We start from the raw sequence: 57,671 nt of genomic DNA, 5'->3' as shown, positions 1-57,671 counted from the left end.
TAACACAAATGAGAGGCAATTAGCAACTATAAATATTCCAGCTGTTCTTCCACATCCACCGGTATTTTAAATTCCATAACCATAGCATCGTAACAGCTTTCGCATAAATCAAAATGATGGATCTCCCCATCTTTCTCTGAAAAGAAGTCCCAGCCGTGGTTGATACTTATCACTCCTTCTCTGGCAACGCCTTCTGACACAATAATCTTTTTGCCGCAACAGTTACAAACAACTGTTTCAAGCTGACCGCCATTTTTGTACTTTCTCATCTTACTCTCACCTTTCCTTTTTACCGCCAATGCTTTTTGTTTTGAGCATAATGGTATGCCTGCAAGGCGTTCCTTTTTCTCACTTTCCAGATCCGCCCTGATTTTACACCGTTTAACCGGAAGATAGAAAAAAGGGCATCCTAACTGGATACCCCTACATTATAAACGGTGTTTTCCCTTATTTTTAGTGGTAAATGTTTCATATCCTGCTGCACCACATGATTACGGCATTTTCACTTGGATTGTGGTAGTAATTTTTTCGGATGCTTTCTTCGGAAAAACCATAGGATTTATAAAGGTTTCTGGCGATTTCATTGCTTTCACGGACTTCCAGAAACATGGTTTTTACAGACCTTTTTCTGGAATATTCCACCACCTGGTCCATAAGTTTCTTAGCCAGGCCCCTCCCCCGGAAACCGGGTAACAGGGCAATGCGGAGAAGTTCCCCTTCTCCGGCTATAACACGAAAAACACAGTATCCCACGACCCGTTCATCCACAGAGAGAACCAGCCAGGTATCCAGGCTGCTGTTTAACCCTTCTTTTATGGAATTGAAAGACCATGGATCTGTAAAACAGATTTCTTCTGCCTTTGATACAGAAAGGACATCTTCCGCCCTCATCTCACGAACCATGGGGCTCTCCTTTTGCGTCCTGTTCTTCCCGTTCCCGCTCCGCCTGGGGTTTTCTTAAATAATCAGGAGCATGTTCTGCTGCCTCTACGGTTTTTCCGTCTTCGTAATACAGACAGCCAAGAGCTGCAACTGCAGCTGCTCTCTGCCGGTTCAAATGGGCCGGAGCAAAGGAAAACGGTATTGTCATCAGCTCTTCAAGCTGCTTTTTGTATACAGGGACTCCGTCGCCCAGGAAAATCACCTTTTGTCCTGTCTCATTTAACTCTCTGATTAAATCTTTAATATCTATTGCACAGGATTCCTTTATGATGGAAAATCCATGGCTATTATCATAGATTCCGGTGTAGACCTGCTCTCTTCTGGCATCCATAATGGGACAGACAATGCTTGCACAGCCGTAAAGATTATAGGCCATGGCATCTACTGTGGGTACGGAAACCAGAGTCTTTTGAAGGGCAAGACCAAGACCTTTTCCGGTGGCAGAACCGATTCTCAAGCCGGTAAAAGAGCCTGGACCTGCGGAAACAGCAATGGCATCAAGGGTATTCAAATCAAAATCCACCATCGTAACGATCTCATCAAGCATGGGAAGAAGGGTCTGGGAATGGGTCTTCTTAAAATTAACTGTGTATTCCGCTGTCAGCACCTGATCCGTCACAACAGCTACAGAAGCTACCAGAGACGAACTTTCAATTCCAAGTATGTTCATTTATAATCCCTCCACCGTTATTTTTCTGTAATCAAACCCTTTTTCCAGATCTTTTTCTATCGTTACGGAGATAACCCGGTCGGGAAGTATCTCCCTGATCAGTTCCGACCATTCGACCAGACTGACTCCGTCGCCATAAAAGCAGTCCTCGTAACCGATTTCATCCATCTCGCTCACATCCCCGATCCGGTACACATCAAAATGGTAAAAAGGCAGGCGCCCGTCATCATACTGCTGGACAATGGTAAACGTAGGGCTGTTTACTGCTTCTTTGATTCCAAGACCAGATGCAAAGCCCTGAGTGAAAACGGTTTTTCCCACTCCAAGTTCCCCGTTTAAACAGTATACCGATGAAGGCACCGCTTCTTCACCCAGTTTTTTTCCCAGTTCAAAGGTATCTTCTGGTTTCCAGCTTTCTATTACCATAATCTATATCCTCTTTCGCCTCTCAGGAGGCATTTTTTTCATGATCAGTGCCTGCAGCACCGGTTTGTAATTCCCAACAGCAGAATCGGGCAAAAGACAGAGCATATTCTCTTTCATATAGAAAACCATCATGCTGCCGATCTGCTCCACCCGATTAACATTCTCCCAGGACAGCTCATTTCCCTTATCTCCCCGGTAAGCACCGATTCCTGCTTCTCCAAACGACAGAATCAAATCTTCTTTATCTTTAGATGCTTCCACCTGCCTGTACGCTTTCAGATAAAGATATCCCGGCTTCCATACCATATAAAGCAGATAGCAGCCAATCAGGAACAAGCGGTAAACGGGGGAGATGGAACTCCAGGTAGTCACAATTACATAAATACCTGCAAAAACATAAACAAGACTGAAAATCCCATACAATCCCCGATACGACTGATACAGGGAAAATTTCCATAAATCCTGTACTGTCATTAATACTTTAAACATAAGCGGATTTTCCTCTTCCACAGGTTCCTCCTTCTTGTACGGTATCACACCGTATATGATTTATAACTTCATGGTAAGTGCAATCCTCTTTTTCGGAACATCCACACTTATGACCTTCACTTCAACAATATCTCCCACACTCACTGCTTCCAAAGGGTGCTTGATGAATTTATCCGACATCTGGGAAATATGGACCAGACCGTCCTGATGGACACCGATATCCACAAATGCGCCGAAATCAATGACATTTCTCACCGTTCCCTTTAATACCATGCCAGGCTGTAAATCCTTCATCTCCATAACATCTGTGCGGAGTATGGGCTTTGGCATCTCATCACGGGGATCTCTTGCAGGTTTTTCCAGTTCTTTTACGATATCTTTAAGGGTGATCTCACCGATCTCCAGTTCGGAAGCCAGAGACTTATAATCCACGACTTTTTTACTCAAGCCGCTTATACCACCGTGTTTTAGCTGTTCAGGTTCATAGCCCAGTTTTTTCAGAAGCTTCTTTGCCGCATCGTAAGATTCCGGGTGGACACTGGTTCCGTCTAACGGGTTTTTCCCGCCCTGAATTCTCATAAAGCCAGCACACTGCTCATAGGCCTTTGGTCCCAGCTTTGGAACTTTAAGGAGCTGGCTTCTGCTTAAGAAGGCTCCGTTTTCTTCCCGGTATCCAACAATGTTTTTAGCAATTGGCTTTGAAATGCCGGATATGTATTCTAAAAGAGATGCGGAAGCGGTGTTTAAATCCACGCCTACCTTATTCACACAGTCTTCCACAACGCCCTGCAGGGCTTCGCTTAAATGTTTCTGGTTCATATCGTGCTGATACTGTCCAACGCCAATGGATTTGGGATCGATCTTTACCAGTTCGGCAAGGGGGTCTTGAAGTCTTCGGGCAATGGAGGCCGCACTCCGCTGTCCCACATCGAAATTCGGGAACTCTTCGGTAGCAAGTTTGCTGGCAGAATATACGGAGGCACCTGCTTCATTGACAATAATATACTGAACCTGCTCAGGAATTTCCTTTAAAAGCTCTACAATGATGGCTTCGGATTCCCTGGATGCAGTTCCATTTCCCACAGAAATCAGAGAAATATTATATTTTTTTATAAGCTTCTTTAAGACAGCTTTTGCTTCTTCCACTTTATTCTGGGGCGCTGTGGGATAGATAACAACCGTATCAAGAACCTTTCCGGTCTCGTCCACCACTGCCAGTTTGCAGCCGGTACGGAATGCCGGATCCCATCCCAGAACTACCCGTCCGACGATTGGCGGCTGCATTAAAAGCTGTTCCAGGTTTTTACCAAATACCCGGATGGCACCTTCTTCCGCCTTTTCCGTTAATTCGTTTCTCACTTCACGCTCTATGGCAGGAGCAATCAGACGGTCATAGCTGTCTTCTATCACTTCCTGGAGCACTTTGGTTGTATGGGGGTTGTCCTTTACAATGATCTGCTTTTCCAGATATCTTATGATCTGCTCCACCGGAGCTGCAATCCGGACTGTGAGCAGCTTTTCTTTCTCTCCCCGGTTAATGGCTAAAACTCTGTGTCCGGCCGTCTTTTTTAAGGTTTCTTCATAATTGTAATACATCTCATAAACAGATTCTGCCTGTTCATCTTTTGCAAAAGACTGCAGGCTTCCCTGACTGAATGTGGCATTGCGGATATAGGTCCGGTATTCCGCATTGTCAGAAATCCGTTCTGCCAGAATATCCCTGGCTCCGGCTATGGCTTCTTCTGCAGAAGAAACTCCTTTTTCTTCGGATATATACCGGGCCGCTTCTTCTAAAAGGGGGGTCTTAATTATCTGAAGAAGGATCAAATCAGCAAGAGGCTCCAATCCTTTTTCCTTTGCAATGGTGGCTCTTGTCCTTCTTTTTGGTTTGTAAGGACGGTACAGATCCTCGACTGCGACCAGAGTTTTCGCTTCCAGAATCTTCTGTTCCAGTTCTTTGGTCAGCTTCTCCTGCTCTTTTATGGAAGAGATGACCTGTTCTTTTCGTTCTTCCAGATTCCTAAGATAGCGAAGCCGCTCGTCCAGATTCCGGAGCACCTCATCGTTTAAGGAACCGGTAACTTCCTTCCGGTATCTGGCAATAAAGGGAATGGTATTTCCTTCATCAATCAGCTTTACGGCTGCTTCAACCTGGCTCCGTCCAATGGAAAGTTCTTCTTGTAATGCATTAATTATATCCATGCTGTTCCCCTTACTTCTTATAGTTCGTTCAATTTAATTATTATAATTCATCAGACTTTGGTTTGCAAGACCTGTCTGGACAGACTGCCCGTTTCGTGCTACAATCATAAAATGCGAGAGAATGCGCTCTTTGCTTTTTAAAATACGCAAACGAGGTATAATTCAAATGGAAGATTATAACAAAAGCAATAACGGAATGCTGCCTCAGCTTCCTCCGGCAGGTTCCTTTCTGGCCTATTGGTCCGTGTTCCTCGGCGGTCTTGGTCTGGTGACAGACTGCCTTCCCTTATTTACCATATGGAATCTTCCCGCAGGACTGTTTTTCGGTCTGGGCGGTATCGCATGTGCAGTACTTTCCAAACACGGAAAGCCATTGACACAGCAGGCTCAGCTTGGTCTTATTCTGTCTGTTATCTCTCTTGTCTGCGGCCTGCTCATGACAATTTTCATTATCTTTGTCTACGATACCATGGATACCAATACTCCGTTGGGACAGTATTTCAGAGATGCCATTGAAACGACCACTCAGGCACTTATGCCCACCCGCGGATCAGGAGATTAACATCTACTTCATAACAGGAAGCAGATCCACACCTTTGATCACCAGCATATAATTCTTAAATATCCAGTTGACTACTACAACAGCCGCCCCTGTCAGAATAAAAAAACGGACTCTTTTGTTGTGATCCATGGGACGCTTGAAACACCTGGATAGGAATCGCAGGATTATTTCCAGAATAATCACAAAAACAGTATAAAGGACCAGCGGATGATACTGAAAACTCATCCGCAGGTCCTCCCGCAACAAGGAGCGGACTGCCCGTGTTCCTCCGCACCCAGGACAGTATAGTCCGGTAAGGGTATTGAACATACAGGGAAGTCCTAATCCTAATAATTTCTTTAACCAATTCATTCAAATCACCTGTCTAGTCTGCCAGATCAAAGGCATCATGCACCGTTCTCATGGAACGTTCCACATCTGCTTCATCAATCAAAACTGTTATCCGTATCTCAGAAGTTGCAATCATCTTGATATTTACATTGGCGCTTGAAAGAGCTTCAAACATCTTGGCTGCCACGCCTGGATTGCTTGACATTCCGGCTCCGATGATGGAGATCTTGGCTACCCCTTCTTCGCTGGTCACATCCTGGGCCGTAAGGGTCTCTTTATTTTCTCTTAACAGATCCAGAGTTTCCTTTAAATCCGTTTTTGCCACCGTAAAGGAAATGTCTTTTCCCTCTTCCCTTCCGATGGACTGTATGATAATGTCAACATTAATGTCATGCTTTGCCAAAAGGTTAAAAATCTTAAAAGCAATTCCCGGCATATTTCTGACCCCGATAACGGATACACGGGCTACATTCTTATCTGCGGCAACACCGCTGACCAGCATTCTCTCCATTTTCGCTTCCTCCTTGACAACCGTACCTTCTTCCCTTGTCAGGCTCGACCGGACAACTAACTGTACTCCGTAACGCTTCGCCATTTCCACGGACCGGTTATGCAGAACCTTTGCCCCCAGGGAAGCAAATTCAAGCATCTCATCATAAGAAACCTCAGGAATTTTTCTGGCGTTTGGCACTACCCGCGGGTCGGCAGTGTATACTCCATCCACATCGGTATAGATCTCACATGCATCTGCATGAAGGGCAGCGGCAAGAGCAACTGCAGTCGTATCTGAGCCGCCCCGTCCAAGGGTCGTTATATCGTCAAATTTATTAATTCCCTGAAAACCGGTGATAACAACGATCTTTCTGGCATCCAGTTCATGCCGGATCCGTTCTGTATCAATCCGTTTTAATTTGGCTGTGCCGTAAGCAGAAGTGGTGTGCATGGCTACCTGTGAAGCATTCAATGAAACAGCAGGAACTCCAAGAGTATGAAAAGCCATGGACATCAGGGCGACGCTGACCTGCTCTCCGGTTGCCAGTAGCATATCCAGTTCTCTCTTTGGAGGGTTGGGATTCATCTCATAGGCTTTGGCAATAAGGCCGTCTGTGGTCTTTCCCATGGCAGATAGCACAACTACCACCTGATTGCCTTTTTCATACTCTTCGATACAGCGCCTTGCTACATTGAAAATTCTGTCTTTATCTGCGACGGAGCTGCCGCCAAATTTTTTTACTACTAACATAGCTGCCTCCTGGCGAAAATTAAAATTCTGCGCGGATGCGCTGTCTGATTCCTGACAGTTCTTTCGCTTTCCTGCTGTATTCTTTTTCTGTCATCACTTCTGTTAAGAATGCAAATTCATCCATGTGGTCCAGTTCAATGCCTTCTACCTTACCGAACACTTCTTCCACTTCTTTTAAACGCTTTGCTGCAATTCCTTTAATTCTTACAAAGTAGCGGAAGGACATGGTATCCATGGATGAGATGGAAAGGCTCTGATCATCCCAGCCAAGTTCCACATTCCGGTCTTCATTCACAAGGGCTTCAATGATATCTGCGATGACTGCACTGGCGGTAGGAAGCTTTCCGGCTCCGCTGCCATAGAACATGGAAGTTCCCAGCATATTTCCTTTTACTAAAATGCCGTTATAGACATCACTTACAGAATACAGGGGATGGTCTTTGCCGATCATGACCGGAGCAACAAATGCGTGAGCAACTCCCTTTTCCATACGGCTGGAACCTAAGAGCTTAATGGAGGTCCCAAGACTTTCGGCATAAGCAAAATCCACATCCGTTATTTTTGTTATCCCTTCTGTATAAATATGCTCGTAATTCACTTCGTGTCCCGTTGCCATGGCTGTCAGGATGGCAATTTTTCTGCAGGTGTCATGTCCTTCCACATCTGCTTCCGGATTACGTTCGGCGTATCCTAAATCCTGGGCCTCTCTTAAAGCTGCTTCAAAGGTTTCGCCTGCTTTGTCCATTTTTGTCAATATGTAGTTGGTCGTACCGTTTAAGATGCCGGTGATTTCCTCAATCTCCTCTCCTGCCAGACAGGTATAAAGAGGACGTATGACCGGAATCCCGCCGCCTACACTCGCTTCAAACAGGAAATTCACATTATGCTCTCTGGCAATTTGCAAAAGTTCGGTGCCGTATGCGGCAACCAGCGCTTTATTGGAGGTAGCCACATGCTTTCCGGCTTCTAGACTTGCTTTTACAAATGCATAAGCCGGTTTCAGTCCTCCCATCGTCTCTATCACCATGGTTACTTCCGGATCCTTTTCGATGATGGAAAAATCATGAACGATTTTGTCCTCCACCGACGTACCGGGAAATTCCCTTAAATCCAGAACATACTTTACAGAAACCGTATCACCTACCTTTTTTGCAATGGTTTCTTTATTTCTTTCCAATATTTCTACTACACCAGAACCGATGGTACCATAACCCATAACTGCAACATTCTTCATCTTTTTCTACTCCCTGGCTAATATTTTTACGTAATGGACCCCATTTTTTACTTCCAAATCCTCAACCATTCCGGAAACGTTCCCGGTGGTCTCAAGAACTTCCACACTCAATGTCAAAGTGGCCACGCCATTGACAGGAATACTCTGATGGATGGTAAGGATATTGGCACGGTATACCGCTACAATATGAAGAAGATCGGACAGCAAACCCGGTTCGTCATCCATCTGCATCACAAGCGTAATGGTTTTCCCTTTCGTATTATCATAAAACGGAAAGATATCATCCTTATACTTATAAAAGGAACTGCGGCTGATCCCGACTCTGTCAGTCGCCTCCTGGACGGTGATGACACGCTCCGATTCCAACAGTTTTTTTGCCTCAACAACCTTTAGCAATACTTCAGGTACAGCTTTCTGCTTTACCACAAAATATTTACTTTTTTCTTCCATAAAAAAATATCTTCCCTTCTGTGTCCGCAACAGAGAAACATCTGTGCTCATAGGGAAGATATTAACATATTTACGATTGGTATGCAACTATTTTTCTATTTATTTTTTTCAATTTCTTTCCTCTGAGGGAAAATTTTCTACTCAGACTGGTCCTCACTTGCCTTGGCTCCAGTGCTCAGCCAGCGCAGATAGGCATACATAAACGGATCCAGAGCGCCGTCTAAAACGCTGTTGACATTGCCGGTTTCCGCATTGGTTCTGTGGTCTTTCACCATCGTATAAGGCTGCAGAACATAGGAACGGATCTGGTTTCCCCAGCCGATTTCAGTCACATCGCCCCGGATGCCGGAAAGCTTTTCTGCATTCTCCTGTTGCTTCAACAGATAAAGCTTTGCTTTTAACATCTGCATGGCCTTGTCCTTGTTCTGGAACTGGGAACGTTCATTCTGGCACTGAACCACGATTCCGGTGGGAAGATGGGTAATGCGGATGGCAGAAGAGGTTTTGTTGATATGCTGTCCGCCGGCTCCGCTGGAACGGTAGGTATCAATTCTTAAATCCTCTTCGTTGACCTCCACATCAAGGTCTTCTTCAATATCCGGCATAACATCGCAGGAAACAAACGAAGTCTGCCGTTTGCCTGCCGCATTAAACGGAGAGATGCGCACCAGACGGTGAACCCCCTTTTCGGATTTTAAATAGCCGTAGGCATTGATTCCGTTTACCTGAATGGTAACAGATTTGATACCGGCCTCATCTCCGTCAAGGTAATCCAGCACTTCCGTCTGAAAGCCCTTTTTCTCTGCCCAACGGCAGAACATACGGTACAGCATGCTGCACCAGTCACAGGATTCGGTTCCACCTGCACCTGCATTTAACTTCAGAATCGCATTGTGACTGTCGTATTCTCCGGATAAAAGAGTGCTTATGCGCATCGCTTCCAGCTTTTCCTTAAACTCTGCCAGCATCTCTTCCACTTCCGGAATCAGAGAAGGATCATTCTCCTCGTTCCCCATCTCAATCATCACACCGATATCTTCGTATTGCTGCTCCAGATCTTTATATCCCTGGACCGTATCCTTTAAATTCTTGGCAAGCTGAACGATCTTCGTGGATTTCTCCGGATCTTCCCAGAAGCCCGGTTCCTCCATGGACTTATCCAGCTCATCGATTCTCTTTAACTTATTATCTAAGTCAAAGTGAATCCCTCACTTCCACTAATGGTTTTTGAAACGTTGATAATTCATATTTGTACTGATCTAACTCTACCACTGTGTCACCCACTTTCTGATTATATTATTTATAAATACAAAATTGGGGTCCGCCCTTATGCAGATGCGAACTCCAATTTTATAAAAATACTATACTAATTTACGTCCGCAGCACTGCTTGTACTTTTTACCGGAACCGCATGGACAGGGATCGTTGGGATAAACCTTTGCCTCGATCTTTTTGACAGGCGCTTTCGGCCCGCTTTCATCCTTATTGGTTCCCGTCACCTTGGCAGCAGCTTCTCTTTCTACCTTCTGCTCTACCCTGATGTGGAACAGGACTCTTACGGTTTCCTCACGGATTGCCGCAGTCATCTCATCAAACATCTGATATCCGCTCATCTTATATTCCACCAGCGGGTCTCTCTGGCCATAAGCCTGAAGACCGATGCCCTGGCGCAGCTGGTCCATATCATCGATATGGGACATCCATTTATTATCGATTACCTTTAACAGAATGACGCGCTCGATCTCACGGATCTGTTCTGCATCGGGGAACTCTGCTTCTTTGGATTCATAAAGCTTGATGGCCTCTTCCTTCAGCATGTGCTTCAGTTCGTTTTTCTTAATCTTTTTATCTTCCGGAAGTGTTACAGGATTTAAGGGAATCACGGGAAGAAGAAGGGTATTCAGTTCATTTAGATCCCATTCTTCCGGCGCCTGATCTTCGCTGACGCAAAGATCCACTGCATTCTCCACAATATCAGTTACCATCTTTAAGATGACATCACGCATATTGTCTCCGTCTAACACCTTTCTTCTCTCAGCATAAATAACTTCACGCTGGTCGTTCATGACCTCATCGTATTTTAAAAGGTTTTCACGGATTCCGTAGTTGTTCGTCTCTATCTTCATCTGTGCCTTTTCAATGGCGTTGGACAGCATCTTATGCTCGATCTCCTCACCTTCCGGCACACCTAATGCATTAAACATGCTCACCAGACGTTCAGAACCGAAGAGACGCATCAGGTCGTCTTCCAGAGAAATATAAAATCTGGATTCACCCGGATCGCCCTGACGGCCGGCACGGCCACGGAGCTGATTATCAATACGGCGGGATTCATGGCGTTCTGTACCGATGATCTTTAAGCCGCCTGCTGCCTTTGCTTCGTCATCAAGCTTAATATCCGTACCACGGCCTGCCATGTTGGTAGCAATGGTGACTGCTTTGTGAATACCTGCATCCGCAACGATTTCCGCTTCCAGTTCATGATATTTTGCATTCAGGACTTTATGAGGAATGCCCCGGCGTTTTAACATATTGCTGAGCATCTCGGAAGTCTCGATGGTAATCGTACCAACTAAAACCGGCTGTCCTTTTTCATAAGCCTTCTCAACTTCATTGCAGACCGCCTCAAACTTCTCTTTCTTCGTCTTATACACGGCGTCTTCCCTGTCGATACGGGCAATCGGACGGTTAGTCGGAATGGAAATGGCATCCATGCCGTAGGTATTACGGAATTCCTTCTCTTCTGTAAGAGCGGTACCGGTCATACCTGATTTCTTTTTATACTTATTAAAGAAGTTCTGGAATGTAATGGTTGCAAGGGTCTTGCTTTCTCTGCGGACATTTACATGTTCTTTTGCTTCGATTGCCTGGTGAAGACCGTCAGAGTAACGTCTTCCGGGCATGATACGTCCGGTAAATTCATCTACGATCAACACTTCATCGTCTTTTACCACATAATCCTTGTCTCTGAACATCAGGTTATGGGCGCGAAGAGCCAGAATAATATTATGCTGGATCTCCAGATTCTGAGGATCGGATAAGTTTTCAATGTGGAAAAACTGTTCTACTTTTGCCACACCCTGCTCGGTCAGGTTAACTACCTTGTCCTTTTCATCCACGATGAAATCGCCGGTCTCTATGATTTCCTCTCCCATGATGGCTGCCATCTTGGAAAATTCACCGGAGGTCTCTCCACGCTCCAGCTGACGGGCAAGTATATCACAAACTTCATATAACTTTGTGGATTTTCCGCTCTGTCCGGAAATAATAAGGGGTGTTCTGGCTTCATCGATCAGCACAGAGTCGACCTCATCAATAATACAGAAATCCAGATCTCTTAAAACCATCTGTTCTTTATAGATGGCCATATTATCTCTTAAATAATCAAAACCAAGTTCATTATTGGTTACATAGGTGATGTCGCAGTTATAGGCAGCCCGTCTTTCATCAGAATTCATGGAGTTCAAAACAACGCCTACGGTAAGACCCAAGAACTCATGGACCCGTCCCATCCATTCCGCATCACGCTTTGCCAGGTAATCATTGACCGTAACGATCTGAACACCTTTGCCTGCAAGTGCGTTCAAGTACGCCGGACAGGTAGAAACCAGGGTCTTACCTTCACCGGTCTTCATCTCTGCAATACGTCCCTGATGAAGAACGATTCCGCCGATCAGCTGCACACGGAAATGTTCCATATTAAGAACTCTTCGTCCGGCTTCTCTCATGGTGGCAAAAGCTTCCGGCAATATATCATCAAGAGTCTCGCCTGCAGCCAGTCTCTCTTTAAAAAGCTTTGTATTGTTCCTAAGTTCTTCATCCGTAAGGGCAACCATAGCCGGACGAAGAGCCTCTATCTTATCCACAATGGGATTGATCAATTTCAATTCTCTTTCACTATGAGTTCCAAATATTTTTTGAACGAGGTTCATGTTTCATTCTCCTACTCTTCTTAACTAGATACACGGTATAATCCTGTATATTGTAGCACTAACCGCACCTTAATTCAATGAATTCATAAAAAATTAACATTCTGGTAATAATAAGACCATATCCTGCCAGCTCCTCCCTTTTTTTCCACGGCAAACAGCGGCAAAACAGAAAATAATTATGGTCAACCTGACACATTGCACAAAAAACATGTTCGATTCTTTGATTTTCCACATTATCCACATCCAATTGTGTATTTTCCCCCCATTTTTATCCCCACCATTTCCTCCCATAAATATTGAAAAAAACAGTTATACACCAAGTTATCCACATTATCCACATTTTTTCTCCACATATTCCCAGAAATTCTTGGAAGCTGCCAATGCTTGAGATTTTTGTATACTTGTCATAAAATTTCCTTTTTCGACGGAAAATTCCATTTTTCCCTTGACTTTTTTTAAGTCCCATCTATAGTTTTTCAATAAATTGATAAAATATAAGTAAATACATTTCACAAAAAATTCACATTAATTATCTTAAAACTTTACAATGTCATTGAATTATTCTCATAAATATGTTATGCTATAACTATCTTAAGAAAAAGGAGCTGATGACTTATGCGTTTTACAATTACAGGAAAGAATATTGAGGTCACATCAGGGTTACGGGAAGCGGTGGAAGACAAGCTTGGAAAATTAGATCGTTTCTTTGCTCCTGCAACAGAAGCTACAGTAAGACTCAGCGTACAAAAGGAAATCCAGAAAATCGAAGTGACAATTCCAGTGAAAGGACATCTTATCCGGGCAGAGGAATCCAGCACAGACATGTATGTATCCATTGATCTTGTGGAGGAGATCCTGGAACGGCAGTTGAAAAAATACAAGAACAAGCTCATCGACAAGAAACAGAATACCCCTTCCTTCTCCAAAGCATTTATTGAGGAAGAGAATAACAATGATGATCATGTAGAGATCGTGAAATCAAAGAAATTCGCAGTTAAGCCAATGGATCCGGAGGAGGCATGTGTTCAGATGGAGCTTCTGGGACACAGCTTTTTCGTATTTTTAAATGCAGACACAGACGAAGTCAATGTGGTCTATAAAAGAAAAGGCGGTTCCTACGGACTCATTGAACCGGAATTTTAACATAAAAAAGCAGCCAGGACAAAAACCTGGCTGCTTTTTAATTTGCCTGAATTCTCGTTAAATACCGTTCGACACTGGTAATCGCATTGGCGCCGTCAGATACTGCCGTCGATATCTGTCTCAACTGCTTGGTACGGACATCACCTACTGCAAAAACTCCGGGAACATTGGTTTCACAGTCTTCTCCTGCTTTGATATAGCCGTGATCCATCTCTACCAGATTGTTAAATGCTTCACTTTGTGGGTTAATGCCTACCGCAATGAACACTCCGTCAACAGCCAGCTTTCTGGTTTCTCCTGTATTGGCGTTCTTTATAGTCAGGGATTCGACCTGATCTCCGCCTTCGATCTCCTCTACAACCGTATCCCAGATGATCTCGACGTTATCCTGATTAAACAGCTGCGTCTGTAAGGTTTTTGCTCCTCTTAACTGATTTCTTCTATGAATTAAGTAAACCTTTTTACACATTCTGGCTAAAAAGATGGCGTCTTCAATGGCTACATCACCGCCGCCTACAACTGCAGCCACCTTATTGCGGAAAAATGCGCCGTCACAGGTCGCGCAGTAGGAAACGCCCATACCCGTCAGTTCTTCTTCTCCGATTACGCTTAATTTCCGGTGCTGTGCCCCGGTTGCAATGATGACAGACTTTGTCACATATGTCTTTTCTTCTCCCACTACGGTAAACTGCCCGTCAGCAGCTTCGATCCGAAGAACCTCATCGTTGACGAATTCTGCTCCCAGCTTCTCGGCATGTTCCCTGAATTTTATGCCAAGATCATAACCGTTAATGCCTGGAAGTCCCGGATAGTTATCCACTTCATAGGTATTAAGGATCTGGCCGCCGCTTGCCATCTCTTTTTCGATTACAATCATCTTGAGCTCAGCTCTTTTTCCATAAACTGCAGCAGTAAGTCCTGCCGGCCCGGAGCCGATAATTACTACGTCATAAATTTCGTTCATATTTATCTACCTGCTTTCTTAATTCATTCTGATATTTATTTGTCTGTATTCATTATATCTTACTGGCCATGAAGTATGCAATGCCTGATCCATGAGAAAACGAAAATGTATAAAAAGACTTTTTTGCCTTTCTTGCAATGTATCTGCCGATTTGATAAAATAACGGTATCAAAAACTGACAGAAAGGGGAATATTTATGTCCAGGAAAACGGTACTTATCACCGGCGCTTCCCGGGGAATCGGAAAAGCCATTGCCGTGAAATTTGCAAAAAAGGGTTATAATGTGGTCATCAACTGCCTGCACAACGAAGAACGGCTGCTGCAGACCAAAAAGGAACTGGAGACTTATCAGATCTCCTGCCTTTCCTATATGGGCGACATGGGTGACATCACACAATGCCAGGAACTGTTTGAACAGATACGCAAGCAGTTCGGTACTCCTGATGTTGTGGTCAACAACGCCGGAATCTCCTACATCGGACTGCTGCAGGAGATGAGCACAGATGCCTGGGACCGTATCATACGCACCAACTTAACCTCTGTGTTCAACTGCTGCAAGCTGGCTATTCCCGGAATGGTGGAAAAGAAATCGGGAAAAATCATCAATATCTCTTCCGTATGGGGTGTGGTCGGAGCTTCCTGCGAAGTCGCTTATTCTACGACCAAGGGAGGAATCAATGCTTTTACCAAGGCTTTAGCCAAGGAACTTGCTCCCAGCAACATTCAGGTCAATGCCATTGCCTGCGGTGCCATTGATACTGAGATGAATCAATTCTTAGAAGAAGACGAACTGATCGCTCTCATCGATGAAATCCCCACCGGCAGACTGGGCAAAGCAGAAGAGGTGGCAGACCTTGTTTACCATCTGGGCTATAAAAACGCTTACCTGACCGGACAGATCATCGGCCTTGACGGGGGCTGGATATAAGCTGACAACCCCTTACTAAATCATATGTTGCAATTGAAATGCTGTACACTGGACCGGCAAGACATACTATTTGCAGTATTGGTTTTGTCAAATTAAATTATATCAAATTAATATCATTTTGTCAAGCGTTCCGTACCTCCTGTACGGAATGCCTTTTATTGTACCGGGAAGTCCGAAGAACTTTCCTATATAAAAAGCGTTCGGATAAGAACTTCTTTCCCGAACGCCTTGTTTTTTATAACTGATTTTTAAACTTCTGGTTTTTCAACTTCAACCACTGCTGACTTCTGCATAGGAATCCTGCAGTTTTTGTTATTGCCGAACTCAACGATAACCGTATCGTCTGTCATATCGATGATGACTCCGTAAAAACCGCTGGTAGTCAGAACACTGTCACCGATGGCAATGTTTGAAAGCATCTCCTGCTGTCTCTTCTTCTCTTTTTTCTGGGGTCTGATTGCAATAAAATACATAAAGCCAAAGATTACTGCGATGTAAAGAACCCAGAAACCCATGCCCATAGTACCGCCTGTTGCTAATAACATAACCATTTCCTCCTTATATAGACCCGCCGCCTTGCGCGGTATCCTGTCCTACTTTTCGGATTGAGCTTCCATCATGCCGGCAAGCTTCTTCTCCTTATATTCCCCATAACGCTGATGATCGATTGCGTCACGAATCTCTTCCATCATTGTATTATAAAAATACAGATTATGCAAGACACATAATCTCATACCAAGCATTTCTTTTGCCTTTAACAAATGCCTGATATAGGCCCTGCTGTAAGAACGGCAGGCCGGACACTGACAGCCTTCTTCAATGGGTCTGCGGTCCAGTTCATATTTGCTGTTAAACAGGTTTCTTTTCCCCTGATTGGTATACACATGTCCATGGCGTCCGTTTCGTGACGGATAAACACAGTCAAAGAAATCCACGCCCCGCTCTACAGACTCTAAAATATTGGCGGGAGTTCCCACTCCCATCAGATAAGTAGGCTTATTTTCCGGAAGATAAGGAATCGTCTCTTCCAAAATCCGGTACATCTCCGAATGGCTTTCTCCAACGGCAAGCCCTCCTAAGGCATAGCCATCCAAATCCATGGCAGAGATGGTCTTTGCATGGGCGATCCGGATGTCTTCATAGGTTCCACCCTGATTGATTCCAAATAACAGCTGTTCCTTATTAATGGTGTCCGGCAGGGAGTTAAGCCTGTTCATCTCCACGCGGCAGCGTTCCAGCCATCTGGTAGTACGGTCTACACTGTTTTGCATGTATTCCCTGGTCGCCGGATGAGGCGGACATTCGTCAAATGCCATTGCAATCGTGGAAGCCAGATTGGACTGAATCTGCATACTTTCCTCCGGACCCATAAATATCCTGCGTCCGTCGATATGGGACTGGAAGTATACGCCTTCTTCTTTGATCTTTCTCAGTCCGGTCAGGGAAAATACCTGAAATCCGCCGGAATCCGTAAGGATCGGCTTGTCCCAGTTCATAAATTCATGAAGGCCCCCAAACTGCCGGATCACCTTATCTCCGGTGCGGACATGAAGATGATAGGTGTTAGACAATTCCACCTGGGTCTTAATCTCCCGCAGATCATCGGTAGATACCGCTCCTTTGATGGCTGCTACGGTTCCCACATTCATGAACACCGGAGTCTGGATCGTTCCATGGACAGTGGTCACCTCTGCACGCTTGGCACGGCCGTCCTTTTTTATAATCTTATAATTCATAGATTGTCCCTTACTTTGGTTTCCTGTATTTTCAGTTACTTCGCAGAATTGGGCCGGATCATTCTTCAGCCAGAGCTGCCTTTATCATAATTGCACATTCGATCCGTTTCTTCTGCATCTCGCAGCCGATATCGTAAGCGTCGGTAATGTTGCCATGGAAGTTAAAGGAATTGGCTGCACAGCCGCCGCTGCAGTAAAATCTGGCAAAACAATCACGGCATTTATCTTTTGCGTATACGTTGCAGAGCTTGAATTCATCGCGGATTTCCGTATTGGTCAGACCGGTATCCACATTACCGAGAAGGAATTTCTCCTGACCCACAAACTGGTGGCACGGATAAAAATCGCCCCAGGGAGTTACTGCCAGATACTCGGTTCCAGACCCACAGCCGGCAAGACGTTTTGCAACGCAGGGCCCCTGCTGCAGATCAATGTTGAAATGAAAGAAGTTAAAGCCTTTTCCTTCCTTCTTTCTCTTAATGTACTCCACGGCAAGTTTATCGTACTCATCAAGGATCTGAGGAAGATCTTCTTCTTTGATGGCGTAATATTCTTCCGGCTGGGCAACCACAGGCTCGATGGACATACTTTCAAATCCAAGGTCTGCAAATTCGAGAACATCTTTTGCAAAGTCCATATTTCCTCTGGTAAAGGTACCTCTGATGTAATAGTCCTTGTCTCCGCGAATCCTGGCAAACTTCTGGAATTTGGGGACAATCAGATCATAGCTTCCTTTTCCGTTGCGGAAAGGACGCATCTTGTCATTGACTTCTTTTCTTCCGTCAAGACTCAATACCACATTGCTCATTTCCTTATTGCAGAATTCCATGATCTCGTCATTTAAAAGAACCCCGTTGGTGGTCATGGTAAAACGAAAGTTCTTATTATATTCTTTCTCTTTTGAGCGGCCGTATGCAACAAGCTGCTTGACAACTTCCCAATTCATCAGCGGTTCCCCGCCAAAGAAGTCCACTTCTAAGTTTCTGCGGTTGCCGGAATTGGCAATCAGGAAGTCTAATGCTTTTTTCCCCACTTCAAAAGACATGAGGGCGCGGCGGCCGTGATACTCTCCTTCCTCAGCAAAGCAATACTGGCATGCCAGATTACAGTCATGAGCAATATGTAAACAAAGGGCTTTGACAACCGTCTTTCTCTTTTTAAAATCGACTATATAATCGTGGTACACATCTTTTGTAAACAGTTCTCCCGCATCGATCAAATACTGGATCTCCTCCAGTGCTTCCATCACTTCCGCCTCTCCATAGGTTTCCCTCAGACGGCTTAAAATCTCTTTCTTTGCGTGTTCTGATATTTTTTCCGGTTTCTCCATCTCAGGCACCAGGTCCTGTGCGATGGAAACCGCATCATACATCACAGGATCAACAGAATGGACCGAACCGCTGTTGACATCCATAATAATATGGAAGCCATTATTCATATATTGATGAATCACTTGTATTCTCCTTAATGAAAAGGTTTACACCTTTATTGATTTTGGCAGACAAGCGAAGGAACCCCTACTGTCTAACGACCGTAGGGGGCATCTGCTTCTCTGCCTTATGGCTGCTCTATACAGTTTTAACTAACGGTTGCTGTTCTCACAGCTCTGATTTCCTACTGTACAGGATGTCTTGCAGGCTGACTGGCAGGAAGTCTGGCATTCTCCGCAGCCGCCTTTTTTCATGGATTCTTTTAATGTACTGGAACTTAATGTTTTTACGTGCTTCATAAACTTACACCTCCTGTATTTTACATAATTCCATGAGATTATACCACATGTTTTTTCGTAGTGCAAGATGAAATGGAGGGGTAAGACAGGCAGGGATTCCTTATTTTAAGCCAAACATCTTAGAATATCCGCCATACCGGCAGAATATACTGAACCATAAGACAAGATGTGAGGTGTAATCAAATGGAAAAATCAAAGCTTCAGGTCACATTAAGAAACCTGCTCATCACCTACATACTGACCGGAATCCTGCTTGTTGTCCTGGCCTTAGCGCTTTATAGATTCCAGTTAAAGGAAGGACAGATCCGTCTGGGTGTGAATGGGGTTTACATTATTACCTGTCTCATCGGTGGAATCCTGATGGGGAAAAGCATACGGCAGAGAAGATTTTTTTGGGGGCTATTGCTGGGACTATTGTATTTTGCAGTTTTGCTGGTGGTATCCTTTATGCTGAACAAAGGGCTTAACGGATCTATGAATCAGATCCTGACTACCATGGCGATCTGCGCGGCCAGCGGGACTGCAGGGGGGATGTTAAGCTGAAGATATGAAAAAATGAAATCCCGGGGAGGCCGCGGGATTTCATTTCCAGCCAGCTTGATGGTGGAACGCAGGGCTTTAAGGTAAATTTATTGCAGACGCCATTCTGATTTTTTATTTAATTTGTTTATGAAGTCGGCGTAGACCTTTCCAAGGGCCAGCAGTTCTTCGTGGGTTCCCCGTTCGGTGATTTGTCCGTTTTCTACCAGAAGTATCTGGTCGGCGTTTTTTATGGTGTGGAGGCGGTGGGCGATGACAAGGAGTGTCTTTCCTTTGACGAGCTCAGTGATCGCTTCCTGGATATAGCTTTCGTTGTCGCTGTCTACGCTGGCTGTGGCTTCGTCCAAAATGATGATGGGGGCGTCCTTTAGTATGGAGCGGGCGATGGAAATTCTTTGTTTTTCGCCGCCTGACAGAGTTGCTCCGGCTTCGCCTACGGGAGTGTCAAAGCCGTTTGGCAGCCTTGTGATAAAGTCATAGCACCGGGCTTTTCTGGCAGCTTCGTATACCTCTTCTCTGGTTGCGTCTTGTCTCCCCATTCGGATGTTATTGTATATGGTATCTTCAAAAAGATACACTCTTTGAAATACCATGCTGATCTGGCTCATCAGGGTTTCCATGGAAAGCTGGCGGATATCGGTTCCTTTGTAATAGATGGCCCCCTCTTTTACGTCCCAGAATCTGGCCAGAAGACTGGCAATGGTGGTTTTTCCGGAACCGCTGGGCCCTACGATGGCTGTCATGGTGTTTTTCCGGAGCTTGAAGCTGACCTTCTTTAAAACGTTTTTCCCTCCGTAGGAAAAGCTGACATCTTTAAATTCAACCTCGCCTTGTGCATTATTTGCAAGGGGCAGGTTGTTATTTTTTGTGTCAGGCAGCTGGGGTTCTGAAAGAATCTGGTCCATTCTGTCCAGACAGCTGTTCATAATGCTCAGACTTGCCGACTCCTGGAACAGGGCTTTTAAGGGGTTGAACATTTCAAAAACAAATAACAGGACTCCGATCAGATATGGGAGGGACAAGGAATGATTGGTGTAGAGCCAGACGGAGGTTCCAAAAACTCCTGCCATTCCTAATGCATAAATGGTGCTGAGCCCCATCATCCAGGGAGCAATCCGCTCTTCAAAGGTAATGTTTTTATCTCTGGATTTTCGGAAGCTCTGGCTTAGCTCTTTTGATTTTTCTCCCAGCAGGTTATAGCTTTTTATGACAGATATCCCTTCAATAAATGACAGAACGGATTCTGTCAGTTCTTCGCTTTGCTCCTGCCTGATGGCAGCTTCCTGTGAGGATACATGGTTCATTTTTACTGCGGCAGCATATGCGGCTGCGGTTATGAAAAGTACGATAAGGCCCAGAGGGATGCTTAAGTAGAACATAAACAGGATCAGGATTATGGCTGAAAATAAATAGGTCATGATATTTGCAAGTTTCATCATGATGTTTTCTTCTATGAAAAGCATATCTGTTGCAAGGACAGAGCTGATCTTTCCGATGTTTCCCTCTGTAAAGTATCCCATGGGCAGCTTTCTTAAATGCTCTCCAAGCTCCATTCTTTTATCGGCAAACAGAAGATATCCGGCTCCGCTTTGCAGCCTGTCACTGATGTGATGAAAGATCATCTGCAGGCTGACCGTAAGGATCATGGCAATGCCTGCATACATGCAGTCCATCCCTTTCACCGTCCCATCATAAAATTTACTTAATATGACAAATGCATAGACGATGGGCATCTTTGCAAGGATGGCTTCCAGTATGGAAAACAGAAAAGCGGTCTTTATCCTTGTTTTGTATTTTCCTGACAGGGTCAGGATTCTTGACAGCATCTCTTTGATCATTTATGCTTCCTCCCTTCCAAGTTTCCAGTCTGCGCTCTTTTGATTGGCGTTCCATAAGGTCTGGTATGTTTTGCTGTGATGTAACAGCTCCTGGTGGGTTCCCGCCGCGGCTACTCTTCCTTTTTCCATGACACATATCTGACTGGCATGAATCACCGATGAAAGACGGTGTGCAATCACCAGAAGGGTCTTATGTTCCACAAGCCTTGATATGACTGCTTCCATCTTTTCTTCATTTTCCGGATCGGAAAATGCGGTGGCTTCATCTAACACCACAATAGGGGCATCTTTTAAAATGGCTCTTGCCAGGGTGATTCTCTGCTTTTCTCCGCCGGACAGCTGATTACCGCAGTCCCCGGCCATGGTATGAAACCCTTCCGGCAAAGCATTTATGAAATCCAGGCATTGGGCCTGCCTTGCCGCTTCTTTTACTTCTTCATCGGTGGCATCGGGATTTCCTATGCGGATGTTCTCCATCAGACTGATATTAAATAAAAAGTTGTCCTGAGAGACATAGGAAATCAGATTATTCAGGGCTTCTAAGCTCATTTGGCAGATGTCCTGTCCTCCGATACGAATCGTCCCTTGATTGACGTCATAATAATGGATGAGCAGTTTCGCCAGAGTACTTTTGCCTGATCCTGACTCCCCTACAAGAGCCGTCATGGTATTTTCTTTCATCGTCAGATTCACATTGTGGATTACTTCTGTATCACCGTATCCAAAGGTGACATTTGTAAAGCTCACACTATAATCGGTCCCTTGAAAGCTTTCTTTTCCTGCCTTTAACTCTTCATGTTCCAAAAGATTCTCCAGAGCTACGATCTTATACTGGATCTGCGGGGCCAGAGACAGAAGCGACATGGTTCTCAATAGAGGGATTCCTATGCTGAGGGAAAGGCACAGGATCAGAATAAACGCTGCCAGGCTGGAGTACCCCTTAAGGACAAAATAAGAGCCAATGGGGAGCGTCAGTAAAAGGGTGCTTGGAATCAGTACTCCATACCCTGCCATAAAGGGCCAGCAGGCACGGAACCATCTCAGGGTGAAATCCCGGTAGTTCATTACTGCTGTTTTGTATTTTTCATAGGATTCCCCGCTTTTATTAAATACCTTTACTACCTCCATTCCGTTGATGTATTCAATAATGGTGTTATTCATGATCTGTGCGGAACGGTAATAGTCATCCATTCTCTTTTTTCCAATGGCGTACATAGCCATCATGGACAGGATTCCAAGGGGCAGAGAGCCCAGCGTCAGCAGAGCCAGCTTCCAGTCGGCAAGAAACATGACAAGGTAAATGACCAAAACGCCCATGACATTTGATATGCCTTCCGGCAGTCCGTGGGCGAGAAGCAGTTCCAGGCTGTCAATATCGTCGACAAACATCTTTTTCATGACGCCAACACCTTTTGCCTGTATCACACCAAGAGGCTGCTTTTCTAACTTTTCCTGCAAGGATATCCGCAGGTTCATCAAAGTTCCGTAGGCTGCTTCATGAGATAACGCCAGACCTTTTCCATACAATACTCCCTGCAGAGTCAGACTTAAAAGCACTCCAAGGGTCTGCAGCAGGAGACTGGTTCCATTTATCTGTTCTCCCCGGATTGCCGGCAGCAGGATCTGATAGGCAAACAGAAACGGAATTACTCCCATGAAAATGGCTGCAAGCAGAATAAAAACTGAGCATACGGTTTTCTTATTATTTTCTTTTCCATAATAAAAGAGCTTTCGCAGCATAATACTTTCTCCCTTCTTTGTTCCATAAAAATTGGATTGGTTAGTTTTATCTAACCAATCCAATTTTAAGGTACTTCCTGTTTCATTTCTACCTGATATGGACACAAATACTCACTTTAGACATCTTTTAATCACTGCTGCTTCTGTACTGGCTGGGAAGAACCCCGTAGATCTCTTTAAAGGTCCTTGTAAAATTACTGGGATTTTCATAGCCTAATATTCTTCCGATTTCCAATATGCTCTTATCTGAATGCTTCAGGTATTCTCCTGCCTGATTCATTCTGGTGATTCTCAAAAACTCATAGGGCGGATACTGAAACATCTGTTTAAAGCACTGTTTAAAAATGGTGGAGGATATTCCAAAGTTCCTGCAAAGCTCCAGCACCGTATAATGCTTTGACAGATCCATTACAATCAAATCCTTGATTCTTCTTGTCTTTTCCATCTGTTCACTGGAAAAGACCCGCTGCTCATTCTCAATCCGAATGTCTTCCTGTATGATCTTATGGAAAAATTCCAGCAGCTTCAATTTAAGAAGCCCCAGTTCATGATTGTATAGATGCTTATAAAACTCTTCTGCTACCCCCAGGATTCCTTCTCCGCAGGCAAATACCTTCGACTGCTCTGACCGGGGCAGTATGCCGAGGAAACCGTTCATATCAAAATCAAATTCCCGGGACCACCATTCCATTAAGGTCTGGTCAAAATATTCGGGAAATAAGAGAATGCTAAATCCCTGCAGACCGTCTGTTGTCATTCTTGAATCCAGACTTTTCTTGCAGCTGTTTAAAATGACCACGTTTCCCGGAGATGCATAGCAGATCTCATTTTTTTTAAGCTGCGCCTGATAGACTCCGCTGCAATTGTAAGAAATCTGATAGACCCTTCCCTTCAGCTTCCACTCTCCGGACCAGACATACCGTTCCTTAAAATCACTGAGTATAATATCTATTCCAGGATATAAATGATATAAAATCATCCGGCTGCTGGAATTTTCCTTATTCATAGTATATATGATCTGATGGGAACTTTCATAAATGATCCGCAATCCTAAATCCTTGTCTATAACATTCATCTGGCTGCTCCTTTTTGTGGTGACGAATACAAGTTAGCCTTTGCTAACCTTATACTATCACGGCAATAAAAGTATGTCAATTTGGAAAAGGAATGCAAAAAAAGCAGCTGTCCGGGAAAACAGCCGCTTCTCATATCAACGTTCACGAAATGTTCTTATAAGTTCTACAATCAACAGGATCACAGCTCCCAGGAAGATGAATATATCACCCAGATTGAATACAACCTTTTTGAGCTTTCCAAATTGGAGGCTGAAATAGTCAACCACATAATGACGGAAAAGTCTGTCGTATAAATTGCTTATGGCACCTCCAAGTGCTATGGATAATGCAAGCTTTTCTGCCAGTCTTCCTTTTCTCTGGAGAAGCCCTGCCAGCATTCCACCGATAAAGGAAGACACGGTCAGCGGAATGATCTGGACCAGTTCCGGATGGTCTTTCAGATAACCGAACGAAAAACCCGGGTTATGATTCTTGTATAACAGGACCTTGCCGTTGGTTCCCTTCATTTCTTTGGGGAAATCACTGGCTTCCTGTTCTTCGATGGAACTTTTTATAAAAAGGTCCACGGCTGCCAAACATACGATGAGACCGATAAATATCATGGCGTACACTCCTTCCGAACTTATTATCTCCATCTTACTGTACTTTTTATGCTTCGTCCAGTAATTCCTTATCTAGGCTTAAGCATTCAACCCTCTCATCTGGATAAGAGGGCCTCCCTTTTTTTCCAGATAAGCCCGGGTAATGACAACGGAGCCAATATTTGGATCTTTGGGAATCTCATACATGATATCCAGCATGAAATTTTCGATTATGGCGCGTAATGCTCTGGCACCGGTCTTCTTCTGAAGCGCTTCCTCTGCGATCCACTCTAAGGCATCGTCTTCAAATACAAGCTCTACCTCATCAAGCTCCAGAAGTTTTTTATACTGCTTTAAAATAGCATTCTTCGGTTCTTTCAGCACACGGATCAGTAAATCCCTGTTCAGGGATTCCAAGGTGACCGTTATGGGAAGACGGCCTAGAAACTCCGGAATCATGCCAAATTTCCTTAAATCTTCATTGGTCACACGGGACAGAATATTCGCATCCTTCTCATACCGATCTTTTAATTCTGCGGAAAAACCAATGGAGGATTTTTCTTTCAAACGTTCTTTGATAATGTCTTCCAGGTCCGGGAACGCTCCGCCGCAGATAAAGAGTATATTCTCTGTCCGCACAGAGGTCATTGGAGTAAGTGCATTTTTCTGATTGGAGCCTACGGGAACCTCCACGGTGCTTCCTTCCAGCAGCTTTAACAGCTCCTGCTGCACAGATTCTCCGCTGACATCCCTGCTGCTTGTACTTTTTTTCTTTGCAATCTTATCGATTTCATCAATAAAAATAATCCCCCGTTCTGCCTTGTCCACATCATTGTCCGCCGCTGATAACAGCTTGGATACAACGCTTTCTATATCATCACCGATATATCCGGCTTCTGTCAATGAGGTGGCATCAGCGATAGCCAGGGGAACATCAAGAAGCTTTGCCAGAGTTTTTACCAGATAAGTCTTTCCGCTTCCTGTAGGGCCAATCATCAGAATGTTGGATTTTTCAATCTGTACATTCCCCTCTTCATCCTTCTGGTTCCCGTTCACCAGATAAACTCTCTTATAATGATTATAAACCGCTACAGATATGACCTTCTTGGCCTGTTCCTGTCCGATGACATACTCATCAAGCTTCTGGCGGATGATATGAGGCGCAGGGATATCCTTTAAATTCATCTCCGGCTTTGGTTCCTTTTCCGGCCTCTTTTTGATTTTCTGCTTTTTGGGGATATCAAGGTCCTGGTTGTTTAACTTTCCAAGATCACTGAAATTAAAATTCATATATGGCATATTGGGAATCTTGCTTATATCAAATCCGCCCTGAGTAACTGAATCAAAAGCCTTCTGCATACAATCATGACACAGATTCATGGAGCCTGGCATGGAAACCATGGGGCCTGTTACGCGTTCCGGCCTCCGGCATACATAGCAGACTTTTTCGTATTCATCCTCTTCCTTCTTCTTATCTTCTCCATCAGAGCCCTGGACTGTACTATCTTCCATCTTCTCCTCCAGTAAATCTTTATCGTCCAATCTATATTCTCCTTCTGTCTGTAGTTATATACTTCATACAAGAATATTATAAAGCATTTAAAACGCTCCTACAAGTGCCGGCAGGGAATTTAGACTTTTTTAATGAATGAAAGACTTCCCATGCCAAACACCTTTGACACAGGAAGTCTTCTTTTTATTAATTTTGAGGCTGAGGCTCTGCAGGCCGGTTGCCAAGTGTAATATTTACATTTCTTTCTACATACTGGCCATTTTCCAGAGACTGAACCGTAAGAGCCACTGTGGTTCCGCCTTTATAATATTTCAGCATATTTGTCAGATCGTCATAGGTCTTAATACTCTGTCCGTCAAACTTTGTGATAATATCCTTTTCTCTTAAGTCAGACTTGCTGGCTGCGCCGCCTTCCACGATCTTATAGATGAATACGCCCTGCGGCATACCGAGCTGCTGGCTGGTGGCGGCATCAATGTTCTTGCACTGGATTCCAAGATATCCCTGTTCTCCATCGGCTACCTGAGTCCTTGTGGTTCTGGTCATCAGGGTATCAATAATGGCCTGTGCCTTTGAAATAGGAATTGCATAGCCCATTCCTTCCACATCAGTAGAAGAGTATTTTGCAGAATTAATACCAATTACCTCTCCCTGCATATTTAAGAGGGCACCGCCGCTGTTGCCGGGGTTGATTGCCGCATCGGTCTGGAGAAGGTCCTGATTGGTCCCGTCCTCTGTCTGAACCGAACGGTCAAGGGCACTGATATATCCGACAGTCACCGACTGGCCGTAGCCAAGAGCATTACCGATTGCAACAACTCCCTGGCCAACCTTTAGGGTATCCGAATTCCCAAGAGAAGCAATTGCAATCTTTGAAAGGGTATCAGAAGCAATGTCTTTTAAAGGAACTGCTATCACTGCAAGATCGGTGTCTGCATCGGTTCCTTTGATGGCTGCATCAACAGCAACCTGGTCAATAAAAGTGACCTTTAATGCCTCTGCTCCTTCAACCACGTGATTGTTGGTTACAATCAAAAGTTCACTGTCATTCTTTCCTACGATAATACCGGAGCCGCTTCCCTCTCCCTCTCTCTGCATGGGGCCGAACCAGGTCTGGCTTTCATAGACTACCTTGCTGGTAATTGCGACCACCGAAGGCATGGCTTTGTCTACAATACCGGACACATCATTGACACCGCTGATGGCTGAGGTGTTGGAGGCAGGGGCTGGGGCCGTAGTAGAAACGGTTTCTGCTTTGTTGATCTCAACGGAATTTTTATTTCCATAGGCACCTGCGGCATAGTTGATACCGACCATAGTACTTCCGGCTATGACGCCAAATACAAGGGCTCCGCTGACAAGAGCTGCTGCTTTCTTTACAAAGCCTCCTTTCTTGCGCGGAGGCACTTCTTCATAAGCGGACGGCCCTGCTGACTTGCGGAATTGATATTCCTGATAATGGGGAATGTTCTGTTGCGCCGGCTTAGGGTCCGGATCCCTCATTACAAAATTTGTATTAACCGGATTCTCTTTATGCTCTTCAGGATTTAAGCTGCCTGTATCTTTGTTATCGTCAAACATAATATCTATCTCCTTTCCTGTATACTCATTATTTTTTTGATAATCACAGTCTATCAATGAATTGTGACCAATTTGTGATAAAAATATATTGAATATGTGAAAAGGAGCAGACTGGTACTGTTTTAACTTGCAGGCGGAGCAGGTACTATGGGTGCCTCTGTGTTCCCTCCGGCAGTTCCATTCCCCGGCTGTGGGGAAGTTATTTCACCAGGACCGGCGGAATTGCCTGTTGTTGTCTCTGCTGCCCTTGTCTCATGAGGAGCCGTGGTCTCGTGGGCAGTGGTTGTCTCATGGGCAGCCGTTGTCTCGTGGGCAGTGGTTGTCTCGTTTTTACCAGGTCCATGAGAACCGGAGGTTGTTTCTGTGTTCCCTCCGGAATGAGCCGGCCGGGTCTCTCCCGGTCTGGTTTCATAGGGCGAGGATTCGGTCGGTCTGGTTTCCTTTGTTTCGCCATTGCTGACTCCCGGACCGTTCTTAATTGGCTTCCCGTTGGCATCGGTCTCCGGTTCAGAGCTTTCCTGAGTGGAGGATTCTTCCGCTTCAGAGGTTTTTACATCTCTGGTTTCTTTCGTTTCCTCCGTTTTCTTCTTTGTGCTGCCTTTCGTTGTACTTGATTTATCGTCTGCATCGATACCTTCTTTGTACATACCGGAATCTGCAGCTATTTTGGCACTTATCTTTTTCACCATATCGGAAGGTTGATAATTTTCCTTACCAAAAAGGAAATTATGAAGTTCTGAAACATTAGTAACAAGAGTCTGCGGAATTACACAGTCTCCCTTCTTTCCCATCTTTAATGTTCCAAGTGTAAATGGAAAGCCTTTCGTTTCTCCAATATGATACTTGGTGATATCCATAAGAAGTTCTGTGAAATCACTAAATGTCAGGTTGGTTCCCACCTGTTCCACTTCCATTAACAGAATGCGGTTGAGAAGACCTAAATCTGATTTTTTTGCCTTTTCAAACGACTCCTTGATTATAAGACGCTGACGTTCCGTTCTCTGAAAATCCGTATCCATCTTTCGCAGCCTTGCATAAGCCACTGCCTGAACACCGTCAAGATGATTATACCCTGCTGACTTTAAATGGACAGAAGGTACTCCCGTTTTTTTCACTGTCTCGGTAATAAAGCCGTTAATATAACGAAATTCTGCCTTTGTAATATTTACATCCACGCCACCCAGCATATTGATGCCATCGGCAACAGATTTCCAGTTAAAGGTTACATATTCAGAAATATCCAAATCCAAATTTTTATTCAAAGCCGCCAGTGCCTGGGAAGGTCCGCCGACTGCATAGGCGGAATTGATTTTGTTATAAGTATTCCCATCATTGGTATTAAGATATGTATCACGGAATATGGATACAAGCCGGATCTCTCCGTTGTCCCTGTTAATGTTACATATCATAATAACATCGGCATTGGTTCCTTTATTTACATTCCCGTCGCGGCTATCCACGCCGAAAACGGCAATGGTCCGGTATCCGGTCATATGCTTTTTCTGCTCGGCAGACATCTCTTCATTCCGGACCTGCTTTTCATCAAAGTTATCCGGGCGCTGGATGGCTCCCATAATTCTTGCAACATATGCATAGGAAAAAATAAGTGCCAGAGTAAATAATTCGGCAATTGCCAGAAGAATGACCCGTTTGATTTTTCTTTTTCTGCCGTTATGGGAAGCACCGCGGCTGGACGCCGATGGTTTCTCCCTGGCCGGAATTCTTGACTGCTGTCTGGTGCCGCCGTCTCCGATCACAATCTGCCTTCCCGCTGCTGACCGGCTTCTGTTTTGTTGATTTCCAGATGCCTTGCCAGGGCGGGGTATCCCCTGACCTGCAGCACGGTTCCCTGTGGAGGATTCTGCCCTGTGGGGTGGTGTTTTTGCACCGCCGGTTTTTTCCTCTTCAAATTCTTCATAGTCATCATCCAGGTAGTAATCTCCATCGGACGGATCTGGTTTTGAATTATCCCCGTGTCTTCCCCTTTTTCTTTTCTCACGGTCTAATTCATCATCAAATTCATTTTTCATTTATTTATCCTCATCCTAATCGTCTCGTATCCAATATCAGTACGCGTTTTTATTAACAAACCCTTTGAATATTGTCAAAAACAGAATTTTAAAATCATATCCCAGGGTCCAGTTTTCAATATAATACAAATCGTGTTCGATCCGTTTTGTAATGGAAGTGTCTCCCCTTAAACCATTGACCTGTGCCCAGCCTGTAATTCCCGGGCGCACCTGATGTTTGATCATATAGCGGGGAATCTCTTCTTTGAATTTTTCAACAAACAGAGGCCGTTCCGGCCTTGGGCCGACCAGACTCATATCGCCCCGAAGGACATTGAAAAACTGCGGCATCTCATCAATGCTTGTCTTTCGGATAAACCGTCCCACCGGCGTTACCCTGGAGTCATGAGGGGTCGTCCATTTATTCTTTTCTTCTGATGGCGGCTGGACCACCATGGAACGGAACTTATACATTTGAAAGGGCCTGTTGTGAAGGCCTACACGGTCCTGCTTGTAAATAAGCGGACCCGGAGCTGTCAGCTTTATGAGCACTACGGTCAGCAACATAACAGGAGAAAACAGAATCAGTGCTACCGTTGCTCCTACGATGTCCACTGCCCTTTTTACCATTGCATTTACAGGGTCAGTGAGGGGCACCCGGCGGATATTGACCACCGGAAGTCCCTGCAAGTCCTCGATATAAGGTCTTGTAGGAATCATGTTATTATAATCCGGAATAAATTTGGTATGAACTCCTGATTTTTCACAGGAGGCCACGATTTTCTCTAAATTGGCATACTCGTCGATACTCAGGGTGATGGCAATCTCATCTAAGGAGTTTAAAGCCAGAATCTCGTCCAGATCCCGGATTTTTCCGATGACATTCACCCCCTTGTATCCGCTTCCCCACTCTTTTTTATTATCCAGAATGCCTTTGATCTGATACCCCCATTCGGGATTTAAAAGCACCCGGTCAATAAAGCCTTCTGCCGCACGGCTGTAGCCGATCAAAAGAATGTGCTTCTGGTTATAACCCTTCGAGCGCATGGACCGCAGTATGCTGCGGATCAAATTCCGTTCCGCCGTTTCCATGATAACGTTGACGGCAAAGAAATAAAATACCATCCGGGTGGAAAACTCACGGAAATAAGGGTTCTTCTTGACTAAAAATAAAAACAGGGTAAAGAGCAGTACTCCCAGTAAATTGGCTTTTAAAATATTGGCGAACTCATACCGCCTTGCCTGAACCCTTTTCGGCGCATACAGATGGAAGAAGCCGTAAAGCAGCAGGTAGGCCGGCAATAGTACAAGAAGCGCCGCAAAATAGTACTGTGGCGGCAGAACCCCCTTATTGGGGCTGAACAACTGGTTGCCGAGCAAAAGAAACAGCCAGGCAATGACATAGGAAAGAATAATGACCAATCCGTCCAGCACTACATGAAACCCGTTAAATTTTTTCTGATTATCCTTTATCATAGCAGCAAAACCTTCCATTCGTGCATTGCACCGTATTTCTCCATGATAATTCCCGTTTATTATACATGATATGTTGTTATAGTTCTATAAAATATTTCTTAATATGACCTGTCAATTTTTAGTTTTCTTCGTAAAAATTCCCAAACATAGAGGAAGGTTCCAAGAATCAATTCGATTTCAATTGTTACATAATTGAAAAACCGGGACATTTGAAACCGGACCTTTTTTGTGCTCCGGACCGTCCGCAGACCTTCCTTTAAACCAGCCAAATAATCAGATTCAAATCCGATTTTCCGGAAAAACAGATATTTCACAAATATTCCTAACATAAGCGGCGGCAGATTCAAAAGAAGCTGCAGAACAGGCATATTTTTATAATTTAAGTAAATATTATTTCTGGCGGCAAGTTTGACCTTAAAGGAATTGTACTTGGAACCGCTGGTTCCGCTTCCCACATGGTAAACCACCGCAGAGGGACAGTATACATTCTCATAGCCGTGGATCTTTGCACGGTAGCCGACGTCTATATCTTCCAGATAGGCAAAATGGGCTTCATCAAATCCGCCGATCTCATCAAATACCGCTCTGCGGTAGATGGCGGCCCCGGCACAGGCTGCAAATACACTTCTTGGCTTTTTATAGCCCCGGCTGCTCTGGCCTACGCCTCTTTGATATGCCCAGCCAAGCACGCTGTACATATCTCCGGCATCGTCCATCAGTTCCTTATGATGGAGCTGAATCATCTTGCTGCTTGCGGAAAATATCTTCGGAGACCGGTCCATCATGCGGACCAGTTCCTTTACATAATCCGGCTGCGGCTCGGTATCATTATTCAATAAGATGACGTAAGGAGTCTTTGCCTGGCGGATTCCTATATTCACGGCACCGGAAAAACCGGTATTTTCTTCCAGAAAAATCGTTGGAATCCTATGTTCCTTCAGCCATTCCACGCTGCCGTCTTTAGAACCGTTATCAACCACAAGAAGCTCAAAGTTTTTCTCACTTTGAGATTCGAGGGCTTTCATACAGGGTTCCATGAATTTTAATCCATTATAATTCGGAATAATGATGGTCACTTTTTTCTGCATCTCATACCTCAAGTTTATAGGGTTCTCCGATTTTTTCTTTCCGGAGGTCACGAAGGGCAAAGTTGGATTTACGCAGGGTCAGATTTGGATTGTAATAGGGGTCTCCGTCTCTTAAGATATCCGGCCATTTATCAGAGAATTTTTTGATCTCCCGGTTAAAGCGGGCTATCTTTTCCGGTGTATCCTCCAGTCCCCTTGATTTGGATTCATAATGATAGAACAAGGCATAAGGCGCATAGACCACCAATTTATTCAGGGAACGGATCTTCATGCAATAATCAATGTCATTAAAAGCGACGGCTAAATCTTCAGAAAAGCCGCCCACCTTGTCAAATAAGGAACGCTTGCTCATCATACAGGCAGCGGTTACGGCGCTGTAATTCCTGGCACACATGGCCTGGTTAAAGTAGCTGCTTTCCGATTTATGAAGCCCAATAAAGGTATGTCCTGCAATGCCGCCAAAGCCAACGACCACTCCGGCATGCTGAATGGTGTCATCCGAATAGAGAAGCCTTACCCCCACAACTCCCACGTCCTCCCGCTGGCAGAAGCCTAACATCTCGGTAATGCTATCCGGATTAATGATCTCCGTATCATTATTTAAAAACAGAAGATATTCGCCTTTTGCATAGGTGACGCCAAAGTTATTGATGGCAGAATAGTTAAATTCCTTCTCCCATTTCACCACATGGACAAAATCAAATTCTTTCTGGATCTTTTCATAATATTCAAAGGTTTCCGGTTCCGTACTGTTATTTTCCACAACAATGAACTCCAGATTCTTATAGGTTGATTTATCAATCACCGAGCGCATGCAGAGATCCAGATCGGCAGAATGGTCCTTGTTCGGGATAATGACAGATACCAGAGGATCTCCTGTGATTTCAAAGACCGAATGATAAATGCCGTAATCAATGCCTTTTTCAACAGACAAAGCCTTTACTCCGATCCGGTCATAATGGGCTTTTACCGCTCTCGCCCCTGCCTCAAAGGCATATAATTTGCTTTCCGGATTGCTGGCTGTAGAGTTCTGGTGGCAGCGCCAGTGATACAGTGCCTTTGGCACATGGTAAATCCTTCTGGCCTTTTCCGTACAGCGAAGAATAAAATCATAATCCTGTGCTCCGTCAAATTCTTCCCTGAATCCGCCCACTTCCAAAAGCAGTTCGTGGTTCACCACGAATAAATGACAGATGTAGTTGACGCTGGTTAAAAGATCAGGGTTAAAATCAGGTTTGAAATGAGGCTCAAATAATTCTCCCCCGTCTATATCAAGCTTGTCTTCATCGGTGTAGACAACGTCGATCTCAGGGTCGGAATTAATGGCTTTTACACATTCATATAAGGCATTGGGGGCCAGGGTATCGTCATGGTCCGCCAAAACGATAAAATCTCCGGTTGCCATCTCAATAGCCGCATTGGTATTCCCGGAAATCCCTTTATTCTCTCCAAGGATCAGATAGCGGATTCTTTCATCTTTTAATGCGTACCGCTTCAATACCCGTTCCACACTTTCTCCTTTCGGGCTTCCGTCTGCGATACACACCTCCCAGTTTGTGTAGGTCTGGCCCAGCAGAGAATCCAGCATGGCTGCAAGAAAACGCTCCGGCGTCTTATAGGCAGGGATGACAACAGACATTTTAGGATTGTAATCAAATACTTCTTTTTTCTGTGCTTCCAGTTCTTCCTCCGAAGGTTTTGTCAGCTCATACCATTCCGGATAGTCATAATCGCTGTCGATTCCCTGAAGCTTATGTCTGGATTTGAGCAAAAAGGCTTTGAGTCCGTTTTCCTTTAAGAAATCTGCTGCGGAATGAAACGTCTGCATATTCATCATGCTTTTCAGCTTTACCGTCTTTTTATGGGCAGAGCTGTTCTGTTTTTCGATGATCCGGGCATTTAATTTCACCCGGGCAGACTTTCCGTCACAGTGGATTACCAGAATCCGGTCTTCGTTATTCTCTCTGATATACGGAATCCTTATGTCAAATCCCAGGTCCTTTTTTGAAGTCTTCTTGAAATAGATCTGACTTACGTCGTCTCTGCGTACCGGAACATATTTGAAATCCACCATTTGCTCCTGACCGTCCAGGACTTCAAACCTTGCTTCCGATTCCAGTGTATTTCCGATGACCCAGCCATTTAACACGATGGAATTTTCACGGATTCTTGCTACATCTATCTTATATTTCATCTCTGTTCCCATCCTCCATAGAGGCTGCTGTTAGAAGCATATCCTCCTCCGGTTCATTTTCCTGCCCGGATGTAAAATTAATTCTTTCTTCTTCAATCACCAAAGGCCGTTTCATGATACGTGCATTGATGGAAAGAATGTATTCTCCCACCATACCGATAAAAAAGATCTGCACAGAACCAAGAAAGCACATGCCGATCAAAAGAGGGGCCATGCCTGCCGGGAAACGGTCCCAATACATCAGCTTCATAATCAGGTAAATCAGTGCCACCAGCATACTGGCAAAAGAACAGATGCTTCCGAATATGGTGGCAATACGAAGTCCTACCTTTGTATAGGAAGTGATACTTAACATGGCGGCATCATACAGGCGGTAAAAATTATTGCTGGTTTTTCCGGCACGCCGTTTGGGCTGTTCGTAGGGTATCTCCTTCCTCCGGAAGCCCAGCTCTGCCACAATCCCCCGCAAGAACGGCGTGGGATCATCAAGCTCTTTTAAAACCTTGATAAACCTGGCATCATAGAGTCCAAAGCCGGTAAAATGCTCGATCTGTTCCACATCAGAAAGCTTTTTGATGCATTTGTAATAACAGCTCCGAAGCCAGTACATAATCCTGTTTTCCTTGCTTGACTTCTTGATACCGATTACGATCTTATATCCATTCTCCCATTCCTTCACATACTTTGGAATCATCTCCACCGGGTCCTGGAAATCCGCTGCCATTAAAATGGTGGCGTCTCCCGTGGACTGGAGCATGGCATAATAGGGGGAGTTGAACTGACCGAAATTTTTTGCATTAAAAATTCCTTTTACCCCCTGATCCAAAGAACAAAGCTTCCTTATAATCTCTCTGGTCCTGTCCCTGGAATCATTGTCAATAAAGATGATCTCATAGCAATACTCCGGCAGTTCTTTCTTAAATACACCGGATATGGCCTGGTGCAGGGCCTCTACATTTTCTTCCTCATTGTAACAGGGAACTACGACGCTTATTGTTTTCATACGTTCACTTCCAATCTATCTGTACCATAACTTTAATCAAATCCCTGGGCTTTTCCTTCATCATCTGCAGGGCTGTCTCCACTGCATCAAGTCCAAAAAGGCGATGGGTCACCAGCTTCTGCGGATTGATCCTTCCGTACCGGACCATCTGAAGCAGTCTCCCGATTCTTACCCTGCCGCCTTTTGCCAGCTCCGTATGAATGGTTTTTCCAGCCATTCCCCGTCCGCCGGAAAATTTAGGGAAGGAAAGGCTTCCGGTTCCGCCGTAATAGTTTACATTGGAAACAGTTCCGATGCCATACCGGACCATGTCAACCGCCTGGGTAAAAACTTCATCTCCGCCGCCGCAGATAATCACACTGTCTGCCCCAAGGCCCTCCGTCCGCGCCATCACCTGCTCTACCACATCCCCGTCTTTATAGCTTAATACTTCTGTGGCACCAAATTCTTTTGCAAGCTCCACACAAACCGGACGGCTGCCTACCGCAAGGATTCTGGCCGCGCCAAGATGGCGGGCACCTTCCACTGCCATAAGGCCGATGGGACCGATTCCCAATACCACCACCGTGTCACCGATCTTAATATCCGCAAATTCTGCGCCAGTAAAGCCGGTAGTCACCACATCCACACACATGAGCGCCTGTTCCAGTGTGACTCCTTCCGGAATCTTTGCCAATGTGGTGTCCGCATCCGGAATCAAAAATTTTTCGGCAAACACCCCTGGCATGGAGCGCCCCAGCTGATGACCGGAAAAAGGTGCGGAGGCATGCTTATAATTGCCTTCCTGGATTCCCATGGCTCTCCAGTCCGGAGTGATGGCAGGAACTGCAACCACATCCCCCGGTTTAAAATCCTGAACAAGCTCTCCGATTTCCAGGATTTCAGCAACGCATTCATGGCCCAGGATCAGATTAGGGGCCTTTCTTGAGCCGCCGCCGTATACGGTATGGACATCAGAGGAACAAGGGGTTACAGCAACTGGCCGGAGAATGGCTCCGTATGGAGTGAGCACCGGTTCCGGCGCATCATGCCAGCCCACTTTTCCCGGTTCGATTAAAACAAAAGCTTTCATAGTTTTTTCTTATATCCTTTCCAGATGATTGGATTTCAATGCCAGAATCTCGATATTCTGTCCAAATTTTTCCTTTATGGTACCTGCGATCTCTTCCGTGTAGCCGGGAGCCACAATTAATATGGCATCCACAGGATGACTGTGGTAATGGCCCGGAGGCACAATAAGAAGATGGGAGGCAGGTGCATATTTTCCCTGTTTGAAGGGAGCGGAATCTATCATATACTGAGCAAACGCTCCGATTTCAGTGGTGGAGGCAAGGGTAAAGCCCTGATGGCTTGCCCCCCATACAGCAAGGGTCTTTCCCTGGTCCTTTAATTCCCGGATCAGCCCGCTCATCTCCCGTGCAATGGTGTCCTGGCTTTGTATCAGGCCGGATACATGGATTTTTTCTGTTCTTCTTTCATGGCTTTGCTGCCCGGCCGTCCCTTTTCTTTTTCTTACAATTACGGACAGGGTATCCCGGTTGACCATCTCCTCTTCCAGAACTTCAAAGCCGGCTGTTTCCACCGCATAACGCAGAGTCTCAAAGGTGTAATAAGCCAGATGATCCCGGATGAGTTCGTAATAGCCGTCATACTGAAGAATGTACTCCAGACTCGGGACCGTAATCAGGCCGACACCATCTTCCGTCAGATTCTCTGCAATGCAGCGAAGCATGGAAACAGGCTGTGGCTGATGCTCCAGAAAATTAAAGGACAAAAAGCCGTCATAGGGTCCGCCTGCACTTCCATCTGCCGGGGCAAGGACCTGTCCTTCCTCCGCAAACTGCTTCCAGACCTTAAGGCCCTTTTCCTTTGCCAAATCCACCAGGCTGTCCCGGTTCTCAATCCCGTAAGCATTCACAGGAAATTCTGACAGCACAGAAAGAAATTCCCCCTGTCCGCAGCCAACCTCAATCAGTTTCTTTCCTTCTAAGTGATACGTATCTATAAAATGCCGGTACTGGCGCCTTCTTAACTCCACCATGGTGGTGCTGAATCCCCCGGACCGGATGACGTCTTTATAATATGCCACCGGCTCACAGTCAAACTGTACTAGGCCGCATGCTTCACACTGGTGAAGACGGAGAGTGATCCCTTTCTCTTCTGCCAGGTCCTCTTTCTCCGGAATATCCTGTGCGGAAGCCGGCATGTGATCCAGAATCATTAAAGGCTTCTCTCCCAAAGGTCTGCCGCATACAATACAAATCCTATCTCTCATACCACAAAAATCCTTTCCTGTCAATGTTTTTCTGCCTCGTAAGTTCTCAAAATCCCCTCAGCAAAGGGTATCTCCGGCTCAAAACCGGTTGCTGCCTTCAGTTTCTTTATATCAGGAATGAGATTGGCCGGTCCTTCCGCATTGGGCTTTCGTCTTCCGAAGCTGTAGCTTCCGTGAAATCCCAAAATCTCATACATCATCCGGATATAGTCCCTCAGAGGCCTGTTTTCCTCTTCCGGTCCTGCTACATTATAAATTCCGGAAACCGATTCCTTTTCCTGTTCCATCAAAAGTATCAGCGCCCGGATGCAATCATCGAGATATAAAAAGTTCCACATTTGTGTGCACTCTCCCAGAGAGATGTATTCTCCCCTGGAAAATGCCCGGACACAGCTTTCCACCAGGGACCAGGGATGGTCCCCAGGCCCGTAGACACTGAAAATTCTTGCATGGATATACTCCATGCTGCAGATTCCTTCCTGCCTCCATTTCCTTGTCTGTTCCATTGCCTGTTCCAAAAAGGCAAGCTTTGCCAGCCCATATTCGGAAACAGGACTGCATGGTGTCTCCTCTGTCATGACTTCCTTATGGATTCCGTACTCCGCCTGGGAGCCGCTGAAAAGAAAGCGCCTGCATTTTAAGCGTCTGGCGCCCTCCAGAGCCTTTAAGGAATCCTCTGTATTCTTCTGCTGTACCTCCCGGTTCAAACGGTTCTCACTGCCCGAACCATCCCAGCCAAAATGGTAAAATGCCTGACATGGTTCTTTTATTACTTCATCAAGCCTGTGGAGTTCTTCCAGGTTCCGCTCGATCCGTATCAGTCCCTGCCGCCCCGTATCAAGACAATTAAGGTTCTTTGATCCGGGACGGACAACTGCATATACTTGATTGCCGTCTTTTAATAACCGGTCAACCAGTGCTCTTCCAAGGAAACTGGAAGCCCCTGTTACAACTACGTTCAATGTCCTTCCTCCCAAACTTTACTGACGGTATATTACCCTTTCACTCTTGGTATGATCATGTTGTGCTCCATCTCCTCCTCTGGAAGAAACGGAGATAAATCCTCCAAAGGCGGAGATACCATGGTTCCGTCCGGAAGACGCTTTGCCGATGACTTTGGTTCAAAGTTCTGGTCCCTGCTTACAAATACCTCACAGATCACAGGGCCCTTTGTGGCAAATGCCGCTTCAATGCCCTGCTTCATCTCTCCGTTATGACGGATGGAAACATAGGGATATCCATAAGCCGCAGAAAGCTTTTCCATACTGGGAAAGCTCAAATCCCTGCTGTCCTCTCCCACGCCCACCAACGGTTCTCCGAAATAGTTCTTCTGGGTCTGACGGATGGAATGATACCCTCCGTTGTTGATCAAAAATATCTTAATCGGCATCTGATGATGGATAATGGTCTGCAATTCCTGTAAATTCATCTGAATGCTTCCGTCACCAGTCACAAGGATGATATCCTTGGAAGAATCTGCCATACAGACTCCGATGGCTGCCGGAAGATCATAGCCCATGGAGGCTACCGCTGAATTGGTAATAAAGCGCTGTCCTTCCTTCACAAGATAGGCATGCCCTCCTACTACACAGGCAGAACCGTTCCCAACCACCGTGATCTGCCCTTTTTCTCCTCTGCTGCTGAGTTCATTGATAAATGCATAAATATTGGTATTCTCATCGTCTCCCTGCCGGTAATGCCTGGGAAGAACGACCGGGTACTTCTCTTTCCACATGCGGCAAGTCTCATTCCAGCTCATGGAATCAATTCCTTTTCCGCCTTTAAAAAGGGGTGCTTTTGCAGTTGCATGATATTCTGAATCCAAAACTGCTTCCAAGGCCGTAAGAAGATCCTTTACATCTGCATGGACCCGCATATCTGCATGGACCGACGGCTTTTTCAGCTCCTCGGGATCAATATCATTCACGATCACATAGGCACCTCTGGCCCATGTTTTATAGTTATAACCCACCTGCCGGATGCTTAAGCGGCTTCCCAGGGACAGGACCAGATCACTGTTTTGAACGGCAAAGTTGCCGGCACGGTCGCCCATGCCTCCCCCTCTTCCGGTGTAGAGAGGATGCGTTTCGTAAATACAGTCCTGGCTGTTCCAGCCGGTAACCACCGGAATCCCAAGTTTTTCTGATACGCGAAGAAATACTTCATGGGCCTGTCCGATCCGGATTCCGTTGCCGGCATTGAGGACCGGACGGGAAGATGCTTTTATCTTCTCAAGAATCTTTCTGGCTGTATCTGCTGACACAGGCTTTGGCAATGCCTGACGTTTTTCCCCGTAACAAGCCTGGTCTTCTTTTATCTTTGCCTCACTGGCAGCGGCCCAGCCGTCACCTCCCTTTTCATAATCCTCGGGAGAAAAACCGATCAAATCTTCTGTCTCAATGTAAGCGCCCTGAACATTGAGGGGAATATCCAGCCAGGTGGGACCGGGGCGTCCGGAGAGGGCCAGATATATGGCTTTTTCCAGACAGTAACGGACCCTCATGGGATCAATGACCATCTCGCTGTATTTGGTCATACAGCCAACCGCTTTTACTATATCAAATTCCTGATCCCCCATGGCACGTATGTCCACACCGGACCATCTGGCTGTGGTGTCATAGCGGACTTGTCCGGACAGAATCAACATGGGAATGGAATCCAGCCAGCCGCCAAGCACTCCGGTGATGGCATTGGTCCCGCCAGGGCCCGTGGTCACGCAGACCGCAGCAAGCTTTCCCTGAATTCTGGCATAGGCTTCTGCTGCTATGGCACATGCCTGCTCGTGGTGATTATACAGACAGTTCAATCCTTTTTCATGGCCAAGTGCATCATTTAAATGCATGGCGCCTCCGCCTGTGACCGTAAATACCTGGCTGATTCCGGCTTCCAAAAGCTTTCCGGAAATATAGTTGGATACTTTCATTCTCATGTTTCATCGCTCCTTTTTAAGGAATGTTTTTTCTGTTTGTGATTATACCACACCAGTCTTTATTTTCCTATTAAAGTTTTCTTACTTTCTGCCGGCATTGTACCTGTGGGAAACCCCTTGGAAATCTCATCTTTTTTCTTATTATGTTATCTCCTTCCATATCTGCCATGAAACCACACTATCTTTGAACCTTTCTGATGGGTTATAATCGCAGAGTAATGCAACTATGGATTTTCGGCCACGATAAAACTTATTGCAAAAAAGGAGAGAACATATTTATGAAAAAGCACTTAAAATTGATGGCTGTATTATCCGCTGCCGGTGTAATAGCAGCCGCAGCTCCAGAGCTGGGTTTCTTAAGCACGGCTTCAACTGCCTATGCAAAGGCAATTGGCTGGGTAGAAGAAAACGGTTCCTGGAAATTCTATGAAGAGGGTGATTACTATGCAACCGATTCATGGAAAAAATATGGTGATGACTGGTATTATTTAGACGAAGACGGCGAAATCGCAACAAGTCAGGAAATTGAAGAGTACTACGTTGATGAAAGCGGAAAAAGAGTCACAAATCAGTGGATTTCTGTAAACAATGATAACTACTGGGACTCCCCTGACGCTCCGGAAGTTTTCTGGCATTATTATGGAAAAGACGGCAAGGCTGTTGAATCCAAATGGCAGAAAATCGATGATAAGTGGTATTATTTTGACGAGCAGGGTCAGATGCTGACCGGTAAGGTTGAAATCGACGGTAACACCTATTATCTTGGAGACGAAAACGACGGTGCCCAGAAAACCGGCTGGTTTGAGCTTGACAGTGTAAACGAAGATTCGGAGAACCCTCTCTCCTGGTACTACTTTGATAAGGACGGCGTTATGGTAAAAGATCAGGTTGATAAAAAAATCAACGGTGCTTACTATACGTTCGTAGACGGAGAAATGCAGACTGGTTGGTATAAACTTCCGGTAAAAGCAACCTCATCAGAAGCGGCCGAAAATACAAGCGACAATGCAGATTCCGCAGCAGGATACCAGTACTATGATCCTGATAACGGCACAAGAGTGGAGGGCTGGAGAGAAATCGAAGGCATTTCCGGTGTCAGCAAAGAAGATGAACTTCACTGGTTCTTCTTTAAAGACGGTGCTCCATACTATGCGAAAAAGGGAATTGAATTATTTACTGTAAATTCTCAGAAATATGGATTTAATACAAAAGGTGAAATGCAGACTGGTCTTAAAGTCGTTACTCTGGAAGACGGAAGTGTTGCAAACTTCCACTTCGCAAGCAACGGTACCATGGATACAGGAAAGCAAACAATCTATAACGAAGACTTAGATGAAAACGAGATCTGGTATTTCCATACTTCCGGAACCAAAAAGGGACAGGGCTATACCGGTATTCTGGACAAAACAGTTTATGAATACGGTTTAAGAAAAGAAGCATCTTCTGATTTAAGACTGGCTTCTGTATCTCTTAACGGAGTAAATTATCTGGTCAATACAAGCGGTGTTGTTCAGACCGCATCTTCTACTTCCAAATCTGTTGTAAAGCCAGAACTGGGAGCAGGATACAAGGATTATAAAGATAATAACGACAAAGTATTTGTTGTTGATGTAAATGGTATTATTCAGTAAGATAACAATTAATTAAAAATTACAAAAGATTCATCCGTTCAAATTAAAGAAGTCCGCACGCTCTTACGCGCAGCGGGCTTTTTTTGTATGTTCTTTATTATATTTTTTTATAAAACTTACAATTTTGCGTAACATTTTTCTCTAATTTACGTTATATATTATAGAAGTAGGCCATTTTTATACTAAATCAAGAAAAAAAGGAGGAGACTAATGAGAGAATTGTCCGTGTACTACTGTTCAAAATGTGGTTACTATGGATACTATCAGCTTCAGCGCAATGCAGTATGCCCCAAATGCAAGGTTGAGATGACCGCCCTGTCTGTCAGCTACCAGGATTTCATGGACTTATCCTGTGAAGCAAGGGACGAGTTACTTTCCCGGCATATTATTGAATCTTCTTCTCCTTATGTCCAGCGCCTTCTGGCGCCGCACAAGGTTAATAATAACCGGGAGATTATCGCCCGTATGGGTGAGCGCATTACCGAATTAGAAATAGAAAACGAAAAGCTGAATCAGACCATTGAATGGATGCACCAGACAATATGGGAACTCGTTCGCAAAAATAAGGGACTGGCTCCTGATGACACAACGAATTTCAATGAAGGGACTGACCCCTGACGGGGATATTTCGGGGAGTGCCCCCGCACTCCCCGGCTATCCCTGCTCAGGCAATCCTGTCAACGCTTATGTAACGGCCGAGCAATCTGTTCAGCGTTTGATTCAACCTCTCAATCACTCTATGGAGCTTCATGTTTTCTTCCATTAACCTCTCATTCTCCATCTCTATAACCCGCAGTTTCTCGGCGTCTGTCATATAGAAAACCCTCCTTTTTTTCTGCTTTTCTAGTAACCACTATAAGCTGTTTCCAACTGTTTGAAAAGTAAAATTAATCGCAAAATTCGACATTTTTTTGTATAAATTAGTTAAAATGTTCAAATTTTTTATAAAAAGAGAATTAAAACACTACATCTATTGAGCACGCAAAAAACTGGTACAAGATGTGCCATTTCCATTGTTATATTATTGTCGATGAAATTTGTATAAAAAATCTTTTTTTTCGAACTATATTTCACTATTTTACCTTTATTTTAAATTGAGAAGATTTTCAACCTAATTGATACATATCACAGAATGAGTAAAACGCATGATAAAGGTATGGCAGTTGGATTTGCCATACCTTTTATGTTTACCGGACCCAGGCTCCGTCCGAGCCTACTTTGTATCCATCTGGTGTCACAGTATTTTTAAGCATGGAGCCCATGTTTTTACCTTCCGTTTTGTCAAAGTAATACCAAACGTTATCAATTTTCTGCCAACCAGTCAACATGCGGCCCTTCGTTCCGTCACTGACTGGATTGAGATAAAATTGCTGATTCCCGTATTGCAGCCAACCAGTCAGCATATAACCGTTTTCATCAAAGAAATACCACTCATCTCCATTTTTTTCCTTAACCAAAGCCCAACGGTTTTTCGGAAAAGTCCCGTCTGTACCTTTCAGTCTCCAACCAGCCTTATCCTGTATCCACGTTCCATAATAATACGCAGGTTCCGGCACCGGACGGCCCGAATGATAATTATCTTCATCATCAGAAGTATCGCCAGGTAACGCAGGAGTGCCAACATCTTTATCTTCAATTACATTAACAGTAAATGAATCGGTAAATTTCTTTTCTTCTCCCCGTTTATCCGTACCATAATAAATAACCTTGACCTTCCGGGTTCCTGAGATTGAAAAATCGTATTCCGTATCATATTCTTCTTCTGACAGAATATGTTTTCTCACTGCATTGGAGGGACTGGCCTTTCTGTACTCCGTAACCTCCATTCCGGATCGATCCAAGTCTTCTCCAACTTTATATTTTATCTTTCGTGGTTTCCTGGTAACACTGATTTTTTTCGTATAATATTCCTCTTCAATCAGTTTTTCCTGTACGGTCACTATAAAGGAATCGGTAAATGTTTTTTCAGTGCCGTCCTCATCCCATTCGCTGTAAGATACGGTAACCTTCTTTTTCCCAGGCTCTGAAAAATCATATTCCACTTCATAGTCGTCATCCTCCAGAACGACTTCCCTTACTGCATTGCTGGGACTGGCCTTTTCATACCTCCTTACCTCCATACCCGTTTTATCCAACTCCTGACCAACCTCATATTGTTCTTTAATAGGCTTCTGAGTGACCTTAATATTGGTTGTATGATAAATATCCTCTTCCGGAAGAGCAGCTTCTGATCTTTCATTGACTGCGATCCAGCTTATGACAGGATCACTGTCTCCGGTTTTCCTTACCCGGAATTCAATTATCTGATCCATTGGTATGACGATATCCGTTTTAGGTTTTAATATGGCTTCTTCGGGTTTTGATATGGTTATCTTTCCAAGGGAAACGGTCATCATCTCACCAGTTTCATTCTCATAAACCACATATGCCTCCATGGGACGCTTTACGGACCACCACTCATAAAAACCACCCGTAAACTGATATGTTCCTGCCTCCAAAGGAAGTTTATACACGATTTCTTTTCCTTCTTTTGCCCACCAGCCGGTCTTACTGCGGCTGTCACTTCCTTCCCCCATGGGACCTCCCAGGCTCTCCCGGTCTGCATATCCCCAGGACTGTCCGTCTGACATTTTGTCAGGAAGTTCATTTAATAGACCTCCAACGGCCTCATTTACAGCGTTATAAAAGGATGATTTTTCATTCTCAGTAACTCCCGAGTCAATAAAATAGCACAATTTTTCAGGTATGACTTCTACAGGTATGATTACCGGAAGATTTATTCCGGCTACTTCACCTCTGATGTTTACGGATGTCCAGGGTACACTGAAATCACTTTCTTTCCTTTTTTTCCAGTCAACCTCCAGCTCTTCTCCATTCACCATAACCGTCTCCGGAAGCTTTGGAAGCTTTCCCTGCTCCGTAATCAAAACAGCCGGAAGCTCTGCATCAGCTTCTCTGGCTACTGCAAGCCAACTGATTAAATGAATTTTTGTACCGGCATTCCTGATCCTGACTTCTACCAGGCCATCGACAGGAATTTCCGCTGTCTGGCTGAAAGAAATATTGTTATCTGAAACGCTAACGGTCACAGTTCCCAATTCCACTGTTTTCTTTTCGCCATCGGCTGTTTCATAGCGCAGTTCAACCTTTCCGGAGTGAGTCTCATCCCAATAGGCCTGTGCGCCCACCATAAACCTGTACTTTCCTGCTTTCATGGGAAGCTTGTATATAATGTCTGTATCTTTGTTATGATCTACGTAAAGTCCTGTATCATAGATTCCCGTATTGTAGGAGATACTGCCGCTGCCCTTTACCGCAACATCTTTATCATCCACATATCCCCAGGAACCTTCTGTATACCTTTGATCTGCTCTTTTGTTCTCTAATTCAACAGAATCTGCAATAAGATCATAGAACAACGAATGACCAGCCTCACCTTCACTGTCCTCCACGTCTGCAACCCCGCTGTCTATAAACCAGGTCAATCCATAGGGTATCACTACAACACTGGTACTGAGTTTAAATCCCGTTTCTTCAATTTCGCCACTTACTTCAACCGTATCCCACAAGGTTCCAAAATCTTTATCCTCAATCTCCCAAGATACATTCCTTAAGCTCTCTTCACCAGCTGCATTGATTACGGTTACCATATCCGGCAATTCTGGGATACCATTTTGAACCACCATCTTTGTTCCTAATTCTTCTTTAATACTTACAATCGTATCTGACGGAACTACCCTTATAAATGCATTTCGAAGTGCAATCCTGGCCATATCCACGTCTTTTTGGCTGGCATCTTCTGCCAGTACCTTCTCTGCGCCGGAAAGTGCAGCCTTTACCTGATTGATTAAAGCTTCCGGATATTTCACAGAATCAAATTCATGTTCCTTCACATACTTGATCATATCTTCCAATTCTTTTGTATGTAACTCATTATATCCTGTGTCATCTTCTGCCAGTAAATTAATCCCATCTACCTGATAGGTCCCCTCAGTAACCTCTATTTTAACTTTATGCTGTCCGGCTGGTAAATTCTGTTTCCAAAACGTAGTTTCCCTGTCTCCTCCGTTAAGAGTAACTGCATCTTCCTCCTGGCCGTCAACCGTCACCTTAATCTTCGCCGAACCTGACTTTCCGAAAATATCAAATCCCGTTCCGTCAGGAACTATAAATTCCATACCGGAGCCCGGAAGCATCACCGTATAACTGCGGTTATAAAAAGCAAAGCCCTGACCAATATTATGGGTCACCTCTCCTGTCCACCGGATAAGCGGTGATGTATCGTCGGGTTTTTCAGATGCATAAGCGGCTTTTCCTTCTATAGGAGTTACAGTAAGGTTGTCAAATGAGGTATTCCAGAAGCCACTCATGAGAGAAACACGCCCAGTCATTACCGGACTGGACTCATCTGTAAAGCTTCCGGCTTCTTCTCCATCGATATAAAAGGTAATTGTATTCTCATCTGCCTTAAGCTCCAGCCTGTGCCATTGATCAGGAATGAACTTTTCCAGTTTTCCGGACTTTTGAACTTTATTAAAGCGCAAAAGTTCCCAGCTTCCATTGTCATATATCTTTGCCCTATAAGCAGCACCGGAGGAATGCACTACTTCTCTGACTCCCAGAACAGCAAAATTATCCCCATAACCTTTTCCTTTGGTATCCAGCTTCACATCAATTCCTGCTGTGTAATTGGCCCATCGGTGATCCCCAAGTACGGTCCACGGAACAGCGGTTGTCTGACTGCTCTCGTCACTTCCGCTCCCCCAAGGATTCCAATTGTAAGGGCGGTTTTCTCCATTGATCATCTGTTTCAGAACATACCCGGTATCCTCTGATCTGCAGACCTCAAATGCCCCTTCCAGATCTGTCGTAAAGTAAGGAGTCCCTCCCCTTTCTTCGATGAAGGAATCTTCATAATCAAAATTATCTCTATAAGGCAGTCCAAGTACCTTTCGTTCCACACCGGAATCATTCTGCCCGGCAGTATAGCTCGTTCCCCGGCCGGTCAGACTGGTCAGAGTTACTATGGAATAGGGCTTAACCACCAGTTCAATTGCAGTGGTGCCATCTCCGTTATCATGGGGCTGACTCTCCTCTGCAATCTTCTGAAACCAGTTTGCATCATATGCTTCTCCATCATCCGGACCTCTGGTCTCCCATATATTATAAGAATTTTTTACTGTTTTCAGGTTCTTAAGCGTCAGATGATACTTCCGTTCCACTGAGGTATTATTGGCAAATATCACAGAATAATCATCTGTTACGGGATCCTTGAGCGCAAGGCGGGTGTCCGTCGAGCTGTCTGCCACAATATCACCGTCTCCTGTCTTTCCATCGGAGTAACATGCATCGGGAAGATAATTCCAGTCATTGTCTGCAAATTTCATAAAATGCTCTGCCATCTGAATTCCACCGTCGGCTTCATAATAACCGGACCATGGATCAAAGGCTCCAATCAGCTGTTTGGGGCTATATGCACTTCCTTCATAAAATGCACCAATGGCAGGCTGGAATAACAGTTCTGTCATATGACTTGTGTATCCATCTGCATTCTTATACGCATAGGCGGAAATCAATCGTTCTGCCATAGCTGCAATCCCTGCGGAACCTCCGATTCCTCCACGAAGCGGGTCCACATTGGCACGATAATTGGCATTGATCATGGGAGCCGTGGATTCCCCATACCAGACTTCTTTTCCATACTCCTGATTCAGGATATCAAGATTCCTGCTTCCCAGCCAGATCTGATAATGATCAGAAATCACATCCACCAGATCCCTGAATTCCTGATCTTTCATCATATAGTCTACCGTAGTCCCCATACCACGATACAAATCTGCTGCCACAATCTTAATCTCCCCATAATCAAAGGCACCGACTCCATTCTCTCCGTCTTCCTTAAACCTTTGTGCACAGTATTTGATCCACGCAAAGTTGTCTGGATAATCCTTCCTCCGTTCATTCTGTCCGGGACTTACTTCCGTAATCTTGTATCCATACGTTTCATAAACCGCATCGATGGTTTTGCGGTACCACTGATATCTCGCCTCAAATTTAGGATTGTCATACTCTTCATAACCAATTCCTTCCTGCGTCCATTTTGGTTCTCCCCACCGGAGAATTTCTACGGAAATATCAGGATTTATGGACTTGGCATCTGCCGCAAACATAAAGCCAGCCCCTCTTCTTACATTCGGTGTCTCATCAGGGGAACGCATGGTTGCCGGTTCGGTTCCTGATGAGGAATTTACATCAGCCCCCAACTCAATTTTTACGTGATTTAAACCGGCTCCCTTTTCTCTGTCAAATAAAAGCTCCATCATCTTCCAGTACTGTTCCTCATGAAGAGCTTTATAGTCCATAAGAAGCCTTGAGGTATTATTACAGGTAACGGAACCAAATCCACCAAATGTGTTAAATTTATCAATCTTATCCCCATCTATTGTAACTGGAATATATTCGGCATCAGGAAGTTCCTCTTTGGCTTTTATAACGGTAAAGCCTGACAATACCGCCGCTTCACTGGTTCCTTCTTTTCTCTGGAAATCAAGCATCACCTCCTGCCCATTGTCAATGGTAAAGCTGCCCACCGCAGTATCCGTACTTAACCTGGCTCCCAGACGGGCTGTGTCCAATACCTTTGTTACTGCTTTTCCGCTGCTGTCATTATAGGTAATCTTCATATCCACTGTTCTGCTGTAATTTCCCCACCATTCAGCAAATTCAGCAGCTACTATGTAGGTTCCGCTTTCCAGAGGAAGTTTATAAGAGATTGCCTCCCCTCCTTCGGTATAGTACCCGGTATAGCCTTTCGTATCCTTAAGTTCCGGCACGGCACCCTTTTTCCTGGTATTCCCTGTACCTCCCCAGCTCCCCTGAATGTATGCCTGGTCAGGAACGGTGTTCTTAAGAAGAGAGGTGTTCCCCTCTACCTTATAACGCTTAAAATCTGCCGAATTCTCCGGCTCATAAACATTGGCATCCACAAGATACACAACATTTGCCGGAACCGCCAGTACCGTAGCAGTTACCTTCTGCCCATTTTCTGTAATTGTCCCTGTAACCTTTACATTACTGCCTGCATTGTAAAAGGACCCACCCTCTTCTGCTTCCCAGGTAATATTCTTAGGTGTCTGAATTGATGCTCCTGCTTCAACACAATTCACTACAGACGGTAAGTCTTCAAGCGAAGATGCTTTAGCAGGAATCTCCCCTTCCTGTATTACATACTGGGCAGCCAGACCGGTTACCGGTCCTGCACCAGGCAGCCCTGTCAGAAGCATCGCTGCACTCAACATAAAACAAACTGTTTTTTGAACCAAATTTCTGGTTTTCACTTTTTGTCCCTCCCCGAACACTCATCTTACGTATTAGTTTCACTCCTGCCCCCATCTGCAGCCACGGCTTTCAATCCCCGACGAATTAACTCTTTCATCATCTCATTACGGGTAACTTTATTAAAATAAGTTTTCCTTACCACTCTCAGCTCAGCCTCCATATCAGCCGTCAGAGAGATTGTAAACCGTTTCAAGCCTGAGTCCATAAAATCCTTCTCCTTTCTTTTTAGTGGTTCACTGAACCTTACTTTCCATTATATTGGTTCACCGATTCACTGTCAATACCTTTGTTTGATTTCATCTTTACTTCTCTGGTTCACTGATGTATAATTATATTACTTTATAGTATGAGGTGATTGATATGGCTACGAACAAACCAAGATATACGGTTTCTGTTGATGACGAACTGTTCAGGCAAATCGAAGATTTTCGCTTTGAAAACCGATTCCAGACCAGGTCTGAAGCTACGGTAGAGCTAATCCGTCTGGGACTCAGAGCACTTCGCAAAGAGAGAGAAGACAAAAAGATATGATCTCAGCTTCAGACAAAAAATACCTGCCGAAGCAGGTATTTTTTGTCAGTCATATGATATTTTTAAAAAATAATCCATTACATTTTACTGATATCCGGGGGGTATATTCCAGGAGCTGGACTGCAAGTATGACCAGACTTTCAAGCGAACGCTTATCAAGCTGTTTTAACCGTTTGGGACTGATTACTTCGGCATACATGGCTCTATGATATAGTTCTCTGGCTGACAGCACCAAAGTTTCAGCCGGCTTTTGTACAGGGAAACCAGCTTCTGTGCACTCAAAAGACCGTCGGGGTCAAAGTCCCCGGAATAAAACATAAACACACTGCCTTTTATAAGCAGATCCAGCAGAATGAGTACCGAAAGGCGGAGCTGGCCGCCGGAGCAGATACAGGCGCATTCCTTTCCCTTCTTTTTTACAATCCATACACTTACGATTTTATTTATACTAAGAAGATCGTTCTTTTATATATTTTATAAGTAGCTGCGTAACAAGGCAAACAGAAATTATCTTCTCCCAAAGCACCAGAAGCATCTGAAACTTTAATAAATCGAATCAGAAAATATAATGTAATACTACTCTGATAGCTCCTTATCCCTATTCAAATATCTTTTCCAGTTCCTTTGCCATACTATTTTCTAATTTTTCAGCTTCTTCCCGATTCTCAGCACTAACAGAAAGATATACTTTTATTTTAGGTTCAGTACCAGATGGTCTTATAACGATGGAAGCTTCTCCATCAAGAAGATATTTTAATACGTTAGATTTAGGAAGATCATCAATCCCCTTCTGATAATCCTTTACTTCAATAACATTCCTGGATCCAATCTGCATTAAAGAGGATTCTCTTAAACTATGCATAATTGTCTGCATTTTCTGAAATCCTTCTGCACCTTCAAAAGTATAACTGTGTAAGGTATTCAAACAGTAACCATACTTTTCATATAAACCAGTTAATACCTCCACCAGACTAAGACCCTGCGTTTTATAATAAGCAAACATTTCACATATCATTAAAGAACCAACTACAGCATCTTTATCACGTACATATCCACCAGTCAAATAGCCATAGCTTTCTTCAAACCCCAAAATAAAGCTTTCCTCTTGACCATTTGCTTCCAGACGCCCTATCTGCTCACCAATAAATTTAAAGCCCGTCAATACGTCAATTACTCTTACTCCATAATCGCCGGCAATTTTGGCAGCCATATCAATAGTAACTATTGTCTTCACCAACACTGGATCCTTTGGCATTTTACCAAGCGCAATTCTGCGCTTACAGATATAATCCAAAAGAAGCATCCCTACCTCGTTACCACTTAAAAGCACATATTTCCCATTATCAAGTACCGCTATGCCTACACGGTCACAATCAGGGTCTGTAGCAAGAAGTAAATCACTTCCCAGTCTTTTTGCTTCCCTTAATCCTAAGTCCAATGCCTCCTTCATTTCAGGATTCGGATAAGGACAGGTTGGAAAATTTCCATCTGGATTTTCCTGTTCTGGAACTACCGATATATTCGTAAAGCCATTTTCCTTTAATACTTGTGTAACACACTTTAACCCTGAACCATTTAATGGGGTATATACAATGGATACTCCCTTATTGATTTCATTTCCACACAATGTTTGTCCGGAAACTGCATCTAAAAATGCTGTAACTACCTTTTCGTCAATGTAAGATATTTTTTCTTCTAACAGAGCTTTCTCAAAAGAAATACTTTTGATATCGTTAAAGATATCAAGTTTTTCTATCTCACACAAAATAGAGGAAGCTGCTTCTGTTGTAATCTGACATCCATCACTTCCATATACTTTATAACCATTATATATTGATGGATTATGGCTTGCAGTAATTACAATCCCTCCCGCACATTTTAAATATCTGACAGCAAAGGATAAAGAAGGTGTTGGCATTAACTCAGGATATATATACACACGTATCCCATTTGCCGCAAATACCTCTGCTGCCTTTTTTGCAAACAGATCTGATTTAATACGGCTATCATAGGCTATGGCAACAGAAGGAGACTTCATCTGTTTTTTTAAATAATTGCTATACCCCTGCGTTGCTTTTGCAACAGTATATATATTCATGCGGTTTGTACCTGCACCAATAACTCCTCTTAAACCTCCGGTACCAAATTCCAGTTCTCTGTAAAAGCGGTCAAAAATTTCACTTTCATTCTGTTTGATACTATCCAGTTCATTCATCAAATCAGGATCAGCTAAATTTTGTTTTCTCCATTCATTCCACTTACTGCTTATCTTTTTATCCATGTTGTTTTGCAAATTCTCCTTTTCATTGACTTATCAAAAAATATCCTATATATTTTAAATGTTAATGTTTATAAATGCAGAAATTACTTATTTATTTGTTTAATTCAGTTCTCCAATAGTCTAGAGTTTCTTTTAATGTTGTATCCAACGAAATATTTGGAGACCAGCCAGTACATTCTTTAAGCTTTGTTATGTCAGCTTCTATTATTGGAACATCAATAGGGCGAAGCTTATCTGGGTCTACTTCTATAGATACAGAAGTCATAGAAAAACTTATTATCTTATTCAAAATGTCTTTAATTGACACAGACTGTCCAGATCCAATATTATAAACCTCTCCTGGTTTTCCTTTTTCAATAAGCAATACATATGCTCTGACAACATCTCTAACATCAGTAAAATCCCGTCGTGCCTCCAGATTCCCAACCCTAAGAACCGGGTCACGAAGACCTTTTTCAATCTCCGCTATTTGCTTGCAAAAATCTGGCACTACAAATACAGGTATTTGATTCGGACCGATATGATTGAATGCCCTAACCATCATAACATTCATTCCATATGCCTTTGCATAAATACTGCCTATCATATTTTGACAGGCCTTTGTTACAGCATAAATGTTTCCCGGTCTTAATGTATTATCCTCACCAATCGGTATTTCATTCTTCTTTACATGTCCATATTCCTCTCCAGATCCGATAAGAAGAATTGCTGGTTTATAGTCTAACTTTCTTATACAATCAAGAACATTCAGAACACCTTTAATATTTACATCAACTGTCAGTCCAGGTTTTTCCCAGGATAATGCAACAGAACTTTGTGCTGCTAAATGAAAAATATAATCCGGTTTAACTTCTGTAATTAAAGTTTCTACCTCTTCATAATTCAAAATATTTAAATCCCGAATATCAATATCAGTATTATAAATCTCTTCATGCTTCATCTTCGTAACTATAATAGACCATACGCAGTTTTTCTGAATATGGTCTATTAAATAGTTTCCTACGAAGCCTGCAGCACCTATAATTAATGCCTTCTTCATAGTACACTCCTCTATATTTACTTTATACCTGCAATTTTAATTTCTTTCTCGACCAATTTCATATCATTATCTATCATCCTCTTCACTAATTCAGAGAAAGAAATCTCTCTTCGCCAACCTAACTCTGTTTCCGCTTTCGCAGGATTTCCTAACAGAACCTCAACTTCAGCCGGACGGAAAAATTTAGGATTTACCTTTACAACAGTCTTTCCAGAAGCCTTATTAATACCAACCTCATCAACTCCGCTTCCCTTCCATTCTACATCAATACCAACGTGGGAAAATGCTGTTTCAACAAATTCACGTACCGTTCTGGTCTCATTGGTTGCAATCACATAATCATCCGCATGATTCTGCTGTAACATAAGCCACATAGCTTTTACATAATCTTTAGAGTGTCCCCAGTCACGTTTTGCATCCATGCTTCCAAGTTCCAGACATTCCTGTACACCTAATTTTATTCTTGCAACTGCATCTGTTATTTTTCTGGTAACAAATTCCAACCCCCGGCGTTCACTTTCATGATTAAATAAAATACCGCTGCATGCATACATGTCATAACTTTCACGATAATTTTTAGTGATCCAATGACCGTAAACTTTTGCTACACCATATGGACTTCTAGGGTAGAAAGGAGTTTTCTCTGTCTGAGGCATCTCCTGTACCTTTCCAAACATCTCACTGGTAGATGCCTGATAAAAACGTGCTTCCGGTTTTATAGTTCGAATCGCCTCCAGCATGTTTGTAACGCCAAGAGCATCAATATCTGCCGTTGCTAAAGGCTGTTCCCAACTGGTTCCCACAAAAGATTGAGCCGCCAGATTATAAACCTCATCTGCCTGTGAAATTTTCATTGCATTAATCAAAGAGGCGATATCTGTCATATCAGCATAAATAAAATGAATCTTGTCCTTAATATGTTCTACATTCCCATAATCAACAACACTTTTTCTTCTCATAAGACCGAAAACTTCATAGCCTTTTTCTAATAGTAATTCTGATAAATAAGAGCCATCCTGCCCTGTTACACCTGTAATCAATGCCTTTTTCATTGCTTTATCTCCTTAGCTTTTTATATATATTCTTCACGATTGCATATCTTCAGATTCTCAAGAACCTTTTTAATATCACCGGCATGATCCTTGGAACAAATTAATGTGGCATCTTCCGTGTCAACTACAATCATGTCTTCCAAACCAACAGTCGCTAACAGCTTTTTTTCTCCCTGAATAATGCAGTTATGAGTATTTACTGTAATAATATTTCCATTAACTACGTTACCGAACTCATTGGTCTTTTTTATTCGTTCCACTGCAAGCCAGGAACCTACATCATCCCAACCAAAGGTTCCTGGAAGAATGTAGATATTATCCGCTTTCTCCATAATGCCATAATCAATGGATTGGGACTGAATTCCATAAAATTCTTTTTCCAGAACGGTCTCTTCCGTTTCTGTTCCTATAACTGCCTGAATTCTTTTCAGGGCATTATAGGTATCTGGCATGTATTTTTCCATATTTTTTAATATAGAGGATACTTTCCAGATAAACATACCACTGTTCCACAGATATTCTTCTGAAGACAAATACTCTTTCGCCACTTCCAAACTCGGTTTTTCTACAAATCGGTCCACTTTATATGATCGTCCCTCAGTGACCTGCGGATCAAATTTAATATATCCATATCCTGTCTCTGGGTAATCTGGAGCAATACCAATTGTAACTAAATTATCATTCTTTTCAGCCACATCACTGGCATCTTGCAATGTCCGGATAAACATTTTATTGAATTTAATTAAATGATCTGACGGAAATACAAACATCATAGCATCATTATACTTTTGTGCTATATGCATGGCCCCAAGTCCGATACATGGAGCTGTGTTGCGTCCCACAGGTTCACAAAGGACATTTTGTTCTGGAAGACCTGGAAGTTGTTTTAAAACCAAATCTTTATAATCTTTGTTAGTAGAAACGTATACATCTTCCAATTTTACCATTGAAGAAATACGATCTACAGTCAACTGGATCATTGTTTTTCCGTCATCTGTCAGAGATAAAAACTGTTTTGGCATATTTTTACGGCTTTTAGGCCAGAAACGTTCTCCACGCCCACCGGCCATGATAAGGGCTGTTGTGTTCACTTATACGGTTCTCCTTTTGTTTCATCTTATAGGTATTGTACTATGTTAAAATCTAAAAATCAAATTATAATTTTCTTAAGCAATAACTATAGATATAAAGATGTATAAACCAAAAAAATATATTTAATTATCATTGAAATAGTTGCAAATCAACCTTTCAGCCAATGAGACTTACTTTGGGCTATATTGGCATTTAACATCGTATGTCTGGATCAAATAATACCTCTCAATTTTCTGTAAACACCATCTCTCTGATTGAAATCCCTAGATTTCTTGTATCTTCAGACAATCCAAGCTTTGCAGGCGACAGTGAATCAGGTAAAAGTATTGTCATATTTACAATTCTATTCTTGGGATTTTCAAAAACAAAATTAATTTCTTGTTCACCTTCAATTGTATTGCAAAACACTTGATTTTCATTAATAAAAATTGTCACCTTTTGTGGCTGATAAAAAGTCCCCATAATATCAATATGTCCTTTTATCATGGGCGCAGAACTATTTAACAGCATACTCATATTAAATTTATCAGCATCTGTCCATGACATTCGTTCTTCTTTACCTGAAATACCTGATTGTACATAATTATCAGCATTATAATTTTCGGAGAAAAACAATATCTTATCGCCAAGTGCATATTCATTCAGATGCCGATAATTATCTTTTACATTTATATATCTATACTGTCCTTCATCAACGCTTTTTGATTTTAATTTGTTTTTATCTACACTATTACCTTGCGAATCAACCAACATCCAATTTTCCGAGTAGAATACCTCCTCCGCTTCTTCGCTGAGTAGAATTTTCCTAATATATCCATCATTGTTAACATACACCACTGGTTCAGATGATTCATATAACTCCACTCCAGTAGTTCTTGAATAGAAAATGCCATGTGTAGGATTATACAACTCTGGAAAATTATTCATGATTGCTTTTGTCCATGGAGCAAATTGGTTACTCGAAAAATCCCCTCCTCCCCAAATAATATAGCCAACAATTGCTGTTGTAAACACAGCTTCCGACAAACAAACAGCAATTAACCTCTTTCCATTATCTTTGTCTATATTTAGATTCATTCCAATAAAAAAAATCAGCACTGGTATTATCCAAACATTATATCTCATAATATTTTGCATTCCGCTGTTTATCTGCAATTGATGTGCAATAATATACAACATTCCAAAAACACCCACTAAATTTATAATAACGGATCTCATATTATTCTTTAATCCAGTTATAGCCATAACTATAAAGCTAATGAGAACAATTGGTTCGTAAGGTAAAATTCCTAAATTTAAATCAAACGCATAATCTAGGGCTTTATGAAGTAAATATTTATTTTCCATGGCAACATCTGCCACAAGATTATATGTCCCAAACCTAACATATGTTGAAATAAGTGGAAGAAAAGCCGGAATATAAAAAATTACATAAGGTATAACTTTTTTCCAATATAATTTTGCAAAATTAGCAAAATCAAACTTTTTATATTCGCTTATGTATCGCTGTATACACTCAACAATATAATCAATTCCTACCATCATAGCAAAAGGTATAACACCTAGATTTTGTGTGGCTGCTATTGACAAAAAAAAGATTGATCGGCCATATTGTTTATTATAGTAAAAAACCAATCCCATAACCACAAATGCAAATATGTACACCTCACTATGCGACCAACACAAATAAAAAATTATTGGATTAAAAATCAAAAGTGCTAAAATACATAATTTTCTTTTTGCATCGGTTCTTAGACAAAAAAATATCACCAAGATGGCCGCCAGCCATAAAATGTAATTAGTAATACTGAATGCCCATAACGGATATATTCCCAAGGCTAAAATAACCCTCTTTACAGGCGTTACCAAGGCAGAATAAGCACC

Annotated in this window: 48 protein-coding genes (1 of these 48 only partly in view); 7 read left to right on the top strand and 41 right to left on the bottom strand. The window is 43.6% G+C overall.

What is annotated here, in order from left to right; translation table 11 throughout:
- Positions 1-26 precede the first annotated feature (26 nt).
- The 6 genes from ACLTWA_RS14050 to ACLTWA_RS14025 form a co-directional block, all read right to left on the bottom strand.
- Positions 27-269 carry a hypothetical protein gene (locus tag ACLTWA_RS14050; RefSeq protein ID WP_412328526.1) on the bottom strand — a complete coding sequence of 81 codons (243 nt, stop codon included), beginning with the start codon at positions 267-269 and terminating at the stop codon, positions 27-29.
- Positions 270-468: 199 nt separating this feature from the next.
- Positions 469-903 carry a ribosomal protein S18-alanine N-acetyltransferase gene (gene rimI, locus ACLTWA_RS14045; protein WP_412328525.1) on the bottom strand — a complete coding sequence of 145 codons (435 nt, stop codon included), beginning with the start codon at positions 901-903 and terminating at the stop codon, positions 469-471.
- Positions 893-1,612, bottom strand: coding sequence for a tRNA (adenosine(37)-N6)-threonylcarbamoyltransferase complex dimerization subunit type 1 TsaB (gene tsaB / locus ACLTWA_RS14040; protein WP_412328524.1), 720 nt, complete (start codon positions 1,610-1,612; stop codon positions 893-895). Before tsaB ends, rimI begins: the two co-directional genes overlap by 11 nt.
- Entirely contained in the window at positions 1,613-2,038 is a 426-nt protein-coding gene (gene tsaE / locus ACLTWA_RS14035) for a tRNA (adenosine(37)-N6)-threonylcarbamoyltransferase complex ATPase subunit type 1 TsaE (RefSeq protein ID WP_412328523.1), read from the bottom strand.
- Positions 2,039-2,041: 3 nt separating this feature from the next.
- Positions 2,042-2,548 (bottom strand): YcxB family protein, encoded by a 507-nt coding sequence (locus tag ACLTWA_RS14030; protein WP_412328522.1) that lies wholly within the window; start codon positions 2,546-2,548, stop codon positions 2,042-2,044.
- 39 nt (positions 2,549-2,587) lie between these two features.
- A complete protein-coding gene (locus ACLTWA_RS14025; protein WP_412328521.1) occupies positions 2,588-4,729 on the bottom strand; it encodes a Tex family protein in 2,142 nt (713 codons plus the stop codon).
- Positions 4,730-4,895: 166 nt separating this feature from the next.
- On the opposite strand from ACLTWA_RS14025, the gene ACLTWA_RS14020 reads away from it, so the two are divergent.
- The gene (locus ACLTWA_RS14020; RefSeq protein WP_412328520.1) at positions 4,896-5,291 is read left to right on the top strand and encodes a sodium:solute symporter; all 396 of its coding nucleotides are present in this window, start codon (positions 4,896-4,898) and stop codon (positions 5,289-5,291) included.
- Positions 5,292-5,294: 3 nt separating this feature from the next.
- Here ACLTWA_RS14020 and ACLTWA_RS14015 read toward each other — a convergent pair whose 3' ends face one another.
- The 6 genes from ACLTWA_RS14015 to secA all read right to left on the bottom strand — a co-directional run bounded on the left by ACLTWA_RS14015 (position 5,295) and on the right by secA (position 12,480).
- Positions 5,295-5,642: a DUF2752 domain-containing protein gene (locus ACLTWA_RS14015; protein ID WP_412328519.1), complete on the bottom strand. Its 348-nt coding sequence runs from the start codon at positions 5,640-5,642 to the stop codon at positions 5,295-5,297.
- A gap of 13 nt (positions 5,643-5,655) precedes the next feature.
- Entirely contained in the window at positions 5,656-6,864 is a 1,209-nt protein-coding gene (locus ACLTWA_RS14010; RefSeq protein ID WP_412328518.1) for an aspartate kinase, read from the bottom strand.
- A 19-nt stretch (positions 6,865-6,883) separates the two neighbouring features.
- Positions 6,884-8,098: a homoserine dehydrogenase gene (locus ACLTWA_RS14005; protein WP_412328517.1), complete on the bottom strand. Its 1,215-nt coding sequence runs from the start codon at positions 8,096-8,098 to the stop codon at positions 6,884-6,886.
- 6 nt (positions 8,099-8,104) lie between these two features.
- Positions 8,105-8,548 carry an ACT domain-containing protein gene (locus ACLTWA_RS14000; RefSeq protein ID WP_412328516.1) on the bottom strand — a complete coding sequence of 148 codons (444 nt, stop codon included), beginning with the start codon at positions 8,546-8,548 and terminating at the stop codon, positions 8,105-8,107.
- A 137-nt stretch (positions 8,549-8,685) separates the two neighbouring features.
- Positions 8,686-9,820, bottom strand: a protein-coding gene (prfB, locus tag ACLTWA_RS13995) for a peptide chain release factor 2 (protein WP_412328515.1) whose coding sequence is annotated in 2 segments (ribosomal slippage) — positions 8,686-9,744 and positions 9,746-9,820 — 1,134 coding nt in all. Because the reading frame shifts where the segments join, the coding sequence is not laid out codon by codon here.
- Between the two features lie 89 nt (positions 9,821-9,909).
- Complete coding sequence (gene secA, locus ACLTWA_RS13990; RefSeq protein WP_412328514.1) at positions 9,910-12,480, bottom strand: preprotein translocase subunit SecA; 2,571 nt, start codon at positions 12,478-12,480, stop codon at positions 9,910-9,912.
- A 615-nt stretch (positions 12,481-13,095) separates the two neighbouring features.
- On the opposite strand from secA, the gene hpf reads away from it, so the two are divergent.
- Complete coding sequence (gene hpf / locus ACLTWA_RS13985) at positions 13,096-13,623, top strand: ribosome hibernation-promoting factor, HPF/YfiA family (protein WP_412328513.1); 528 nt, start codon at positions 13,096-13,098, stop codon at positions 13,621-13,623.
- A gap of 37 nt (positions 13,624-13,660) precedes the next feature.
- On the opposite strand, the gene trxB is transcribed toward hpf, so the two are convergent.
- On the bottom strand, positions 13,661-14,587 hold the full coding sequence (gene trxB, locus ACLTWA_RS13980) for a thioredoxin-disulfide reductase (protein WP_412328512.1): 927 nt from the start codon (positions 14,585-14,587) through the stop codon (positions 13,661-13,663).
- Positions 14,588-14,783: 196 nt separating this feature from the next.
- Between trxB and ymfI the strand changes: the two genes are divergently transcribed.
- Positions 14,784-15,515: an elongation factor P 5-aminopentanone reductase gene (gene ymfI / locus ACLTWA_RS13975; RefSeq protein WP_412328511.1), complete on the top strand. Its 732-nt coding sequence runs from the start codon at positions 14,784-14,786 to the stop codon at positions 15,513-15,515.
- A 248-nt stretch (positions 15,516-15,763) separates the two neighbouring features.
- Here ymfI and yajC read toward each other — a convergent pair whose 3' ends face one another.
- The 4 genes from yajC to scfA all read right to left on the bottom strand — a co-directional run bounded on the left by yajC (position 15,764) and on the right by scfA (position 18,980).
- Positions 15,764-16,060 (bottom strand): preprotein translocase subunit YajC, encoded by a 297-nt coding sequence (yajC, locus tag ACLTWA_RS13970; protein WP_412328510.1) that lies wholly within the window; start codon positions 16,058-16,060, stop codon positions 15,764-15,766.
- Positions 16,061-16,108: 48 nt separating this feature from the next.
- Positions 16,109-17,251: a tRNA guanosine(34) transglycosylase Tgt gene (gene tgt / locus ACLTWA_RS13965; RefSeq protein WP_412328509.1), complete on the bottom strand. Its 1,143-nt coding sequence runs from the start codon at positions 17,249-17,251 to the stop codon at positions 16,109-16,111.
- A gap of 58 nt (positions 17,252-17,309) precedes the next feature.
- Entirely contained in the window at positions 17,310-18,704 is a 1,395-nt protein-coding gene (gene scfB / locus ACLTWA_RS13960; RefSeq protein ID WP_412328508.1) for a thioether cross-link-forming SCIFF peptide maturase, read from the bottom strand.
- A gap of 129 nt (positions 18,705-18,833) precedes the next feature.
- Positions 18,834-18,980, bottom strand: coding sequence for a six-cysteine ranthipeptide SCIFF (scfA, locus tag ACLTWA_RS13955; RefSeq protein WP_097003442.1), 147 nt, complete (start codon positions 18,978-18,980; stop codon positions 18,834-18,836).
- Between the two features lie 183 nt (positions 18,981-19,163).
- Between scfA and ACLTWA_RS13950 the strand changes: the two genes are divergently transcribed.
- Complete coding sequence (locus tag ACLTWA_RS13950) at positions 19,164-19,523, top strand: TIGR04086 family membrane protein (RefSeq protein ID WP_412328507.1); 360 nt, start codon at positions 19,164-19,166, stop codon at positions 19,521-19,523.
- Positions 19,524-19,609: 86 nt separating this feature from the next.
- Here ACLTWA_RS13950 and ACLTWA_RS13945 read toward each other — a convergent pair whose 3' ends face one another.
- The 15 genes from ACLTWA_RS13945 to ACLTWA_RS13875 form a co-directional block, all read right to left on the bottom strand.
- Entirely contained in the window at positions 19,610-21,358 is a 1,749-nt protein-coding gene (locus tag ACLTWA_RS13945) for an ABC transporter ATP-binding protein (protein ID WP_412328506.1), read from the bottom strand.
- Positions 21,359-23,098, bottom strand: coding sequence for an ABC transporter ATP-binding protein (locus tag ACLTWA_RS13940; protein ID WP_412328505.1), 1,740 nt, complete (start codon positions 23,096-23,098; stop codon positions 21,359-21,361). It abuts the gene before it with no gap.
- Between the two features lie 127 nt (positions 23,099-23,225).
- Entirely contained in the window at positions 23,226-24,173 is a 948-nt protein-coding gene (locus tag ACLTWA_RS13935) for a helix-turn-helix domain-containing protein (RefSeq protein ID WP_412328504.1), read from the bottom strand.
- A 135-nt stretch (positions 24,174-24,308) separates the two neighbouring features.
- Positions 24,309-24,776 carry a signal peptidase II gene (locus ACLTWA_RS13930; protein WP_412328503.1) on the bottom strand — a complete coding sequence of 156 codons (468 nt, stop codon included), beginning with the start codon at positions 24,774-24,776 and terminating at the stop codon, positions 24,309-24,311.
- A gap of 78 nt (positions 24,777-24,854) precedes the next feature.
- Positions 24,855-26,267 (bottom strand): ATP-dependent Clp protease ATP-binding subunit ClpX, encoded by a 1,413-nt coding sequence (clpX, locus tag ACLTWA_RS13925; protein ID WP_412328541.1) that lies wholly within the window; start codon positions 26,265-26,267, stop codon positions 24,855-24,857.
- A 187-nt stretch (positions 26,268-26,454) separates the two neighbouring features.
- Positions 26,455-27,849 carry a S1C family serine protease gene (locus ACLTWA_RS13920; protein ID WP_412328502.1) on the bottom strand — a complete coding sequence of 465 codons (1,395 nt, stop codon included), beginning with the start codon at positions 27,847-27,849 and terminating at the stop codon, positions 26,455-26,457.
- Between the two features lie 122 nt (positions 27,850-27,971).
- Positions 27,972-29,879, bottom strand: coding sequence for an LCP family protein (locus ACLTWA_RS13915; protein ID WP_412328501.1), 1,908 nt, complete (start codon positions 29,877-29,879; stop codon positions 27,972-27,974).
- Between the two features lie 36 nt (positions 29,880-29,915).
- Entirely contained in the window at positions 29,916-31,334 is a 1,419-nt protein-coding gene (locus ACLTWA_RS13910) for an undecaprenyl-phosphate glucose phosphotransferase (RefSeq protein ID WP_412328500.1), read from the bottom strand.
- A 98-nt stretch (positions 31,335-31,432) separates the two neighbouring features.
- A complete protein-coding gene (locus ACLTWA_RS13905; RefSeq protein WP_412328499.1) occupies positions 31,433-32,422 on the bottom strand; it encodes a glycosyltransferase family 2 protein in 990 nt (329 codons plus the stop codon).
- A 1-nt stretch (position 32,423) separates the two neighbouring features.
- Positions 32,424-34,616, bottom strand: coding sequence for a glycosyltransferase family 2 protein (locus ACLTWA_RS13900; RefSeq protein WP_412328498.1), 2,193 nt, complete (start codon positions 34,614-34,616; stop codon positions 32,424-32,426).
- The gene (locus ACLTWA_RS13895; protein ID WP_412328497.1) at positions 34,606-35,619 is read right to left on the bottom strand and encodes a glycosyltransferase family 2 protein; all 1,014 of its coding nucleotides are present in this window, start codon (positions 35,617-35,619) and stop codon (positions 34,606-34,608) included. The genes ACLTWA_RS13900 and ACLTWA_RS13895 overlap by 11 nt, the downstream gene beginning before the upstream one ends.
- Positions 35,620-35,623: 4 nt before the next feature.
- Complete coding sequence (locus ACLTWA_RS13890) at positions 35,624-36,691, bottom strand: zinc-binding dehydrogenase (protein WP_412328496.1); 1,068 nt, start codon at positions 36,689-36,691, stop codon at positions 35,624-35,626.
- A 9-nt stretch (positions 36,692-36,700) separates the two neighbouring features.
- Positions 36,701-37,894, bottom strand: coding sequence for a class I SAM-dependent methyltransferase (locus ACLTWA_RS13885; RefSeq protein WP_412328495.1), 1,194 nt, complete (start codon positions 37,892-37,894; stop codon positions 36,701-36,703).
- Positions 37,895-37,914: 20 nt separating this feature from the next.
- Positions 37,915-38,856 (bottom strand): NAD-dependent epimerase/dehydratase family protein, encoded by a 942-nt coding sequence (locus tag ACLTWA_RS13880; protein ID WP_412328494.1) that lies wholly within the window; start codon positions 38,854-38,856, stop codon positions 37,915-37,917.
- A 32-nt stretch (positions 38,857-38,888) separates the two neighbouring features.
- Complete coding sequence (locus ACLTWA_RS13875) at positions 38,889-40,823, bottom strand: thiamine pyrophosphate-binding protein (protein WP_412328493.1); 1,935 nt, start codon at positions 40,821-40,823, stop codon at positions 38,889-38,891.
- Positions 40,824-41,101: 278 nt separating this feature from the next.
- Here ACLTWA_RS13875 and ACLTWA_RS13870 point away from each other — a divergent pair, with 278 nt between their 5' ends.
- Positions 41,102-42,454 (top strand): N-acetylmuramoyl-L-alanine amidase family protein, encoded by a 1,353-nt coding sequence (locus ACLTWA_RS13870; RefSeq protein WP_412328492.1) that lies wholly within the window; start codon positions 41,102-41,104, stop codon positions 42,452-42,454.
- Between the two features lie 210 nt (positions 42,455-42,664).
- On the top strand, positions 42,665-43,072 hold the full coding sequence (locus ACLTWA_RS13865; RefSeq protein ID WP_412328491.1) for a hypothetical protein: 408 nt from the start codon (positions 42,665-42,667) through the stop codon (positions 43,070-43,072).
- Between the two features lie 46 nt (positions 43,073-43,118).
- Here the strand turns inward: ACLTWA_RS13865 and ACLTWA_RS13860 are convergent, their stop codons facing one another.
- From ACLTWA_RS13860 to ACLTWA_RS13850, 3 genes are all read right to left on the bottom strand, one after another.
- The gene (locus ACLTWA_RS13860) at positions 43,119-43,268 is read right to left on the bottom strand and encodes a hypothetical protein (protein ID WP_412328490.1); all 150 of its coding nucleotides are present in this window, start codon (positions 43,266-43,268) and stop codon (positions 43,119-43,121) included.
- A 373-nt stretch (positions 43,269-43,641) separates the two neighbouring features.
- Positions 43,642-49,791 (bottom strand): bacterial Ig-like domain-containing protein, encoded by a 6,150-nt coding sequence (locus tag ACLTWA_RS13855; RefSeq protein ID WP_412328489.1) that lies wholly within the window; start codon positions 49,789-49,791, stop codon positions 43,642-43,644.
- 26 nt (positions 49,792-49,817) lie between these two features.
- Positions 49,818-49,997, bottom strand: a complete 180-nt coding sequence (locus tag ACLTWA_RS13850; RefSeq protein WP_412328488.1) for a hypothetical protein — start codon at positions 49,995-49,997, stop codon at positions 49,818-49,820.
- 155 nt (positions 49,998-50,152) lie between these two features.
- Here ACLTWA_RS13850 and ACLTWA_RS13845 point away from each other — a divergent pair, with 155 nt between their 5' ends.
- The gene (locus tag ACLTWA_RS13845) at positions 50,153-50,323 is read left to right on the top strand and encodes a hypothetical protein (RefSeq protein ID WP_412328487.1); all 171 of its coding nucleotides are present in this window, start codon (positions 50,153-50,155) and stop codon (positions 50,321-50,323) included.
- A 183-nt stretch (positions 50,324-50,506) separates the two neighbouring features.
- Here ACLTWA_RS13845 and ACLTWA_RS13840 read toward each other — a convergent pair whose 3' ends face one another.
- The 6 genes from ACLTWA_RS13840 to ACLTWA_RS13815 form a co-directional block, all read right to left on the bottom strand.
- A complete protein-coding gene (locus ACLTWA_RS13840; RefSeq protein ID WP_412328540.1) occupies positions 50,507-50,761 on the bottom strand; it encodes a DUF2399 domain-containing protein in 255 nt (84 codons plus the stop codon).
- 160 nt (positions 50,762-50,921) lie between these two features.
- A complete protein-coding gene (locus tag ACLTWA_RS13835) occupies positions 50,922-52,604 on the bottom strand; it encodes a phospho-sugar mutase (protein ID WP_412328486.1) in 1,683 nt (560 codons plus the stop codon).
- A gap of 91 nt (positions 52,605-52,695) precedes the next feature.
- Complete coding sequence (locus ACLTWA_RS13830; RefSeq protein WP_412328485.1) at positions 52,696-53,643, bottom strand: GDP-mannose 4,6-dehydratase; 948 nt, start codon at positions 53,641-53,643, stop codon at positions 52,696-52,698.
- Between the two features lie 17 nt (positions 53,644-53,660).
- Entirely contained in the window at positions 53,661-54,695 is a 1,035-nt protein-coding gene (gmd, locus tag ACLTWA_RS13825; protein WP_412328484.1) for a GDP-mannose 4,6-dehydratase, read from the bottom strand.
- A 20-nt stretch (positions 54,696-54,715) separates the two neighbouring features.
- Complete coding sequence (locus ACLTWA_RS13820) at positions 54,716-55,786, bottom strand: mannose-1-phosphate guanylyltransferase (RefSeq protein WP_412328483.1); 1,071 nt, start codon at positions 55,784-55,786, stop codon at positions 54,716-54,718.
- Between the two features lie 226 nt (positions 55,787-56,012).
- Positions 56,013-57,671: the 3' portion of a hypothetical protein gene (locus tag ACLTWA_RS13815; RefSeq protein ID WP_412328482.1), read on the bottom strand. The gene runs 288 nt beyond the window's last position; the window shows 1,659 of its 1,947 coding nt (coding positions 289-1,947); its start codon lies beyond the right edge, outside the window; it ends in the stop codon at positions 56,013-56,015.

It is taken from the genome of Lacrimispora sp. (assembly GCF_046972725.1).
Lineage (GTDB): Bacteria > Bacillota > Clostridia > Lachnospirales > Lachnospiraceae > Lacrimispora.
The sequence above is the reverse complement of the archived record's forward strand: the minus strand, read 5'-3'. Positions and strand labels throughout refer to the sequence as shown.

Bases quoted from the DNA above. Each gene is read 5' to 3' on its own strand.
- ACLTWA_RS14050 (WP_412328526.1), bottom strand. From the start codon at position 269: ATGAGAAAGTACAAAAATGGCGGTCAGCTTGAAACAGTTGTTTGTAAC.
- rimI (WP_412328525.1), bottom strand. From the start codon at position 903: ATGGTTCGTGAGATGAGGGCGGAAGATGTCCTTTCTGTATCAAAGGCA.
- tsaB (WP_412328524.1), bottom strand. From the start codon at position 1,612: ATGAACATACTTGGAATTGAAAGTTCGTCTCTGGTAGCTTCTGTAGCT.
- tsaE (WP_412328523.1), bottom strand. From the start codon at position 2,038: ATGGTAATAGAAAGCTGGAAACCAGAAGATACCTTTGAACTGGGAAAA.
- ACLTWA_RS14025 (WP_412328521.1), bottom strand. From the start codon at position 4,729: ATGGATATAATTAATGCATTACAAGAAGAACTTTCCATTGGACGGAGC.
- ACLTWA_RS14020 (WP_412328520.1), top strand. From the start codon at position 4,896: ATGGAAGATTATAACAAAAGCAATAACGGAATGCTGCCTCAGCTTCCT.
- ACLTWA_RS14015 (WP_412328519.1), bottom strand. From the start codon at position 5,642: ATGAATTGGTTAAAGAAATTATTAGGATTAGGACTTCCCTGTATGTTC.
- ACLTWA_RS14010 (WP_412328518.1), bottom strand. From the start codon at position 6,864: ATGTTAGTAGTAAAAAAATTTGGCGGCAGCTCCGTCGCAGATAAAGAC.
- ACLTWA_RS14005 (WP_412328517.1), bottom strand. From the start codon at position 8,098: ATGAAGAATGTTGCAGTTATGGGTTATGGTACCATCGGTTCTGGTGTA.
- ACLTWA_RS14000 (WP_412328516.1), bottom strand. From the start codon at position 8,548: ATGGAAGAAAAAAGTAAATATTTTGTGGTAAAGCAGAAAGCTGTACCT.
- secA (WP_412328514.1), bottom strand. From the start codon at position 12,480: ATGAACCTCGTTCAAAAAATATTTGGAACTCATAGTGAAAGAGAATTG.
- hpf (WP_412328513.1), top strand. From the start codon at position 13,096: ATGCGTTTTACAATTACAGGAAAGAATATTGAGGTCACATCAGGGTTA.
- trxB (WP_412328512.1), bottom strand. From the start codon at position 14,587: ATGAACGAAATTTATGACGTAGTAATTATCGGCTCCGGGCCGGCAGGA.
- ymfI (WP_412328511.1), top strand. From the start codon at position 14,784: ATGTCCAGGAAAACGGTACTTATCACCGGCGCTTCCCGGGGAATCGGA.
- yajC (WP_412328510.1), bottom strand. From the start codon at position 16,060: ATGTTATTAGCAACAGGCGGTACTATGGGCATGGGTTTCTGGGTTCTT.
- tgt (WP_412328509.1), bottom strand. From the start codon at position 17,251: ATGAATTATAAGATTATAAAAAAGGACGGCCGTGCCAAGCGTGCAGAG.
- scfA (WP_097003442.1), bottom strand. From the start codon at position 18,980: ATGAAGCACGTAAAAACATTAAGTTCCAGTACATTAAAAGAATCCATG.
- ACLTWA_RS13950 (WP_412328507.1), top strand. From the start codon at position 19,164: ATGGAAAAATCAAAGCTTCAGGTCACATTAAGAAACCTGCTCATCACC.
- ACLTWA_RS13945 (WP_412328506.1), bottom strand. From the start codon at position 21,358: ATGATCAAAGAGATGCTGTCAAGAATCCTGACCCTGTCAGGAAAATAC.
- ACLTWA_RS13940 (WP_412328505.1), bottom strand. From the start codon at position 23,098: ATGCTGCGAAAGCTCTTTTATTATGGAAAAGAAAATAATAAGAAAACC.
- ACLTWA_RS13935 (WP_412328504.1), bottom strand. From the start codon at position 24,173: ATGAATGTTATAGACAAGGATTTAGGATTGCGGATCATTTATGAAAGT.
- ACLTWA_RS13930 (WP_412328503.1), bottom strand. From the start codon at position 24,776: ATGATATTTATCGGTCTCATCGTATGTTTGGCAGCCGTGGACCTTTTT.
- clpX (WP_412328541.1), bottom strand. From the start codon at position 26,267: ATGGAAGATAGTACAGTCCAGGGCTCTGATGGAGAAGATAAGAAGAAG.
- ACLTWA_RS13920 (WP_412328502.1), bottom strand. From the start codon at position 27,849: ATGTTTGACGATAACAAAGATACAGGCAGCTTAAATCCTGAAGAGCAT.
- ACLTWA_RS13915 (WP_412328501.1), bottom strand. From the start codon at position 29,879: ATGAAAAATGAATTTGATGATGAATTAGACCGTGAGAAAAGAAAAAGG.
- ACLTWA_RS13910 (WP_412328500.1), bottom strand. From the start codon at position 31,334: ATGATAAAGGATAATCAGAAAAAATTTAACGGGTTTCATGTAGTGCTG.
- ACLTWA_RS13905 (WP_412328499.1), bottom strand. From the start codon at position 32,422: ATGCAGAAAAAAGTGACCATCATTATTCCGAATTATAATGGATTAAAA.
- ACLTWA_RS13900 (WP_412328498.1), bottom strand. From the start codon at position 34,616: ATGAAATATAAGATAGATGTAGCAAGAATCCGTGAAAATTCCATCGTG.
- ACLTWA_RS13895 (WP_412328497.1), bottom strand. From the start codon at position 35,619: ATGAAAACAATAAGCGTCGTAGTTCCCTGTTACAATGAGGAAGAAAAT.
- ACLTWA_RS13890 (WP_412328496.1), bottom strand. From the start codon at position 36,691: ATGAAAGCTTTTGTTTTAATCGAACCGGGAAAAGTGGGCTGGCATGAT.
- ACLTWA_RS13885 (WP_412328495.1), bottom strand. From the start codon at position 37,894: ATGAGAGATAGGATTTGTATTGTATGCGGCAGACCTTTGGGAGAGAAG.
- ACLTWA_RS13875 (WP_412328493.1), bottom strand. From the start codon at position 40,823: ATGAGAATGAAAGTATCCAACTATATTTCCGGAAAGCTTTTGGAAGCC.
- ACLTWA_RS13870 (WP_412328492.1), top strand. From the start codon at position 41,102: ATGAAAAAGCACTTAAAATTGATGGCTGTATTATCCGCTGCCGGTGTA.
- ACLTWA_RS13865 (WP_412328491.1), top strand. From the start codon at position 42,665: ATGAGAGAATTGTCCGTGTACTACTGTTCAAAATGTGGTTACTATGGA.
- ACLTWA_RS13860 (WP_412328490.1), bottom strand. From the start codon at position 43,268: ATGACAGACGCCGAGAAACTGCGGGTTATAGAGATGGAGAATGAGAGG.
- ACLTWA_RS13850 (WP_412328488.1), bottom strand. From the start codon at position 49,997: ATGGACTCAGGCTTGAAACGGTTTACAATCTCTCTGACGGCTGATATG.
- ACLTWA_RS13845 (WP_412328487.1), top strand. From the start codon at position 50,153: ATGGCTACGAACAAACCAAGATATACGGTTTCTGTTGATGACGAACTG.
- ACLTWA_RS13835 (WP_412328486.1), bottom strand. From the start codon at position 52,604: ATGGATAAAAAGATAAGCAGTAAGTGGAATGAATGGAGAAAACAAAAT.
- ACLTWA_RS13830 (WP_412328485.1), bottom strand. From the start codon at position 53,643: ATGAAGAAGGCATTAATTATAGGTGCTGCAGGCTTCGTAGGAAACTAT.
- gmd (WP_412328484.1), bottom strand. From the start codon at position 54,695: ATGAAAAAGGCATTGATTACAGGTGTAACAGGGCAGGATGGCTCTTAT.